This window comes from Luteimonas sp. YGD11-2 (assembly GCF_004118975.1).
Taxonomy (GTDB): Bacteria; Pseudomonadota; Gammaproteobacteria; order Xanthomonadales; family Xanthomonadaceae; genus Luteimonas; species Luteimonas muca.
Map to the genome: position 1 here is coordinate 55,911 of NZ_CP035376.1, position 57,671 is coordinate 113,581.

42 protein-coding genes, 2 tRNA genes, 3 rRNA genes and 2 pseudogenes (1 of these 49 only partly in view) are annotated in these 57,671 nt (G+C 66.5%); 25 read left to right on the top strand and 24 right to left on the bottom strand.

Annotated features, from left to right (window positions below):
- Positions 1-299: 299 nt before the first annotated feature.
- The 3 genes and pseudogenes from ERL55_RS00295 (at position 300) to ERL55_RS00305 (ending at position 2,029) form a co-directional block, all read left to right on the top strand.
- On the top strand, positions 300-1,268 hold the full coding sequence (locus ERL55_RS00295) for an IS5 family transposase (protein WP_129137124.1): 969 nt from the start codon (positions 300-302) through the stop codon (positions 1,266-1,268).
- 117 nt (positions 1,269-1,385) lie between these two features.
- Positions 1,386-1,778, top strand: a pseudogene (locus ERL55_RS00300) (SOS response-associated peptidase family protein); the annotation flags it as partial.
- Positions 1,775-2,029, top strand: a complete 255-nt coding sequence (locus ERL55_RS00305) for a hypothetical protein (RefSeq protein ID WP_129134645.1) — start codon at positions 1,775-1,777, stop codon at positions 2,027-2,029. The pseudogene ERL55_RS00300 and the gene ERL55_RS00305, both read left to right, overlap by 4 nt.
- A 252-nt stretch (positions 2,030-2,281) precedes the next feature.
- Here ERL55_RS00305 and ERL55_RS00310 read toward each other — a convergent pair whose 3' ends face one another.
- The 4 genes from ERL55_RS00310 to ERL55_RS15005 form a co-directional block, all read right to left on the bottom strand.
- Entirely contained in the window at positions 2,282-3,688 is a 1,407-nt protein-coding gene (locus ERL55_RS00310) for a phospholipase D-like domain-containing protein (protein WP_129134646.1), read from the bottom strand.
- Entirely contained in the window at positions 3,681-7,124 is a 3,444-nt protein-coding gene (locus tag ERL55_RS00315) for a serine/threonine-protein kinase (RefSeq protein WP_129134647.1), read from the bottom strand. Before ERL55_RS00315 ends, ERL55_RS00310 begins: the two co-directional genes overlap by 8 nt.
- A gap of 112 nt (positions 7,125-7,236) precedes the next feature.
- Positions 7,237-7,743 carry a hypothetical protein gene (locus ERL55_RS00320; protein WP_129134648.1) on the bottom strand — a complete coding sequence of 169 codons (507 nt, stop codon included), beginning with the start codon at positions 7,741-7,743 and terminating at the stop codon, positions 7,237-7,239.
- Between the two features lie 356 nt (positions 7,744-8,099).
- Entirely contained in the window at positions 8,100-8,573 is a 474-nt protein-coding gene (locus tag ERL55_RS15005; RefSeq protein WP_206733336.1) for a hypothetical protein, read from the bottom strand.
- Between the two features lie 105 nt (positions 8,574-8,678).
- On the opposite strand from ERL55_RS15005, the gene ERL55_RS00325 reads away from it, so the two are divergent.
- The 4 genes and pseudogenes from ERL55_RS00325 (at position 8,679) to ERL55_RS00340 (ending at position 11,358) form a co-directional block, all read left to right on the top strand.
- Positions 8,679-9,017 (top strand): helix-turn-helix transcriptional regulator, encoded by a 339-nt coding sequence (locus ERL55_RS00325; protein WP_129134649.1) that lies wholly within the window; start codon positions 8,679-8,681, stop codon positions 9,015-9,017.
- 213 nt (positions 9,018-9,230) lie between these two features.
- Positions 9,231-10,064, top strand: a pseudogene (locus tag ERL55_RS00330) (PA0069 family radical SAM protein); the annotation flags it as partial.
- 81 nt (positions 10,065-10,145) lie between these two features.
- Positions 10,146-10,928, top strand: coding sequence for an ATP-binding protein (locus tag ERL55_RS00335; RefSeq protein WP_129134651.1), 783 nt, complete (start codon positions 10,146-10,148; stop codon positions 10,926-10,928).
- Positions 10,921-11,358, top strand: coding sequence for a response regulator (locus ERL55_RS00340; RefSeq protein WP_129134652.1), 438 nt, complete (start codon positions 10,921-10,923; stop codon positions 11,356-11,358). Before ERL55_RS00335 ends, ERL55_RS00340 begins: the two co-directional genes overlap by 8 nt.
- Before the next feature lie 11 nt (positions 11,359-11,369).
- Here the strand turns inward: ERL55_RS00340 and ERL55_RS00345 are convergent, their stop codons facing one another.
- From ERL55_RS00345 to ERL55_RS00360, 4 genes are all read right to left on the bottom strand, one after another.
- The gene (locus ERL55_RS00345) at positions 11,370-12,089 is read right to left on the bottom strand and encodes a 2OG-Fe(II) oxygenase (RefSeq protein ID WP_129134653.1); all 720 of its coding nucleotides are present in this window, start codon (positions 12,087-12,089) and stop codon (positions 11,370-11,372) included.
- Between the two features lie 61 nt (positions 12,090-12,150).
- On the bottom strand, positions 12,151-13,179 hold the full coding sequence (locus ERL55_RS00350; RefSeq protein WP_129134654.1) for a class 1 fructose-bisphosphatase: 1,029 nt from the start codon (positions 13,177-13,179) through the stop codon (positions 12,151-12,153).
- Positions 13,180-13,266: 87 nt separating this feature from the next.
- Positions 13,267-13,899 carry a response regulator transcription factor gene (locus ERL55_RS00355; protein ID WP_129134655.1) on the bottom strand — a complete coding sequence of 211 codons (633 nt, stop codon included), beginning with the start codon at positions 13,897-13,899 and terminating at the stop codon, positions 13,267-13,269.
- Positions 13,896-15,128: a histidine kinase gene (locus ERL55_RS00360; protein WP_343132715.1), complete on the bottom strand. Its 1,233-nt coding sequence runs from the start codon at positions 15,126-15,128 to the stop codon at positions 13,896-13,898. Before ERL55_RS00360 ends, ERL55_RS00355 begins: the two co-directional genes overlap by 4 nt.
- A gap of 20 nt (positions 15,129-15,148) precedes the next feature.
- Here ERL55_RS00360 and ERL55_RS00365 point away from each other — a divergent pair, with 20 nt between their 5' ends.
- Positions 15,149-15,403, top strand: a complete 255-nt coding sequence (locus ERL55_RS00365) for a hypothetical protein (protein ID WP_129134656.1) — start codon at positions 15,149-15,151, stop codon at positions 15,401-15,403.
- Here the strand turns inward: ERL55_RS00365 and ERL55_RS00370 are convergent.
- From ERL55_RS00370 to phhA, 3 genes are all read right to left on the bottom strand, one after another.
- The gene (locus tag ERL55_RS00370; RefSeq protein ID WP_129134657.1) at positions 15,400-16,599 is read right to left on the bottom strand and encodes an amino acid aminotransferase; all 1,200 of its coding nucleotides are present in this window, start codon (positions 16,597-16,599) and stop codon (positions 15,400-15,402) included. The two genes, ERL55_RS00365 and ERL55_RS00370, sit on opposite strands and share 4 nt — an antisense overlap.
- Positions 16,600-16,712: 113 nt before the next feature.
- Positions 16,713-18,845, bottom strand: a complete 2,133-nt coding sequence (locus ERL55_RS00375) for a TonB-dependent receptor (RefSeq protein ID WP_241685792.1) — start codon at positions 18,843-18,845, stop codon at positions 16,713-16,715.
- A gap of 128 nt (positions 18,846-18,973) precedes the next feature.
- Positions 18,974-19,873, bottom strand: a complete 900-nt coding sequence (gene phhA / locus ERL55_RS00380; RefSeq protein WP_129134659.1) for a phenylalanine 4-monooxygenase — start codon at positions 19,871-19,873, stop codon at positions 18,974-18,976.
- Positions 19,874-20,000: 127 nt separating this feature from the next.
- Here phhA and ERL55_RS00385 point away from each other — a divergent pair, with 127 nt between their 5' ends.
- Positions 20,001-20,477, top strand: a complete 477-nt coding sequence (locus ERL55_RS00385) for an Lrp/AsnC family transcriptional regulator (protein ID WP_129134660.1) — start codon at positions 20,001-20,003, stop codon at positions 20,475-20,477.
- Here the strand turns inward: ERL55_RS00385 and ERL55_RS00390 are convergent.
- The 5 genes from ERL55_RS00390 to ERL55_RS00410 form a co-directional block, all read right to left on the bottom strand.
- Positions 20,449-20,928: a hypothetical protein gene (locus ERL55_RS00390; protein ID WP_129134661.1), complete on the bottom strand. Its 480-nt coding sequence runs from the start codon at positions 20,926-20,928 to the stop codon at positions 20,449-20,451. The genes ERL55_RS00385 and ERL55_RS00390 overlap by 29 nt on opposite strands.
- Before the next feature lie 74 nt (positions 20,929-21,002).
- Positions 21,003-22,058 carry a patatin-like phospholipase family protein gene (locus tag ERL55_RS00395; RefSeq protein ID WP_232141559.1) on the bottom strand — a complete coding sequence of 352 codons (1,056 nt, stop codon included), beginning with the start codon at positions 22,056-22,058 and terminating at the stop codon, positions 21,003-21,005.
- Between the two features lie 249 nt (positions 22,059-22,307).
- On the bottom strand, positions 22,308-24,017 hold the full coding sequence (locus ERL55_RS00400; protein WP_129134663.1) for a M28 family peptidase: 1,710 nt from the start codon (positions 24,015-24,017) through the stop codon (positions 22,308-22,310).
- Positions 24,014-25,096, bottom strand: coding sequence for a serine hydrolase domain-containing protein (locus ERL55_RS00405; RefSeq protein WP_129134664.1), 1,083 nt, complete (start codon positions 25,094-25,096; stop codon positions 24,014-24,016). Before ERL55_RS00405 ends, ERL55_RS00400 begins: the two co-directional genes overlap by 4 nt.
- A 78-nt stretch (positions 25,097-25,174) precedes the next feature.
- On the bottom strand, positions 25,175-25,942 hold the full coding sequence (locus ERL55_RS00410) for a rhomboid family intramembrane serine protease (RefSeq protein WP_129134665.1): 768 nt from the start codon (positions 25,940-25,942) through the stop codon (positions 25,175-25,177).
- Between the two features lie 133 nt (positions 25,943-26,075).
- On the opposite strand from ERL55_RS00410, the gene ERL55_RS00415 reads away from it, so the two are divergent.
- From ERL55_RS00415 to rmuC, 7 genes are all read left to right on the top strand, one after another.
- Positions 26,076-27,248 carry a class I SAM-dependent rRNA methyltransferase gene (locus tag ERL55_RS00415; RefSeq protein WP_129134666.1) on the top strand — a complete coding sequence of 391 codons (1,173 nt, stop codon included), beginning with the start codon at positions 26,076-26,078 and terminating at the stop codon, positions 27,246-27,248.
- 487 nt (positions 27,249-27,735) lie between these two features.
- Positions 27,736-29,280 (top strand): 16S ribosomal RNA (locus ERL55_RS00420).
- Positions 29,281-29,369: 89 nt separating this feature from the next.
- Positions 29,370-29,445: transfer RNA gene (locus tag ERL55_RS00425), tRNA-Ala, on the top strand.
- Positions 29,446-29,465: 20 nt separating this feature from the next.
- Positions 29,466-29,542: transfer RNA gene (locus ERL55_RS00430), tRNA-Ile, on the top strand.
- A gap of 230 nt (positions 29,543-29,772) precedes the next feature.
- Positions 29,773-32,656 (top strand): 23S ribosomal RNA (locus ERL55_RS00435).
- Positions 32,657-32,812: 156 nt separating this feature from the next.
- A 5S ribosomal RNA gene (gene rrf / locus ERL55_RS00440) occupies positions 32,813-32,926 on the top strand.
- Together the 16S, 23S and 5S rRNA genes with 2 tRNA genes alongside form the textbook arrangement of a ribosomal RNA operon.
- A 90-nt stretch (positions 32,927-33,016) precedes the next feature.
- A complete protein-coding gene (rmuC, locus tag ERL55_RS00445) occupies positions 33,017-34,573 on the top strand; it encodes a DNA recombination protein RmuC (RefSeq protein WP_129134667.1) in 1,557 nt (518 codons plus the stop codon).
- Positions 34,574-34,600: 27 nt separating this feature from the next.
- On the opposite strand, the gene ERL55_RS00450 is transcribed toward rmuC, so the two are convergent.
- From ERL55_RS00450 to ERL55_RS00475, 6 genes are all read right to left on the bottom strand, one after another.
- Entirely contained in the window at positions 34,601-35,539 is a 939-nt protein-coding gene (locus tag ERL55_RS00450) for an MlaA family lipoprotein (protein ID WP_241685793.1), read from the bottom strand.
- Positions 35,540-35,710: 171 nt separating this feature from the next.
- On the bottom strand, positions 35,711-36,007 hold the full coding sequence (locus tag ERL55_RS00455) for an STAS domain-containing protein (protein ID WP_129134669.1): 297 nt from the start codon (positions 36,005-36,007) through the stop codon (positions 35,711-35,713).
- A complete protein-coding gene (locus ERL55_RS00460; RefSeq protein ID WP_164972224.1) occupies positions 35,991-36,647 on the bottom strand; it encodes an ABC transporter substrate-binding protein in 657 nt (218 codons plus the stop codon). The genes ERL55_RS00455 and ERL55_RS00460 overlap by 17 nt, the downstream gene beginning before the upstream one ends.
- Before the next feature lie 14 nt (positions 36,648-36,661).
- A complete protein-coding gene (mlaD, locus tag ERL55_RS00465; protein WP_129134670.1) occupies positions 36,662-37,180 on the bottom strand; it encodes an outer membrane lipid asymmetry maintenance protein MlaD in 519 nt (172 codons plus the stop codon).
- Between the two features lie 86 nt (positions 37,181-37,266).
- On the bottom strand, positions 37,267-38,016 hold the full coding sequence (locus ERL55_RS00470; RefSeq protein ID WP_129134671.1) for an MlaE family lipid ABC transporter permease subunit: 750 nt from the start codon (positions 38,014-38,016) through the stop codon (positions 37,267-37,269).
- Complete coding sequence (locus ERL55_RS00475; RefSeq protein WP_129134672.1) at positions 38,016-38,801, bottom strand: ATP-binding cassette domain-containing protein; 786 nt, start codon at positions 38,799-38,801, stop codon at positions 38,016-38,018. The genes ERL55_RS00470 and ERL55_RS00475 overlap by 1 nt, the downstream gene beginning before the upstream one ends.
- A gap of 207 nt (positions 38,802-39,008) precedes the next feature.
- On the opposite strand from ERL55_RS00475, the gene recC reads away from it, so the two are divergent.
- The 7 genes from recC (at position 39,009) to ERL55_RS00510 (ending at position 55,043) form a co-directional block, all read left to right on the top strand.
- Positions 39,009-42,377 (top strand): exodeoxyribonuclease V subunit gamma, encoded by a 3,369-nt coding sequence (gene recC, locus ERL55_RS00480; protein WP_129134673.1) that lies wholly within the window; start codon positions 39,009-39,011, stop codon positions 42,375-42,377.
- Entirely contained in the window at positions 42,374-46,192 is a 3,819-nt protein-coding gene (locus ERL55_RS00485; protein WP_129134674.1) for an exodeoxyribonuclease V subunit beta, read from the top strand. Before recC ends, ERL55_RS00485 begins: the two co-directional genes overlap by 4 nt.
- Entirely contained in the window at positions 46,189-48,345 is a 2,157-nt protein-coding gene (locus ERL55_RS00490) for an AAA family ATPase (protein WP_129134675.1), read from the top strand. The genes ERL55_RS00485 and ERL55_RS00490 overlap by 4 nt, the downstream gene beginning before the upstream one ends.
- Positions 48,346-48,435: 90 nt before the next feature.
- Positions 48,436-49,269, top strand: a complete 834-nt coding sequence (locus tag ERL55_RS00495; protein ID WP_129134676.1) for a restriction endonuclease — start codon at positions 48,436-48,438, stop codon at positions 49,267-49,269.
- A gap of 55 nt (positions 49,270-49,324) precedes the next feature.
- Positions 49,325-49,612, top strand: a complete 288-nt coding sequence (locus tag ERL55_RS00500; RefSeq protein ID WP_129134677.1) for an excalibur calcium-binding domain-containing protein — start codon at positions 49,325-49,327, stop codon at positions 49,610-49,612.
- A 207-nt stretch (positions 49,613-49,819) separates the two neighbouring features.
- Complete coding sequence (locus ERL55_RS00505) at positions 49,820-54,388, top strand: hypothetical protein (RefSeq protein ID WP_206733337.1); 4,569 nt, start codon at positions 49,820-49,822, stop codon at positions 54,386-54,388.
- A gap of 364 nt (positions 54,389-54,752) precedes the next feature.
- On the top strand, positions 54,753-55,043 hold the full coding sequence (locus tag ERL55_RS00510) for a hypothetical protein (protein WP_129134679.1): 291 nt from the start codon (positions 54,753-54,755) through the stop codon (positions 55,041-55,043).
- Positions 55,044-55,174: 131 nt separating this feature from the next.
- Here the strand turns inward: ERL55_RS00510 and ERL55_RS00515 are convergent, their stop codons facing one another.
- Both ERL55_RS00515 and ERL55_RS00520 read right to left on the bottom strand, forming a co-directional pair.
- On the bottom strand, positions 55,175-55,726 hold the full coding sequence (locus tag ERL55_RS00515) for an SRPBCC family protein (protein ID WP_129134680.1): 552 nt from the start codon (positions 55,724-55,726) through the stop codon (positions 55,175-55,177).
- Positions 55,719-56,090 carry a metalloregulator ArsR/SmtB family transcription factor gene (locus ERL55_RS00520; protein WP_129134681.1) on the bottom strand — a complete coding sequence of 124 codons (372 nt, stop codon included), beginning with the start codon at positions 56,088-56,090 and terminating at the stop codon, positions 55,719-55,721. Before ERL55_RS00520 ends, ERL55_RS00515 begins: the two co-directional genes overlap by 8 nt.
- Before the next feature lie 466 nt (positions 56,091-56,556).
- Here ERL55_RS00520 and ERL55_RS00525 point away from each other — a divergent pair, with 466 nt between their 5' ends.
- Both ERL55_RS00525 and ERL55_RS00530 read left to right on the top strand, forming a co-directional pair.
- The gene (locus ERL55_RS00525; protein WP_129134682.1) at positions 56,557-56,838 is read left to right on the top strand and encodes a hypothetical protein; all 282 of its coding nucleotides are present in this window, start codon (positions 56,557-56,559) and stop codon (positions 56,836-56,838) included.
- 177 nt (positions 56,839-57,015) lie between these two features.
- Positions 57,016-57,671, top strand: the 5' portion of a protein-coding gene (locus ERL55_RS00530; protein WP_129134683.1) for a S1 family peptidase. Its footprint extends 307 nt past the window's final position; the window shows 656 of its 963 coding nt (coding positions 1-656); it begins with the start codon at positions 57,016-57,018; the stop codon falls past the right edge of the window.

Below are 57,671 nucleotides of genomic sequence, written 5' to 3' on the forward strand. Positions count from 1 at the left end.
TGATTTTCATAAGAATCTGCGTTGATGGTGTGTGTGGTCTAACACCTAAGTTTAGCCGAGACGCGCAGTGGAGCCAAGCACATGGCAAGCTGTACCTGCCATGTGCTTTGCGGAACGAAGCGGCTTCGGCTTGAACGCATTGTTAGGCCCCGAACCGGCGAGCCAAGGATTGAATTGCTGGCGTGGCGATTCGCTTGGCCCAAGCTGCGGCTGACTCTAGCTGAGGAGCCAGACGAGCTAAGGATGCTCTGAACAAATCCCTTCGGCGACAATAGCGCAAGGTTCGACGGGTGACGACGATGCAGCTGAGCTTCGGGGACGCGGAACACACGGGCAAGCGCAAGAAGACGCGGCGCGAGGTCTTCCTGGCGGAGATGGAGCAGGTGGTGCCGTGGAACGCATTGCTGGCGCTGATCGCACCGCACTACCCGAAGATGGGCCAGCGCGGCCGGCAGCCGTACCCGTTGGCGACGATGCTGCGCATCCACTTCCTGCAGCAGTGGTACGCGCTGAGCGACCCGGGCATGGAAGAGGCGCTGTACGAGATGCCGGTGATGCGCCGCTTTGCCCGCCTGGGCGGGCTGGACAACATCCCGGACGAGACCACGATCCTCAACTTCCGCCGGCTGCTGGAGACGCATGATCTGGCGCGGCAGCTCCTGGAGCGCGTGAACGCGCATCTGGCGCGCAAGGGCCAGAGCCTGAAGGCGGGCACGATCGTGGATGCGACGATCATCGCGGCACCGAGTTCGACTAAGAACAGGGGCGGCGAGCGCGACCCGGAGATGCACCAGACCAAGAAGGGCAACCAGTGGCATTTCGGGATGAAGGCGCACATTGGCGTGGACGAGGAGTCGGGCCTGGTGCACCACGTGGAGTGCACGGCGGCGAACGTGAATGACGTGACGCAGGTGCACAAGCTGCTGCACGGCAAGGAAGATACGATCTGCGGCGACAGCGGCTACACCGGCGCGGACAAGCGCGAGGAGCTGCAAGACGTGGAGGCTGCGTTCTGGATCGCGGAGAAGCCCTCGAAGTTGCGAGCGCTGAAGAACAAGCGCGAGCGCAAGTACGCCGAGCGCTGGGAGCACTTCAAGGCCAGCCTGCGGGCGAAGGTTGAGCACCCGTTCCGGGTGGTGAAGCGGCAGTTCGGTTATACCAAGGTGCGCTACCGCGGCTTGGCGAAGAACACGGCGCAGGTGCTGACGCTGTTCGCGCTGTCGAATCTGTGGATGGCGCGGCGACGTCTGTTGCTGCCGACGGGCTAAATCCGTCCGTTGGACGGGGAAACCCGTAAAAAAGCGCCAGAAATGGCGAGAAAGTGATCACATCGAGGTCGATCAGGCGCCTTGGCGCTGAAATCTAAGCATCAGCGCGCTTTGATCAGACCTTCCCTAGAGGGGTTCTGGAAGGACCAGTTCGGTTACACCCACGGCCTCATGGTCGCCGACGTGTTCTATGAGAACGTTGAAGGTCCGGACGGCAAGACCAAGATACTGGCATTCACCCCGCGCGACCGCGAGCCGATGTTGATCGCCTGCCTGTGGTCGCACTGGATCGACCCACGGGGCCAGGAACCAGATCTACTGTCATTCGCAGCCATCACCGACGAGCCCGAGCCGGAGGTCGCTGCGGCGGGCCACGATCGGACGATCATCAACATCAAGCCTGAGCACATCGACGCCTGGCTCAACCCAGACGCTGGGAACTTGACGGCGCTGTACGCGATCTTCGACGACAAGCGACATCCCTACTATGAGCACCGTGAGGCCGCATGACCATCCAAGACGCATCACAGGTTGCCGCCGAAGCTCTGAGCTTCATTGCTGCCTACGATCGCAGCAACACCTACGAAACGTTCTGGGACCACTACCTTTCGCGCTTCGGATCGATGATGCAGTCGCTACAGCAACCCGACGCAACCGACAGTCAGAAAGCCGCCCTGCGCATGATCCAAGACGCGCTGGATCCGTTCTGCGCGTCCCATGTTGGGAAACTGGACACTGACTCAATGATGGATACGCCTTGACTCCGGAAACCAGCGGCCTCCTCGACGTTGAGTCCGAACTAGCCAGCGGACTAGCCGGCATTTCATAGTCGTACAGACGCCCGGAATGTGTCGGAAGGGCACGCCAGTCAACGGCGGCAAACGACCCTTTGCGGACATTTGCATGCAGCGACTGACGAGTTTATGGCTTGGAGCCTTCCGAGCCTCACCCGCTTCTGCGGGCCGCTCCTGCTCGTAATGCCGCTGCAGAAACCGACTGTAGGTTGTCCCTCATTACCTCGGCGCGCGATGCGGTGCAGACACCAACGGATCACGCGGCAGCCGTGCGATCAACGAAGCATAGTAAGCGTTTACCGCGGAGGAGTCCTCGACTAGGGTGCCTTCTTCCTCGCGCATCGGCTGATTTGGGTCTCCGCGAAACGACAGCCAGTTGAAGCTGGTCGTGACGAAGTACGCGTCGTCGACCAACAACACCTTGGCGTGAGTGTTGCCCTTGCGCACTAAGCGGAAATTTTTGAAGGACGTCGCCAAGGCTTCCAGTGACTCACGTGCCTGCCTGTCCGCATCGCGCTCGCCCGGATCGTCGCGACCGATGCCATAGGCCACGATCACCTCCACGCCGCGGTCCAGGCAGACCGTAAGGCGCTTGATGAAAGCTTTGTCGACTACGGCGGCGCGAATCCACGGTGAGACAATCAATAGACGGGTCTTAGCGCGTTCCAGCGCATCGCGAAGCAATGGCGGGTGATCGTACACACCCAAAACCCGCACCTTGGCTGATGTCACGCTGACGGCGTTCGCGCCTGCCAGGGTGAGGAGCGGGCGCCTGTCGAGAGACGCAGTGGAGGCATCCTCGACGACATGGAGGTCTCGACGGAGTTCCCGCGCCACCGCCTGCACTTCGCGGCGACGCTTGTCCGCGTCAAACAACGTTGCAAACAACGGTGATTTTGGCGCCACGCCGCTGCGCTCATAGGCGATCTCGTGCTCGACAGACGGGCGTCCGTCTATAGCGAAGGCGATCGAGATCCGGCGTCCGTCGCTTGACTTGAAGCCCGCGGCCAGAGCTCGACGAAACAGCAAGGTAGGCTTGCCGACCACCGCATCAAGGCGCACGGCGCGTTGGCTTGGGCTGCCTACCTTGGCCATCAGTGCGGTCACCCGGTTTACTTGGGCCAGGTCGATATCGGCGGCACGGGGCATGCGCCGCTCCACCGGGGGTAACACGCCTACCGGGTCGAGCTGCTTGCTCGTCCATAGCTCGCGATGGTCCAAAGCCACTAGCTGGCGGGTGATGCCATCGACGTAAACCGGAATGCGCTGACGCACCAACACGAAGGAAGCCGCTGTCGCAAGCCGCCGTGTCCCTTCCGCGGTCAGGGCGTAACGAACAGGTTCGCCACCAAGCGCTACCACGGCGTTCTCGAATGCCAATTGGCCAAGCTGCGAAATCACTACCTTGGATGGCAGGCCGAGGAATCGCTCGAGGTCGCGGATCGAATCGACACCGCGCGCAATCGACTTGAGCATGAACTCCTCGATGGCGCCCAGCTTACCGGCCTCCTGGAGGGTGACGGCGCAGTTGACCCGAAACACTGGCAGGCCGACCTCGCGGTAAGCGACAAGGCGCTGCCCGTCGCGTCGATCCAGCCGTTGGGCGATGGCCTCTAGGTCACTCATGGTCCCACCCCTTGATCACGCATTCGGTCGACTCTTGCTCGACGAACTGGATGAGGCGCTGAAATGGGTTTGGCCCCTTTACCGTACGGCAGAACTCAAGATCGCCCACGATCACCAAATAGTCACGAGCGCGCGACAAGGCCACATTGAGGTGGCGCCAGTCGGACAGCATGCCGATCTGGCCGCGGCTGTTCTTGCGTGTGACCGAATAGATGCAGATGTCCACCTCGCGCCCTTGGAATGCATGCACCGACGCACAGTCGATGGTCAGGCGGTCGAGGTCCCGCTCCTTGCGAATCTCGTTGCGGATCAAAGTGACCTGTGGGGCATAGCCGGATATGACACCGATAGTCGGCCAGGAAGCGGGCGGGCGGCCACTGCGCGTCAGCGCGAACTGTATGCGCTTTAACAGCGCGACAATCGCCTGTGCCTCGCGGGCATTTTCGTAACTGGTCCCGCGTGTTCGCTCCTCGTAGGCCTTATCAGTGCCGGAGTACGGATCGAGCCAGGCTACTTCGCGGTCGAGTCCGGCCACAGCGAGGTCCGCAATTTCGCGGTCGGCGGTGGATGCACCTTCGCTGAGGTTGTCGTCATAGAAGCACCGGCTAACGAGCCGGCCAATCTCGCCGCGCATGCGGTGCTGCTCGGTCAAGGCGGCCTTGCATCCGTCGCCGAGGTCCTTAGTCAGTCGTTCGAACAGCTGCTCATCGAGTTGCTGCTGGTTCAGCCCAAACCGCTCCTGCAGCTCCTCGGACCGGAGCGCGTGATCGAGCACGGCGGGAAGCTGGTGGTGGTCGCCGAGAAGGACGGCGCGACGCGACTGCGCCAAGGGCACCAACAGTTCGGTGGTCGTGGCCTTCCCGGCTTCGTCGACGATGCACAGGTCGAACACCGTGCGCAACGCAGCCTCCTCGCGACAGAACCCAACGCAGGTGCCCGCGACGACCGAGGACGACGCGATGATCGCCGCGTTGAAATCGTCGGACTGGCCAAAGCGCATGCGCCAGTCTTCAGACAACGTCATCAGCTGTCCCAGTGCCTCGCGCTGGGGATCGCCGAGCAGCAACTGCGACCATTCGCGCAACTCCGCATCGGAGTGGGTCGCCAGCTGGGCGCCATCCTTTCCCAGTCCCACCAACTTCTGCCGAGCGGCCTCGATGGTGCTACGCGCGAGGACATCGTCGCCGCGGATCCGTTCCAGCTCGTCTTCGAGCACCCCCGCGCGCAGCAGCTTGTCGCTACGCTCGTGAGTCGCCATGGACGACTCGGCTGCGATCTGCGCTTCCAAGACTTGCGCTTCCTCCTCCAACTCGGTCAGGGAGGCCTGGATCCTCGCGAGTTGCTCGCGCGCGCCCATGAGGTCGAGCACGGCGAGGCCAAGCTCGACCTCATGGCGGTCGATGCCCCTATCGGCAGCCTGGTCTTGCAAGAAGCGTTGCGAGGATGCAGTGACTTGGTCGCGCAGGGCGAGGCTGCGCTGATCGAGGCAGCACGCTTCCACGCGCGGGTCCGCTTCCTTGGAGCCGCTGCCGATACGGACACAGGAGATGTCATGGTCGGCGCGCAGCAAACGTTCTAGCGCATTGTCGAGGGCTACGTGGGTTTGCGAGGCAAGCAGGATCCTGGCGTCGGGATTGCGCGCCAGCTCCTGTCGAATCAGCTCGACGATCAATTTTGTCTTGCCGGTGCCGGGGGGACCGTGAGTCACGATCAGGTCGGCACCAGCGGCGAAGCGCGACACGACCGTCTTCTTGGCGTCGTCGAGGCCATGATCGAAGAAGCGTGCGACCGGTTCGTAAGAGGGTTCGCTGGGTCCGGTGTCGGCACCGACGAGTAGGGCGCGCAGGCGGGCGCCGGGGGTCTCGCCGGCCTTGAACTTGTCGAGTGCGCGCGCTTGCCGATCCAGCGCCACACGGGTCTGGGCCCAGTCGATATCGAGCGTGCCCTTGCTTGGGATCCGTTCCAGATCGATGTGCGGGCGAGTCGACAGCAGTACGCACTGGGCCCCACGCACCGCTTCCACCTCGCCACGAAACACCCAGGTCCCGTTGACAGAGATGACCCGCAACTGCTCTTCGACGGCGTCCTCCGGATTCTCGACGCTCGCCAACAGCCGCGCGCCGTCACGTTCGACAGTCTTGTAGCGCAGCGCTGGCACGCCATGGCGGGCGATGTGACGCAGCGCCTCGAGCAAGTTGGACCACTCGGCGAAGGCGTGATCGGGGTCGTGGCGCTGGGCCTGGCTGAGCTCGTGCAGATGCGCATCGAGGCCGGCGAACAACGTCTGCATATCACGGCGGGCGGCCTGTTTCGCGAGCGACTGTCTGGGTAGCTGATCGGTGAAATCGGCCTGTAGCAACCAGCGGTCCGATTGAAACAACGCCTCGAGGCGGAAGCGTTTTCGCACGAGGCTGGTAACCACCAGATGCTCGCGACTGCTGTCGAGCGAGGCGGCGAGGCGGAACGAGGGCGTTTCCATCGCTATCGTGGCATCGGCAACGGTGCCCACGGCCGACACGGCCACGACCTCGCTGAGCTCGGCCAGCAGCTGCTCTAGCGGGTTCGCTTCGGCGTCAACGGGGGCATACAATTGCTCGCTTACACTGGCGATGAAGCGCAGCGCAATGCGGAGTCGGTCCGGCTCGTCACAGGCTGGTCCGGTGCCGCCGCGCAGGGCCTCGACAAACTCGATAAGTGTGCCAAAGCGTTCGCTCGGCGTGCGGCTTAGGGCCCGTCCGATTGCCGCGCGCTCGCCCGGCGGTAGCGATAGCCCGGGTAACGCGGCATACAGCTCTTCATGATTAGCCAGGGGATGGCCATTCATCGCGCGCAGCGCAATAGCACAGAACGCATATGGGTCGCGCGTGAGAGTGTAAGTGCCGGTATCTTCTTCGGGCAGACAGTACGGAACCGTACGCCACCCCATAAGCGTACGACCGATGCCGACGCTGGCCAGCTTGGCTTGGCCGAAGTCAATGATCTTTACCACGCCGGTCGGCGTGATCAGGACATTGCCGGTCGACAGGTCGCGATGGGCGATGTTGCGTTCGGCGGCATAAGTGAGTGCGTCGAGGAGCGGTTCGCCGTAGCGCTGGTAGAACGTCGGCCAGTCCATCGGCCCTGCGGCAGCGAGATGCTGTTCGAGAGTCTGTCCGTCGATCCATTCGAGCGCGATGTAGCGCTGACCGGTCAGCGCACAACGCCCCGCGTCGAGCATCTGCACTATGCCGTTGTGGGTCAGTTGACCAAGCGCGCTATGTTCACGGTGCCAGATTTCGTTGACGATGGCGGGGTCGCGGCCCTGCTCAGTGAAGACCTTCAGAGCCACGACTGCATGCGATTGCTGGTCAAAGGCCTTATGCAGCGTTGCTGTACCGCCTTCGATCTGCTCGGTCAGCAGCAGATAGCGATCGGCAAACGTCCTTGGTTGCGACATGCGCGGCAACCCTCCCCCCTGTCTCTAACTTGAATCTACACGAAGAAACGGCAGTTGGTACGTCCGCTTTTGGCCGGAAGCGGACAAGGAGATAGGGCGAGGAAAGCCGTCATTAAACCCACGAGATTGGGGTGGGAGTAGCAGACGGCCCAAGTACCTCATCTCTCACTTCCGCCACCTTCTCGATGGCTCGCTGAAGCTGTTGGCCAATCGCTTGGATCTGCGCAATGCCGACCTCTCGCGTCTGCAGGAATACGTCGTTCTGCGCTGCCTGATTGCTCCAGATCATTAAATGGTCATCGAGAGCCTGTTTGTTAGGAATCTCGGTAACGATCCCGTTAGCCGCACAGTTAAATCGTCGGACCGCCTCCCGTAAGGTGCCGTCGCCAAAGCAATGGTTTATCACCCGAAAGGTGGCGCCGACGAGTGCGACGAGTTCGACCGCTTTCACTCCATGACCAAGCCTCGCTCCCCCCGGTGTCCAACAACGCATTTCCCATGCAGCCTGCGTTCCTTCGGCTAGATCGCCACAGGCAATCTGGCTGAGAGTCTCTGTACGGTAGCCTATCGACGGCTGCCCATTCTTTGCGTGAAGTACCAACGTTGCGAGGGTGGGCATGCGTGGAGCACTCCTGGGAATCGACGTCCCACCGGCTTTAGTGGCAGGCCAATCTAGAGTCAGGGGATCAAGTCGGATCTACATATGCCGGCCAATCGCGGAAACGTACATGGTGACCGGCCCGACACCCGCTCTGGCATCCGCCATGGAGCTAACCAGTCGCCGGTTGTCGATTGGAATCCCAGAGTGTCCGACTCGCCGCTGTTGGAAATGCCCGCCGCGAACGTGGCCGTTCGCGGCTCCAATCCAGTTAAGGGATCTTTTGGAGGATGACCACCCCAAGCTCTGGGGTAGCCATCTACAGCTACTGTTGGGACTGTCCCAACGGTCCCACAGCATGTGTTGTCCATGAGAGCTTAGCCGCCACCCCAGTGGAGGTTCCATTGAGTGTTCCCTGCGGTGCACTGGTATAGCGAATCAAATGCGTCGCTAAGCATGCTCCGACCAGTCCCATTCATGATCATCCGACCGTCCGTCATCTGATACTCGTTTCGCCGACTCATAACCTGAGCGAGAACATCAATCCGGACGCGTTCCAGGAACGCGGTTAGTGAGCGTTCCATGTCGAGCTTGTAGTGGTCGGGGAAGCACATGTTCGTGCCAATAAACAGCCATGCGGGTGGTGCTTGAAGACCATGCTCATCCAGACGACTGCGGAGCCGATGGTTGTGCATGTTCCTAGATTCAACGACCCCCCAAAGGAGACCACTGCAAAAGTCGCTCGGCTTGCTACATGTTTCGACGAACAGGTCATAACTGATTTCCGCGCGACAATCCGTGCTGAATGTTGTCAAGAGAAGCAAGAGAGCTCCGCTCAGCTTCATCTTCATTTGTGACCTCCCTATTCCGTTGGCTGGCATCTACAGCTAGTGTAGAGTCTGCCAGAAGCTGCGTTCAACGGTCATGATTTGGCGTCTTCGTCAAGTCTCCAGCCGTTGCCCGAAAGCTTCGCCGCCTCCGTTTTTTCCAAGCGCTTGAAGTTGGCGAGGGCGCGGGCTGGCGTGTCACAGCGCGAACTTGGCGCGCTGATCGGCTTGGGGAAGACGGTGGGGAGCACTCGCATTAACCGTTACGAGCAGCAGAAGTCGCTATGCGATATGGAGACTGCTTCCCAGATTGCCGAGCAGCTCGATGTGCCTCTCGCCTATCTTTTCGCGGAGTCGGAACTGCTCGCCGACATGATCCTTGCGTTCTCGGCACTTACACAGCCGGAGCAGAAGAAGCTACTGGTAGAGATAGAAAAACGCGCCACTGACAAGGCGGTTAAAAAGTAGCAGCGTCCTGCGGCGGTCTTTGCCGTGGGTTGACTGGTCTACGGTTACAGCGGCGCTCCGAGGTGGCGGGAGACTACGTACCCCCGGCGCGGCATAAAAATTATCCTGAAAGCTGGCCCTACCGGGGGCGCCTAAACCGCCGTCAAGCTGGCCTCGAACGAACTGCGCCAACTGCGGCTGTGAACACTTTTAACAAGTGTCATAAAGTGCTGGTGCGTCTACTGCTTCGCGCGGCCCTCGCACGCGTACCTGGACCTCTCGCCCGGCCTCGATTTCGAGACCCGGCTGTTTGCCAAGACCAATGCGCCGGACCGGCTGCGCGCCGAGCTCGGCAAGCCCGGCTACGTGTGTTCGCCGATCGCGCTGGGCATCAATACCGATGGCTACCAGCCGCTCGAGCGCGATCGCGGCATCACCCGCGGGTGCCTGGAGATCTGTGCGCAGGCGGGCCAGCCGGTGCATATCGTCACCAAGAGCGCGCTGGTGGTGCGCGACCTCGACCTGCTGGCGCCGATGGCCGCGCGCGGGCTGGTGGAGGTGCATCTCTCGGTGACCACCCTCGACAACCGGCTGTCGGCCCGCATGGAACCGCGCGCGGCCGCGCCGCATGCGCGCCTGCGTACGATCCGCGCGCTGGCCGAAGCCGGGGTGCCGACCGGGGTGCTCGTCGCGCCGGTGATCCCGATGATCAGCGACCACGAGCTCGAGGCGATCCTGGAAGCCACGCGCGAGGCCGGCGCGACGTCGGCGGGCTACGTGCTGCTGCGCCTGCCGCACGAACTCAAGGAGATCTGGCGTGAATGGCTTGAGCTGCACTATCCGCAGCGCGCCGCCCATGTGATGAGCCTGGTTCAGCAGATGCGCGGTGGTCGCGACTACGACAGCCGCTACGGCAGCCGCATGCGTGGCCAGGGCCCGTTCGCCGATCTCATCCGTGCGCGCTTCGACCGCGCGCGGCGCGCGCTGGGTTTCGGTGAGCTGCCTCCCCTGCGTTGCGACCTGTTCAGCCCGCCGCGCGAGGTTTCGCCGCAGGGCGACCTGTTCTGACGGGGATCCGGCGTGCGTGTCCACGCCCTGCTGACCCGGGGATGGCTAGACTTCCGGCTTTCCGTGCACGCAGAACGAGTCATGTCTTCCGGTTCCAGTGTCCCGCGGGTCGACGACCTGCCCGGCCAGCTTGTGCGCAGCGAAGCGGCGATCGCGCGCATGCGCAAGCGCGAGGAGCATCTCGCCCATGGCATCTCGCATGACCTGCGCGCGCCGCTGCGCGCGATCACCGGCTATGCGCAGGTGCTGGTCAACCAGTACGCGGAAGCGCTGGATCCGCAGGCGCGCGACTACCTGGGCCGCATCCACGATGCCGCCGGGCGCATGGAAGGCCTGATCGAGAAACTCCTGCAGCTGTCGTATGTCGATCGCGCGCCGCTCAAGCCCGAGCGCGTGGACCTTGGCATGCTGGCGGAATGGAGCCTCGCCGAACTGCAGGACCTGCAACCCGGCCCGACGGCCGACATCGAGGTACAGACCGACCTGTTCGTGCATGGCGACGAACGCCAGCTCAAGCAGTTGATGGACCGCCTGCTGCACAACGCGTGGACGTTCTCGCGCTCGCGCGAGCAGATCCGTATCCGCGTGCGCGGGCGCCGCGAAGGCGCGCGCCTGCTGGTCGCGGTGGAGGACGCCGGCAGCGGTTTCGACATGCGCTATGCTGACCGCGTCTTCGTGCCGTTCCAGCGCCTGCATGGCAGCGAGCAGGGCGGCGGCGACGGCCTCGGGCTTGCGATCGCGCAGGCCATCGTCGAACGCCACGACGGCCGCATCTGGGCCGAATCCACCCCCGGCGTCGGCAGCGTGTTCCATATCGACCTGCCGGCGGCGCAGGACAGCGAGGACGAAGCTGGGCATGACTGAGAAGGAAATCCTGCTGGTCGAGGACAATCCCGACGACGTCGAACTGACCCGTATCGCATTCGCCGAGGCGAAGATCGCCAACCCGCTGGTGGTGGTGCGCGATGGCGTGGAAGCACTGGACTACCTGTTCGCACGCGGTTCGTACGCGCACCGCAATGCCGATGACCTGCCGTCGATCGTGCTGCTCGACCTCAACCTGCCGCGGGTGGACGGCCGCGAGGTGCTGCAGGCGATCCGTGCCGATGCGCACACCCGCGCACTGCCGGTGGTGGTGCTGACCACCAGCAGCGAACCGTTCGATATCGAGGCCGCCTATGCGCTGGGCGTCAACAGCTATATCCGCAAGCCGGTCGATTTCCAGCAGTTCGTCGGCGCGGTGAAGCAGGTCGGCCTGTACTGGCTGGTGCTCAACCACCCCAGCCCGGCCTGAGGCAGGCCGCTTCAGCTGCCGCGGTAGAGCTGCTCGGCGCGCTGGAACAGGATCCAGCTGGTGGCGATGAACTTGTCGCCACCGCGCGGGCGGTTGCCGCGATGGGTATGGGTGAACGCGGTCGGCGCGATCAGCAGGTCGCCGGCGCGTGGCGTCACCTTGCGCTGCTGGAACATGAATTCGGTCTCGCCGGCGTCGAAGCCGTCGTTGAGGTAGATCGTCCACAGCAGATGCCGGTGCAGGGTCTCGCACTGCGGATCGCGCGGGTACAGCTCGCAATGCCAGTACGGATAACCGCCCTCGCCGTCGCGGTACCACTGCAGGTTGACCGCACCCGGGCGCAGGCAGGTGCGTGCGAGGCCGCCAAGTGCGGCATCGTCCATCGCCGCCAGGTCCTCGGCCGACAGCCGCCGCAGGCCACCGCGGCCATCCGGCTGCTGCAGCATCAACGGTGCGATCAGCGCCTGCGGATAGCGCCGCAGGTAGGCGAGCAGGCCCGCATACACCGCCACGTTGAGCGCCTGGTCGACATCGGCCCAGTCCGCACGGCCCGCGAGCGAGAGATCGCGGCTGTGCTTGAGCTCGGGAAACACACCGCCGCCGATCTGCCCCGGCGACAGCGCATCGCTTGCACGCATGCGTTCGACGATCGCCGCGCAGCTGGCGGCATCCAGGGCGGCGGGCACGACCTCGATGAAGTCGTCGACGGCGGTTGCAGTGCGGTCGTCCATGCGGAGGGCGTGTGGGGTGCGGGCCGCCAGCATCGCCGACGTCCCCACCCCATGCAACGCGTCAGCCGCGGGCGTCGTGCTCGAGGTGGTAGCGCGTGGCGGCGTCCACTTCCTCGCGCGATCCGAGGAACACGGGTACGCGCTGGTGCAGCTCGCCCGGTTCGATGTCGAGAATGCGGCGGCGGCCGTCGGTGGCCGCGCCGCCGGCCTGCTCGATGAGCATCGCCATCGGGTTGGCCTCGTACATCAGCCGCAGCTTGCCGGGCTTGGAGGGATCCTTGCGGTCCCAGGGATAGATGAAGATGCCGCCGCGGGTGAGGATGCGATGCACGTCGGCCACCATCGACGCCACCCAGCGCATATTGAAGTCCTTGCCGCGCGCGCCTTCCCTGCCGGCCAGAAGATCGCTGACATAGGCCTGCATCGGCACGTCCCAGTGGCGCTGGTTGGACATGTTGATGGCGAATTCCTTCGTTGCCGGCGGCACCTGGATGTCGCGCCGGGTCAGCACGAAGGAGCCCTGCTCGCGGTCCAGGGTGAAGGCATGCGTGCCATGGCCGACGGTCAGCACCAGCATCGTGCTCGGGCCATAGATGCAGTAGCCCGCGGCAACCTGTTCGCGCCCGGCCTGGAGGAAATGCGAATCCTCGACGTCGCCACCGTCGCGCGCGCGCAGTACCGAGAAGATCGTGCCCACCGAGACGTTGACGTCGATGTTGCTGCTGCCGTCGAGGGGATCGAACACCAGCAGGTAGTTGCCGCGCGGGAATGCATCCGGCACCGGCTGGCAGTGGTCCATCTCCTCCGATGCGCAGGCCGCGAGGTGCCCGCCCCAGGCGTTGGCCTCGAGCAGGATCTCGTTGGACAGCACGTCCAGCTTCTTCTGCGCCTCGCCCTGCACGTTGATGCTGTCGCCGCCGTCGCCGGCCACCGCGTCGCCGAGCACGCCGCCGAGTGCGCCCTTGCCCACCGCCACCGAGATCCGCTTGCAGGCGCGTGCCACCACCTCGATCAGCAGGCGCAGCTCCGGGTTGAGCTGGCCGGCGCGCTGCGCCTCGATCAGGAAACGGGTCAACGAGGTCTGGGACATGACGCACTCCACGGCTGCGGGGCCGGCATTATCGCCCGCATCCATGCGGCCGCCACCCGGCCTGCCGCCGCGCCTGCGTGCGCAGACTCAGATCACCCGCAGCGTGATCGCCTTCAGCACCGCACGGGTGCGGTCGCGGGTGCCGAGCTTGTCGAGGATCACCGACACGTAGTTCTTCACCGTGCCCTCGGCCAGGAACAGGCTGCGCGCGATCTCGCGGTTGGAATAGCCACCGGCCAGCAGGCGCAGGATCGCGACCTCGCGCGGATTGAAGCTGTCCAGCGGCGCGCGGTCGTCGCGGAAGTGGAAACGCGCACGCACGGGGTCGGTGCTGACCGGCTGCAGCAGGGTCTCGCCGGCCGCCACGCGGGTGACAGCATCGAACAGCTCTTCCGGCGCGGCGTCCTTGAGCAGGAAGCCCTGCGCACCGGCTTCCGCGGCGCGCAGCAACAGGTCGCTGTCGTCGAAGGTGGTCAGCAGCAGGAGCGGCGTGGTGTCGCCACGCGCGCGCAGTGCCTGCAGGGCCTGGATGCCGTCGGTGCCGGGCATGCGGATGTCCGTAAGCACCACGTCCACCGTGGTGGCCTGCAGTTGCGCGAGCAGGGCCGCGCCATCGTCGGCTTCCAGCGCGATCACGATGCCCAGCCGCTCCAGCAGGGCGCGCAGCCCCGCACGCACCAGGGCCTGGTCATCGGCGAGCGCCACGCGCAGTGCGCTCATGCCGGCAGCTCCGCCTCGATGCGCAACGCCCCGCGCCGCCCCGTTGCCAGTGCCAGGTGGCCGCCGAGCGCGTCGATGCGCTCGCGCATCCCGGCCAGGCCATTGCCCTCGCGCACCGCGCCGTGCAGATGGCCATCGTCCTCGATCGCCACCCGCAGGCAGCCATCGTGCTGCACCAGGCTGACCGCAAGCGTGGTGGCGCCGGCGTGGCGGGCGCTGTTGGTCAGCGCCTCCTGCACCATCCGCAGCACGGCCTCCGCCAGCGCCGGATCGCGGATGCGCAGGTCGGGTGCGATCTGCAGCGCCAGCCGCGGCCGCGGGAAGGGCGCGGCCAGCGCGTGCAGCGCATTGGTGAGGTCGAGCCCGCCGCCATCGCGCATCGCCTGCACCACGCCGCGGATGTCGCCCATCAGCTCACCGCACAGCTGCTGGGCGATTCTGAGTTCACCGCGTTCTCGCAGCTGCGGATCGCTGGCCAGTGCGCGCAGGTTGAGGGTCAGTGCGGTGAGGGTATGGCCGGCGACGTCGTGCAGCTCGCGCGCCACGCGCACCCGCTCGCTGTCGCGCGCGCTGTCGGCCAGCAGGGCGCGCGTGGCCAGCAGATCGGCATTGACCCGCACCAGCGCATCGCGGCTGTCCTCGGCGTTGCGCAGGGCGCACGCGGTCACCGCGGCGAAGCCTTGGAAACCGGTATAGAGCAGGGTCACCGTCAACGGCGCGGAATGGCCGTAGTCGAGCATCAGCAGGTACTGGCCGAGACCGCTCAGCCCGATCGCCGCCACCACTGCGCGCCCCGACCAGTGCGAGGCGACCAGCGCGGTCCAGATCACCAGCAGCACCTGGGCGGTGCCCACGCGTGGATTGATCCACAGCAGCAGCAGGGCAAGCACCGGCATCAGCAGCAGCAGGGCATCGGCCGCGCGCGGCGACCGCCGGCGCACGGCGTCGTGCGAGAGCTGTGCGATCGCAAAGGCGCCCAGCAGTGACCACGCCAGCACCGGATGTGCGCCGGCGATCCAGCGCAGCGACATCCCCACCGCGCCCAGCGTGCACAGCCCGGCAAGGTGCATCGGATGCAGCAGGTTGCGCAGGGCGTCGGGCATGCGGCCATGCTGCGACGCCGGCGCGGCATCGGCAATGCCATGGCGGCCGAAAGTGACTTCCGGCAGGTCGACGCGATGACCTCCGGCCATGTGCTGCTTCGGCGCCGGCAGCGAGTCTGACGGCATTCCCGTCACAGGAGCCGGCAATGTCACCCGGAGTGCGAGGTTGCAGGCTGACGTTGTATGTCGTGCTGGCGCTGGTACTGCTGGCCTGCCTGTGGATCGGCTGGCGCGACCACGACCCGTGGCTCGAGCAGGCGCTCGTGCGTCAGCGGATCCGCGAATGGATCCGCCTGGGCCTGCAGCTGGCCGTGCAGTACGCGATCCCGGGTGCGATCGCGCTGGTGTTCATGCGCAGGGCGTGCGGCGCCGGGCAACGGCGCCGCGTGTGCAGGCCTTAACCCGCGACCTTCGAGATCGCGTCGGCCACGTAGTCGAGGTTGCGATCGTTGAGCGCGGCCACGCAGATACGGCCGGTGCCGACGGCGTAGATGCCGAACTCGTCGCGCAGGCGGTCGACCTGCTCGCGGCTCAGGCCGGAATACGAAAACATGCCTGCCTGGTCGTTGATGAAGCCGAAGCGGCCGGCACCATGGGCGTCCAGACGCGCCACCAGGCCTGCGCGCAGGGCGTGGATGCGCGTGCGCATCTCGCCCAGTTCCTGCTCCCACATCACCTTGAGCGCAGGATCGTTGAGCACGCCCGACACCAGCATCGCGCCGTGCGAGGGCGGACTGGAATAGTTCGCGCGGATCAGCCGCTTGACCTGCGACTGCACGCGGCGCGCCTCGTCGGCATCGGCGCACACCACCGACAGCGCACCGGTGCGCTCGCCGTACAGCGAGAACGACTTCGAATACGAGCTCGCCACCATGAAGTTGGCGATGCCCGACTCCGCCAGCAGGCGGATCGCCGCGGAATCTTCCTCGATGCCCTTGTCGAAGCCCTGGTAGGCGATGTCGATGAACGGCACCAGCGCGCGCTCGGCCAGCACCGCGATCACCTGGCGCCATTGCGCGACATCGAGATCGGCACCGGTGGGGTTGTGGCAGCAGGCGTGCAGCAGCACCACCGTGCCGGCTTCGAGCCTGCGCAGGTCGGCGAGCATGCCGTCGAAGTCGAGGCCATGGCGCTCGGCATCGAAGTAGGTGTAATCCAGCACCTCGAAGCCGACCGCGCCGAACACCGCGCGGTGGTTCTCCCAGCTCGGGTTGCTGATCGCGATGCGCGCTGCAGGCAGCGAGTGCTTCAGCAGCTCGGCGCCGGTGCGCAGCGCGCCGCTGCCGCCCACGGTCTGCGCGGTGATCACGCGCCCGGCGGCCAGCAGTGCGGAGTCGGCGCCGAACAGCAGTTCGCGGGTGGCGCGGGTGTAGGCGGGCAGGCCATCGATCGGCAGGTAGCCGCGTGCCGCACCCTCCTCGGCCAGCCGGCGCTGTACGGCGTCGACTGCACGCAGCAGCGGGATGCGTCCGGCCTCGTCGTAATAGATGCCCACGCCCAGGTTGACCTTGTCGGTGCGGGCGTCGGCATTGAAGGCCTCGGTCAGGCCCAGGATCGGATCGCCTGGAACCTGTTCAAGATGTGCGAAAACGGACACGGCGCGACTCGCTGGCTGGAAGAGGGAACCCCGCAGCGCCCAGGCTGCGGGCCGGCCATGATACCCCGCGGCACCTTGTGGGCCTGGCGGGGGCGGGCGACCGGCCCGAGCCTTCAGCGCATCCGGTCCCAGTTCCACTGCAGGCCGACGGTGAGCTGCCGGCCCAGGCCCGGCTCGTAGAAGCGGCCGTTGCCCTCGTTGACGATCACCGAGCCGATATGGCGGCGGTCGAACAGGTTGTCCAGCCGCGCGAAGCCGCGCAGGGTGCCGTTGGCGGTCTGCCAGTCGCGGCCACCGGACAGGTGCAGCAGGCCGTAGCCCGAAGCTGCTTCGCTGCCGAGATCGTTGACGGTGACATCGCCCAGCGCCTCGCCTTCGATGGCGGCCGACCACGGCCCCTGGCGCCAGTTCAGCCGCGCGTACAACTGCTGCTCGGCCACGCCGGGGATGCGGGTGCCGGCGGGCACCACGGTGCTCGGCACGGTGCAGCCGGCGCCCTGGCAGATCAGGTAGTCGCTGCGGAAGGTCGCGTCCAGCCAGGTCCAGGCCAGCTGCAGGTCGAAGGCCTCGCCCAGCGGCATCGCGAACGCGGCCTCGGCGCCCTGCCGGCGCGCCTGGCCGACGTTGCGGAAGCTGCTGCGGCCGCCGGCATTGCGGGCGACGGCGAGCTCGTTGTCGGTATCGGCGCGGAAGAGCGCCGCTTCCAGCGACCAGCCCGGCGCGCCCCGCCACTTCACCCCCGCCTCGACGTTGTCGCTGATCGCCGGCTGCAGGCCGAACGCCAGCCCGGCGCCGCCATCGGCGCGGTAGGACAGCTCGTTGAAGGTCGGGGTCTCGAAGCCGCGGCCGGCCGACACATAGAAACGCAGTGCGTCATCGGGCGCGAACACCAGCCCGGCGACCGGCGCGGTCTGGCGGTAGCGCACGCGACCGCTGTCGTCCGGATTGGCGCCGGTGACATAGCGGTCGTCGGATTCGAACTGCACCTCGCTGTGGCGCACGCCCGCCAGCAGCGACCATTGCGGTGCGAACCGCCACCAGGCCTGCGCATAGCCGTCGGCATTCTCCAGCGTGTTGCGCTCGTCGCGGCGCAGGTCGCCACGCACGCCGACCTGGTCTCCGACGAAGTTCTCGAAGCCGCGGCGGTGCTGGCGCTGGCGGTCGAGGTTGCCGCCCACGGTCACCTCGAACGGCGCCCCGGCCAGCGCGCCCTCCCAGGTCCAGCGCGCATCGATGCCGTCGTACTGGTTGTCGAGGTCGATCACCCCGCCGGCGTGCAGCGGGCTGTTGTTCTGCGGCGCCGGCGGGATCGGCAGGAACTGCACCACGTCGCGCTCGCCGCCCCAGGCCCGCACGCGCACGGTCTGCGCATCGCCGAGCCCGTGCTCGTAGGTCGCACCCAGCTGCTGCTGGCGGGTGGTCTTGCGGGTGTTGTACTGGTGGGCCACGCCGACCGCCTGGCGCGGGTTCTCGCGCGCCTGCTCCGCGGTGAGGCCGAGCGGATCCTGCGCGTCGACATCGAGCCAGTTCGCCACCACGTCGAGCCGACGGCGGTCACCGAAATCCCTGTGCAGCTTGAGGTTGGCGATGTCGCGGCGCGCGGCGCTGTGGTCGCGCCAGCCGTCGGTGTCGTAGCGCGACAGCGCGAAGTTGTAGCCGATGCCCCCTGCGCCCTCGCCCAGCAGCTGCGCGGCCAGGGTGCGGCTGTCGTTGCGGCCGGCGGTCGCGCGCACCCGCCACGGATCGCCGGCGCGGCCGTCCTCGCTGTACATCTCGACCACGCCACCCGACGAGTTGCCGTGCAGTGCCGAGAACGGCCCGCGGATGACGTCGATGCGGTCGCCACCGGCGAGGCTGAAGTGCGACAGCTGGCCCTGCCCGTCGGGCATCGAGGCGGGAATGCCGTCGACGTACAGGCGCACGCCGCGCACGCCGAACGTCGCCCGCGAGCCGAAGCCGCGGATCGACAGCTGGGTATCCTGGGCCAGGTTCTGGCGGTTGCGCGCCAGCAGGCCGGGCACGCCGCGCAGCACTTCGGAAACATCGGCGCCACTGCCTCCGGCGCCGTCGCGCAGGTCAATGGTGGCGGTGGACGCGGGCGTGTCGAACGCGCTCACGCCGCGCAGGCGCGTGCCCTCCACCACCACGCGGTCCAGCGTGCGGACATCGGTGGCGGCCAGGTTCGGGTCGAGCGGGGCGGTGGAACTTGCCTGCGCAAGCGCGCAGGCCAGACAGGTGGCGAGCATCGGCATCGGCATCGGTGACGGAAAGACCGGCCAGTGTGGCCGGTCCCGCATGCACCCCGGGTCAACGCCGGGCTGGACATCCGCGGCCGGAGCTGCGCACGCCGCCGCAGCTCCGGCCAGGTGCGGCCTCAGACGTCGCCGTCGCTGGCCCAGCCCTCGCCGGTGCCGCGCTGGAACACCCGGTCGCCGGGCTGCACCCCGCCGGCCGGCAGCGAGTCCTGCGTGGCCAGGCGCGCGTAGATCGGGGTGAAGTCCGGCCGCGTGGCGTCCATCAGCTGCTCGAAGCTGTCGATGACGAAGTAGGTCTTCTGGAAGGTGTCGATGCGGTAGCGCGTGCGCATGATCCGCTCGAGGTCGAAGCCGATGCGGTTGGGCGCGGCGCTGTCGAGTGCGTGGATGCTCTCGCCTTTCGACGACACGATGCCGGCACCGAAGATCCGCAGGCCCTCGGGGGTGTCGATCAGGCCGAACTCCACCGTGTACCAGTACAGCCGGGTCAGGTTCTGCAGTGCGTCCGCACCAATGCCGTGCGCCTTCACCCCGCCGCGGCCGTAGGCTTCCATGTAATCGGCGAACACCGGATTCATCAGCAGCGGCACATGGCCGAACAGATCGTGGAAGAGGTCGGGCTCCTCGATGTAGTCGATCTGGTCCGGCCGCCGGATCCACCACGTCACCGGGAAACGGCGGTTGGCGAGGTGATCGAAGAAATCCAGTTCCGGCAGCAGGCCCTCCACGCCGATCAGCGTCCAGCCGGTGGCAGCTTCCAGCGCGACGTTGAGCTCGGCGAACTTCGGGATGCGGTCGGGCGTCATCCCCATCGCGTCCTGCGCATCGAGGAATTCGTTGCAGGCGCGGCCGACCAGCAGCTCGCGCTGGCGTGCATACAGGGTCGCCCAGGTGGCGTGGTCGTCATCGCTGTAGCTGTCCCACGGCTGCGCGACGATGCCGGTGGCGTAGACCGGCACCTTGCCCTTGTCGGTGTGCAGGTTCTCGACCCGGCGCGGTTCGGTGATGACGGCATTCATGGCGCGATCCCCTTGCAGACATGGACCTCCAGACTAGCGCCGCAGCCGCGCAACGGGGTTGCGAAGTTGCACGCAGCACCGGCTGCAGCGCAGGATCGTTGCGTCAATTGTCCGGATCACGCAAAAAATGGCTGCCGCCCCGCTCGACCGCATCGACCTGCACCTGCTTGCCGAACTCCAGCGCGGCGGCCGGCTCACCAACGCGGAACTGGCCGAACGCGTGCACCTGTCGCCGTCGGCCTGCCTGCGCCGGGTGCAGCGGCTGGAGCGCGACGGGGTGATCAGCGGCTATCGCGCCGAGGTCGACGCCGAGCGCATCGGCCTGGGCCTGCAGGCCTTCGTGCGCGTGCAGCTGGAAAAGCACGGCTCCGCCCCGGTGGAGCGCTTTGCCGCCGCGGTCGATGGCTGGGACGAGGTCGTCGCCTGCCACGCCCTCACCGGCGACATGGACTACCTGTTGCACGTGGTGGTCGAGGACCTCGACCACTTCTCGCGCTTCCTGCTCGACCGCCTGTTGAACGAGAACGGCGTGGCCGACGTCAATTCAAGTTTCGTGCTGCGCACGGTGAAGCGCTTCAGCGGCCTGCCGCTGTCGCGCGACTGAGCCGCGGTTCGAGCAGCGGGCTGGGCGTCAGCCGCGGCAGCATCAGCCACTGGTCGAACTGGCGCGCCGCCTCGACCAGATCGAGCATCGCCTGCGTGCGCCGGCCGTCGTTGCGCCCGGTGGGCACGTTCCAGAACGGCCCGGCGCGCAGGGCGTGCCGGGCGGCCACGCCGCCGTCGGAGGCGAGGTAGGCGCGGATCCGCGGGTGTTCCGCGGCGTGCACCTCCAGCGCCACCAGCACCGGCCCGCTGTGCACGTAATGGCGTGCCAGCGCCGCGACCAGCGCCGGTACTTCGCTGGTGCCGTGAAGCTCGCCGATCATGACGAGGCGGTTGTCGCCGGCGTCGCGGATCACCGCCTGCGCAGCGGAGTCGACGCCGCTCACAGCAAACGCTGGCCGTGCCGACATCGAAGCGACCAGCAACAGCAGTGCGGTGGCGATCCTGCGCATGAGGCGTTTCCTTCCATGGATTCGAGCGTGGGAACTTGCCCCGTCGTGCGGCGTGCGGGCAAGCGCAGCTGGCCTCAGCCGCAGACGTCCGCCTGTCCGCGGCGGAACGGGTTGAGCCTGCGCACCCAGGTGTTGCCGCAGTCGACCTCGTCGGCGGCAGGTGACGGCTGGGCGGGTGCCGGGCGTGGCGCCAGCGCGGCTGCGCGTTGCCGCTGGCGTTGCGCGATCGCGGTGCGGATCTGCGGCATGGCCGCCAGGGCGGCGCGTTCGCCCTGCAGGATGGCGTGCGCGCGCTGTTCGAAGCTGGCCGGGCCGATCTCGTCGACCTGCGGACGGATCACCACATCGGCACGGCCGCGTTCCTCCGCACCCAGGCGCTGGCCCATGATCGCGATCGACTGGTTGACGATGCCCACGAGGTGCTGCGGCGTGCTGCCGCTGGCACGGGTGGAGATGTCCACCGCGATGACCAGGTCCGCGCCGAGCTGGCGCGCGGCATCCACCGGCACCGGGCTGACCACGCCACCATCCACATACGAGTGTTCGCCGATGCGCGCGGGCTCGAACACGCCGGGCACGCTGCTCGAGGCGCGTACCGCCTGGCCGGTGTTGCCGCGCACGAACACCACGCGATCGCCGGTATCCAGGCGGGTGGCGACCGCGGCGAACGGCTTGCCCAGCCGCTCCATCGGGCGACGGTCGACCTGTGCGTTGACGTAGTCCTGCAGCTTCTGGCCCTGGATCAGCCCGCCGGAGAACAGCCGCACATCGCGGATGCTGGCTTCGTCCAGCGCGACCGCGCGCTCCTGCATGGCGAACGCGTCCAGCCCGCTGGCATACAGCGCGCCGACCACGCTGCCGGCGCTGGTGCCGGCGACCACGTCGGCGTGGATGCCGTTGGCCTCGAGGATCTTGATCACCCCGATATGTGCGAATCCTTTTGCCGCGCCACCGCCCAGCGCCAGGCCGATGCGCAGCGGGGGCGGCGGTGGCGACGGCGTGGCCACCACCGGCGCCGCAGGCGGGGTATCGCGCACAGGATCGCCGCCGCCGCCGCACGCAGCGAGCACCAGCATGCAGGCGACGGCCGCACTGTTGCGCAGACGGAGAAGCGGGGTCGGCACACGCATCGCAAACACACCTGTCGGGAAGCGCGCCAGCATACGCAGCGCCGCCGGCCACCGGCTGAAGCCGGCGTCAGCCTGACCGACCGATGCGGCCTGTCGGGGAATTCCGGACGGCCGGAGCAGTGCGATGGTCGCGGCGCCGGGCCGCGTTGCAAGCCGGCGGCAGCGGGGTGATCACGGCCTCAACAGGCTGCTGCCGTCCGACGCGTCGCGGTTACGCAGGCTTGCCACCGACGTCCCGCCAAGGGTTGTTCACCGCTCGCCATCGGCCGCGAAGCGCTCGCCGAAGAAGTCGCCGTCGCGCCACTGCGGGCGGGCGTCGTCATTGCCGATGCGGGTCGCCAGCGCCGCGGACACGCGCGCCAGCCTTGCGGCGTCGTCGTACTGGATCGGCTGGGTGGCGTCGTCGCAGGGCTGGTGGTAGCAGTTGCGCAGGTAGTAGGCGAGCGCCCGCCTAGGGTCGCGCTCGCCATCGGCGGAGATCACCCCCCCGTCGAGGTAGATCGCGGGGATACCGGCGCGCACGAAGGCGTAATGGTCGCTGCGCACGAAGGTGACTTCCTCGGGAAACGGGTCGTCGGAGACCTCCACGCCCAGTTCCTCTGCCACCGCGACGACCGCATCGCCGAGGCTGGAATGCTCCCGCCCGATGGCGACGATGTCGGTGCTCGGCGCCAGCAGCACCGGCATGTCGATATTGATATTGGCCACCGGGGTGCCGGCATCGTCGGCGCGGGTCACGAACCACTGCGCCCCCAGCAGCCCCTGCTCCTCGCCGGTCAGCGCCACGAACAGCTGCGAACGCCGCGTCGGCGTGGTCGCAAGCGTGCGTGCGGTCTCCAGCATGATCGCCACGCCGAGCGCATTGTCGAGCGCCCCGTTGTGGATGCGATCGCCTTCGCCGCCGGCCGGCATGCCGACGTGGTCCAGGTGCGCGGTATGCACGACCTGCTCGCCGGCGAGGTCGTCGGTGCCGGGCAGCCGTGCGACCACGTTGCGCGAGGCCATTTCGCCGATCGTGGTGCGCCCGGCCAGCAGCAGCGTGCCCGGCAGTTCGAAGCCACGCAGCGTGCCGGCGCGCGCGGCATCGAACAGTTCCGCCGCCGGGCGCTGGCCGTCGGCGAACACCAGGTCGGCGGCGGCCACGCCGACGGCCGCGACCGCCTGCAGCATCGGGAAGCCGTCCACCGGCCCACCGTCGTCGTCGCGCAGCCGCATCGCCGCGTTCTGCCAGCTCGCGCGCTGTCGCGCCCACGGCAGGCGTGCCTCCGACTCCGGCGTCGACACCAGCACCGCGCCCACCGCACCCCGCGCGGCCAGCGCGGCCAGCTTTTCCTGCAGCGCCGAGTGGTAGGCGCGGTGCTGGTCGTCGAAGGCCTGCGGCGCGCCTGGCAGCAGCACGGCGATCCGGCCCGCCAGATCGAGCCCGGCGAAATCGTCGTGGCCGATGTCGGGCGCGTGGATGGCATGGCCGACGAAGACCGCCGGCGCTTCGACCCGGTGCGTGCCGGCATTGAAGTTCGCCCAGGGCAGGAACTGCTCGCCAAGCTTCAGTTCGATGGTGCGACCGCCGCGCGTCACCGCGAGCCGCGCGCCTTGGGCCTGCGGCACCGCGCGCAGCAGCGGCACGGTCTGGAAGAAGCCGCCGTCGTCGCCGGCCGGCTCGAGGCCGGCATCGGCGAACTGCGCAGCCACATAGGCCGCGGCAAGGTCGTGGCCGCGGCTGCCGGTTTCGCGCCCTTCCATGCTGTCGTCGGCGAGCCGCCGCAGGTCGACCGCGATGCGCTGGGCGGCGGGGTCGTCGGACAGCGGCGTGGCGTCGTCGAGGTCCGCCGCGACAGCCACCGACCCATCGACCGACGGCTCGGCCGTCGGCCGCAGCCACAACCAGCCCAGCAACAGCAGCGCGGCGACGGCGAACGTGGCGAGGAGCAGGCGCAGGGCGCGTCGCGGAGCGGTCATGGCGCCTCCGGGCCGGAGACCTGCCACAGCGCGGCGATCGCGCGGGCGAGCGGATAGGGAGCGGGTGCGTTGCGGTTGCTCAGCACGACCACGGCCAGGCGTTGCTGCGGAAAACGCAGCACCACGTTGCGGAAGCCGATGGTCTCGCCGGAATGCCACTGCATGCCGCCATGCAGGCGCCAGCCGTACCCATAGGCATCGACGTCGTCCTCGCCGGTCGGCGTGGTGGTGTGGGCGGCGAACATCGCCTGCCGTGATGAGTCGGCAAGGAGCGTGTCGCCATCGAGCGCTGCCAGCCACAACGCCAGCTCGTCGATCGACGCATAGATGCCGCCATCTCCTAGCGTGGCACTGGTGGGGCTCTGGTCGGTGCGCTGCCAGCGGCCGTCGCGCAGGCTGTATCCCCAGGCGCGCGCCGCCACCGGCGCCGCGTCCGCGGTCCATGCCACCGCGCCATGCATGCCAAGCGGTGCGAACAGGCGCGTGCGCAACACCTCCGGGAACGACTGCCCGCTGGCGCGCGCGGCCACCAGGCCCAGCAGCACGTAGCCGCTGTTGCTGTAGGCATATCCGGTGCCCGGTGCGAAGCGCAGGCGGTCGGCGCCGGCAAGCAGCGCCAGCACGTCGGCGTCCTGCACCTGCTGCGCGGGCAAGGCGTCCATCAGATCCTCGTAGTCGACCAGGCCGGAGGCGTGTGCGAGCAGGTGGTGCAGGGTGACCGGTGCGGTGGCCGGCGGCAGTTCCGGCAGCCAGCGGCGCACCGGGTCATCCAGTTGCAGCAGGCCTTCCTCGGCAAGGCGCAGGATCGTCGCAGCGGTGAACTGCTTGCTCACCGACGCCAGCCGGTAGCGGGTTCCCGGGCTCGCGGGCGTGGCGGCTTCGAGATCGGCCAGGCCATGGCTGCGGCGTAGCACTGCCCTGCCCTCGTGCATGACCAGCACCGAGACCCCGGGCACCTCACCGGCATAGTCGCGCAACAGCGCATCCACCGCGGTCACGCGGCGATCGTCGGCGGCATCGGCGGGCGGGGCGACAATGCCACCGACGAGCAGCAGGGCAAGCAGGGCGGATGCGTTCATCCGCCGATTCTAAGCGGGTCACCGCCGCGGCCGTGGCCGCCGCGGCCGTGGCCGCCCGGTGCCTGCCGCCCCGGGCGGTCAGCCCTCGCGATCGCGGCGCGGGAATTCCAGCACCACGCCGCGCGGCGGCGGTTCGCGCTTCCACAGCACCGGCACCGCATGCGGCGATGGCGGCTCGAAACTGTCGGGATCGAGCGCCGCAGCGCGTGCGGCCTCCTCTTCCTCGATCTCCCAGCTGTAGCGACGGCGCGGATGCGCGAGGTCGGCATGCCGGAACAGCACCGCCGCGATCACCCCGCCGAGTGCGCCGCCCAGGTGCGATTGCCACGACACGCCGGGGTCGTGCGGGAGCACCGTCAGCAGCATGCCGCCATAGAAGAAGAACGCGATCATCCCGGCGGCGATCGATGGTCGGTCGCGCCGCAGCAGGCCCAGCACGAACACCAGGAACATCAGGCCGTGGGTGAGCCCGCTGGCACCGAGGTGGCGCGAGCCCGGATCGCCCAGCCACCAGGCGCACAGCCCGCTGCCCAGCCAGACCAGCGGCAGCGCCCGCCAGGTCGCGCGCGGGTAGACGGTCAGGGCCAGCATGCCCAGCAGCAGCAGCGCGAACGCATTCGCCAGCAGATGCGACGGCGAGCCATGCAGCAACGGCGCGGTCAGCAGCCCGATGAGGCCGGCCGGCAGCTGCGGCCGCACCGCGAACAGCGTCCAGTCGACCATCGCCTGTACACCGAACATCACCGCCAGCAGCGCAACGAATGCGAGGCTGGCCTTTGCGGCCGAGGCGAGACGGCGATGGTCGGCCACGCGCTGGGCGGCGGGGTCGGCGGGGTGGTCAGGCATGTCGAGGTGCATGCCACGAGGATGGCGACGCCGGGCCACGATGCAAGGGCGCGGCCCGTGGGACATTGCGGCCCACGCGCCCCCGCCCTGCCCCCACGGCGGCCGTTGGGGTGCGCTCGCTTAGAATCCCCCGATGACCAATACCCCCCTTCCGACCGTCCACCTCAAGAATGCGTGGCGGTCCAACCATCCGTGGATCTTCCAGCGCCTGGTCGAGAAGCCCGCGCAGCGCCCCAAGCCCGGGGCGATCGTCGATGTCGCCGGTGTCGACGGCACCTGGATCGGCCGCGGCTTCTACAACGGCCATTCGCGCATCGCCCTGCGCATCCTCGAGACCGATCCCGACGTGCCGGTGGATGCCGCGTGGTTCGCGCGGCGCATCAGCGCGGCGGTACGCCTGCGTCGTGACGAACTGGGCCTTGATGCGGTGTCCGACGCCTGGCGCGTGGTCCACAGCGAAGGCGACGGCCTGTCGGGCCTGGTCGTCGACCGCTATGGCGACCTGCTGGTGGTGGAGTTCTTCAGCGCGGGCATGTTCCGCCACCGCGAGTGGATCTACGACGCCCTGCGCGCCGAGTTCCCGGGCTGCCGCTTCTACAGCTTTGCCGACGAACACGTGCAGAAGCAGGAGTCGTTCGACTTCCGCGGCAGCGAGCCGGTGCCGCCGGCGGTGATCACCGAGCACGGCATCCGCTTCCGCGCGGACCCCGCCGGTGCGCACAAGACCGGTTTCTTCGCCGACCAGCGCGAGAACCGCGAGTGGCTGTCGCACCGCGTCGCCGGCAAGCGGGTGCTCGACCTGTGCTGCAACACCGGCGGCTTCGGCGTGTATGCCGCGGTGCGCGGCGCGTCGGAGGTGGTCGGCATCGACATCGACGAGGCGGTGCTCGACATCGCCCGTGGCAACGCGAAGTTGAATGACGCACGCGTGCGCTTCATCCAGGCCGACATCTTCCCGTGGCTGCGCGATGCTGCGATCAACGGCGAACAGTTCGATGTGGTGGTGCTCGATCCCGCCAAGATGACCCGCGACCGCGAGCAGGTCATCCCGGCGCTGAAGAAGTACCTCGACATGAACAAGCTTGCGCTCGGCGTGTTGAAGCCCGGTGGCCTGCTCGCGACGTTCTCGTGCACCGGGCTGGTCAGCGAGGAGCAGTTCCTCGACATGCTGCGCCGTGCCGCGTTCTACGCGGGCCGCACGGTGCAGGTGCTCAAGGTGTCGGGTGCCGGCGCGGATCATCCCTACCTCGCGCACGTGCAGGAATCGCGCTATCTCAAGGCGGTGTTCTGCCGGGTGCTGGATTGATCTGACTGCCTGCTGAGCGTGACGTAAAAATTCTGCAGAAAAGGGCTGGCGCTTTCCGCAGGACCGACGCACAATGCGCCCCCTTCCGGTGACGACGTGAACAACGCCTTCACCTCCCGGCACCGCTTGCGGACCTCGTGTCCGGGGTTCGATGAACGGGAAGCAGCGAAAGCCGCGGAAATGAAGTCGACGCGAAAAAAGGTGTTGACAGAAACACGATCCGCGCTAAGATGGGCGGCTCACCTCGACGGAAACGACGGGGTACGGCAAGAAGGGGTTCGCGGCGCTGAGGCCGGAGCCTGAAGATCTTTGACAGTGTACGCAGGAGACTTGTGCGGACGTCTGGCGGCTGGATGACCATCCAACAACGCAGACGTTCGAAAGAGCACAGAGTCGATTCCAAGCATGCAAATGCGAGTGATTGAATTCGAGCTCCGGACGACGACTGCACTCAAGCTTTAATGGGGTTTCGGCCCTATGCAAGACTTAAGTGAAGAGTTTGATCCTGGCTCAGAGTGAACGCTGGCGGCAGGCCTAACACATGCAAGTCGAACGGCAGCACAGGGGAGCTTGCTCCTTGGGTGGCGAGTGGCGGACGGGTGAGGAATACATCGGAATCTGCCTATACGTGGGGGATAACCTCGGGAAACCGGGACTAATACCGCATACGACCTACGGGTGAAAGCAGGGGACCTTCGGGCCTTGCGCGGATAGATGAGCCGATGTCGGATTAGCTAGTTGGCGGGGTAAAGGCCCACCAAGGCGACGATCCGTAGCTGGTCTGAGAGGATGATCAGCCACACTGGAACTGAGACACGGTCCAGACTCCTACGGGAGGCAGCAGTGGGGAATATTGGACAATGGGCGCAAGCCTGATCCAGCCATGCCGCGTGGGTGAAGAAGGCCTTCGGGTTGTAAAGCCCTTTTGTTGGGAAAGAAAAGCAGTCGGTTAATACCCGATTGTTCTGACGGTACCCAAAGAATAAGCACCGGCTAACTTCGTGCCAGCAGCCGCGGTAATACGAAGGGTGCAAGCGTTACTCGGAATTACTGGGCGTAAAGCGTGCGTAGGTGGTTTGTTAAGTCTGATGTGAAAGCCCTGGGCTCAACCTGGGAATTGCACTGGATACTGGCAGGCTAGAGTGCGGTAGAGGATGGCGGAATTCCTGGTGTAGCAGTGAAATGCGTAGAGATCAGGAGGAACATCCGTGGCGAAGGCGGCCATCTGGACCAGCACTGACACTGAGGCACGAAAGCGTGGGGAGCAAACAGGATTAGATACCCTGGTAGTCCACGCCCTAAACGATGCGAACTGGATGTTGGGTGCAATTTGGCACTCAGTATCGAAGCTAACGCGTTAAGTTCGCCGCCTGGGGAGTACGGTCGCAAGACTGAAACTCAAAGGAATTGACGGGGGCCCGCACAAGCGGTGGAGTATGTGGTTTAATTCGATGCAACGCGAAGAACCTTACCTGGCCTTGACATGTCCGGAACCTCTGAGAGATCGGAGGGTGCCTTCGGGAACCGGAACACAGGTGCTGCATGGCTGTCGTCAGCTCGTGTCGTGAGATGTTGGGTTAAGTCCCGCAACGAGCGCAACCCTTGTCCTTAGTTGCCAGCACGTAATGGTGGGAACTCTAAGGAGACCGCCGGTGACAAACCGGAGGAAGGTGGGGATGACGTCAAGTCATCATGGCCCTTACGGCCAGGGCTACACACGTACTACAATGGGAAGGACAGAGGGCTGCAAACCCGCGAGGGCAAGCCAATCCCAGAAACCTTCTCTCAGTCCGGATCGGAGTCTGCAACTCGACTCCGTGAAGTCGGAATCGCTAGTAATCGCAGATCAGCATTGCTGCGGTGAATACGTTCCCGGGCCTTGTACACACCGCCCGTCACACCATGGGAGTTTGTTGCACCAGAAGCAGGTAGCCTAACCTTCGGGAGGGCGCTTGCCACGGTGTGGCAGATGACTGGGGTGAAGTCGTAACAAGGTAGCCGTATCGGAAGGTGCGGCTGGATCACCTCCTTTAGAGACCGGACGGCTTCCACCGTCCAGGCGTCCGCACAAGTCACCTGCATCCAGAAAGTTCCGGCACAGGCCGGAACAGTCCCTTACATGGGGCCATAGCTCAGCTGGGAGAGCACCTGCTTTGCAAGCAGGGGGTCGTCGGTTCGATCCCGACTGGCTCCACCAGGGTTGAGCCCAAGCGATTTGGGTCTGTAGCTCAGGTGGTTAGAGCGCACCCCTGATAAGGGTGAGGTCGGTGGTTCGAGTCCTCCCAGACCCACCAGTTTTTCTGGATGACGGCGTACACGAAAGAATTAGATGGGTTCCGCGTTGAGGCGGGGCCATGATCTTTGAAAATTGGGATGTAGCGAGCGTTTTGGAACGAAATGTCCAGACGTGTCGTAGAGGCTAAGGCGGGGGAGCAAATCCCCTGAAAACTTGATGTCGTTGAAATTCGCGTCTGCGGTTTGTACCCGCGGACACATTCAACTCCGAGGCGACTTGGGGTTATATGGTCAAGCGAATAAGCGCACACGGTGGATGCCTTGGCGGTCAGAGGCGATGAAGGACGTGGCAGCCTGCGAAAAGTGTCGGGGAGCTGGCAACAAGCTTTGATCCGGCAATGTCCGAATGGGGAAACCCACCTCGCAAGAGGTATTGCATGGTGAATACATAGCCATGCAAGGCGAACGCGGTGAACTGAAATATCTAAGTAACCGCAGGAAAAGAAATCAACCGAGATTCCCTGAGTAGTGACGAGCGAACGGGGAACAGCCCAAAAGTCGATGTGGTTCTAGCGGAACAGTCTGGAAAGGCTGGCCATAGACGGTGATAGCCCAGTACGTGAAAGGGCCATGTCGATGAAATTGAGTAGGGCGGGGCACGAGAAACCCTGTCTGAACATGGGGGGACCATCCTCCAAGGCTAAATACTCCTGACCGACCGATAGTGAACCAGTACCGTGAGGGAAAGGCGAAAAGAACCCCGGCGAGGGGAGTGAAATAGACCCTGAAACCGTGTGCGTACAAGCAGTAGGAGCTCCGCAAGGAGTGACTGCGTACCTTTTGTATAATGGGTCAGCGACTTATTGTTCGTGGCAAGCTTAACCGTATAGGGGAGGCGAAGGGAAACCGAGTCTGATAAGGGCGCATAGTCGCGGGCAATAGACCCGAAACCGGGTGATCTAGTCATGCCCAGGGTGAAGGTACCGTAACAGGTACTGGAGGCCCGAACCCACTCCCGTTGCAAAGGTAGGGGATGAGGTGTGATTAGGAGTGAAAAGCTAATCGAACCCGGAGATAGCTGGTTCTCCTCGAAAGCTATTTAGGTAGCGCCTCATGTGAATCCTCTCGGGGGTAGAGCACTGTTATGGCTAGGGGGTCATCGCGACTTACCAAACCATGGCAAACTCCGAATACCGAGACGGACTGCATGGGAGACACACGGCGGGTGCTAACGTCCGTCGTGAAAAGGGAAACAACCCAGACCCACAGCTAAGGTCCCAAATTCAGTGCTAAGTGGGAAACGATGTGGAAAGGCACAGACAGCCAGGAGGTTGGCTTAGAAGCAGCCATCCTTTAAAGAAAGCGTAATAGCTCACTGGTCGAGTCGGTCTGCGCGGAAGATTTAACGGGGCTAAAGCACTGAACCGAAGCTTGGGGTGTGCATATTTATATGTACGCGGTAGAGGAGCGTTCCGTACGCCTGCGAAGGTGGATTGAGAAGTCCGCTGGAGGTATCGGAAGTGCGAATGCTGACATGAGTAACGATAATGCGGGTGAAAAGCCCGCACGCCGAAAGCCTAAGGTTTCCTTGCGCAACGTTAATCGGCGCAGGGTGAGTCGGCCCCTAAGGCGAGGCAGAAATGCGTAGTCGATGGGAAGCTGGTTAATATTCCAGCACCTCGCGTGAGTGCGATGGGGGGACGGAGAAGGGTAGGTGTACCGGGCGTTGGTTGTCCCGGGGAAAGGCGGTAGGTTTGGGGCTTAGGCAAATCCGGGCCCCTTCAAGACCGAGCACCGAGACCAGGTCATTAGACTGAAGTCACTGATCCCACGCTTCCAGGAAAAGCCCCTAAGCTTCAGCTCACGCAGACCGTACCGTAAACCGACACAGGTGGGCAGGATGAGAATTCTAAGGCGCTTGAGAGAACTCGGGTGAAGGAACTAGGCAACATAGCACCGTAACTTCGGGAGAAGGTGCGCCCTTGGTCGTGGCCCATGCGGGCTATAGCGATCGGGGGCCGCAGTGACCAGGCCGCTGCGACTGTTTATCAAAAACACAGGACTCTGCAAACACGAAAGTGGACGTATAGGGTCTGACGCCTGCCCGGTGCCGGAAGGTTAATTGATGGGGTCAGCCGCAAGGCGAAGCTCTTGATCGAAGCCCCGGTAAACGGCGGCCGTAACTATAACGGTCCTAAGGTAGCGAAATTCCTTGTCGGGTAAGTTCCGACCTGCACGAATGGCGTAACGATGGCGGCGCTGTCTCCACCCGAGACTCAGTGAAATTGAAATCGCTGTGAAGATGCAGCGTTCCCGTGGCAAGACGGAAAGACCCCGTGAACCTTTACTATAGCTTTACACTGAACGTTGAGTTCGTCTGTGTAGGATAGGTGGGAGGCTGTGAAACCATGGCGCTAGCTGTGGTGGAGCCATCCTTGAAATACCACCCTGTCGTGCTTGACGTTCTAACCTGGGCCCGTAATCCGGGTCGGGGACCGTGTATGGTGGGTAGTTTGACTGGGGCGGTCTCCTCCCAAAGAGTAACGGAGGAGCTCGAAGGTACGCTCAGCGCGGTCGGACATCGCGCACTGTGTGCAAAGGCATAAGCGTGCTTGACTGCAAGATCGACGGATCAAGCAGGTAGGAAACTAGGACTTAGTGATCCGGTGGTTCTGTATGGAAGGGCCATCGCTCAACGGATAAAAGGTACTCCGGGGATAACAGGCTGATACCGCCCAAGAGTTCATATCGACGGCGGTGTTTGGCACCTCGATGTCGGCTCATCACATCCTGGGGCTGTAGTCGGTCCCAAGGGTATGGCTGTTCGCCATTTAAAGTGGTACGCGAGCTGGGTTCAGAACGTCGTGAGACAGTTCGGTCCCTATCTGCCATGGGCGTTGGAGATTTGAGAGGGGCTGCTCCTAGTACGAGAGGACCGGAGTGGACGAACCTCTGGTGTTCCGGTTGTCACGCCAGTGGCACTGCCGGGTAGCTACGTTCGGAAACGATAACCGCTGAAAGCATCTAAGCGGGAAGCGTGCCTCAAGATGAGATCTCCCGGGAGCTTGACTCCCCTGAAGGAACCATCAAGACCAGGTGGTTGATAGGCTGGGTGTGTAAGCACAGCAATGTGTTGAGCTAACCAGTACTAATGATCCGTGCGGCTTGACCATATAACCTCAAGTGGCTTCGCCGAAACATGCGAAGACCGAGGCCTCGACAACACGTCGACGACACGATTTCAAAATGCTCGCTACAATCCCACCCCTCGAGAGCGTGAGCGCTGCTCTGTCGCATCCGCGACAGTCCCGGCGACCCTCCACCCTCTCCCTGGTGACAATAGCTGTGTGGAACCACCCGATCCCATTCCGAACTCGGAAGTGAAACGCATATGCGCCGATGGTAGTGTGCATTCAGCATGCGAGAGTAGGTCATCGCCAGGGTCTTTACCCTGAAACCCCCGCCGGTATCCGGCGGGGGGTTTTCTTTGTTTGATTCGCAGCTGCTGCGACCGTGCCGGATACACTGGTGCGATGAACGACGTTTCCCTGTTGCTGGTTCTGATCCTGCTCGCGGTGATTGCCGCGGTAATCCTGTTGATCGTGCTGGTATTGCGCCGCCCGGAAGCCGGGATGGATGCGATGCGCGAGCGGCTCGAGGCCGCGTTGCGCGAGGAGCAGCGCGAGTCGCGGCTGGAACTGCGTGCCCTGCTCGATGGCCTGTCGACCGCGCAGGAGCAGCGTATCGATGCGTTCGGGTTGCGGCTGGATGCGCTCACCGAACGCACCGAGTCCCGTCTGGGCGCGATGCGCGAGGCGATCAGCGAGGATGCGCGCAGTGCGCGTGCGGAATCGGCGCAGGCCCAACAGCGCTTCGGCGCGCAGCTGTCGGAACGCATGGCCGACCTCACCGTCCGCACCGACCAGCGCCTGGAGGGCTTCGGGCAGCGGCTCGAGGTGTTGCGCGGCACACTGGCCGAGGATGCGCGCAAGACGCGACAGGAGAGCGGCGAGGCGCAGCAGCGCATGGCCGAGGCGCTGGCGCAGCGGTTGGCGGAATCCGCGCAGCGCAGCGAGCAGCGGCTGGTGGAGATGCGTGGAACCCTCGACCAGCAGCTGCAGCGCCTGCAGGCCGACAACGCGCAGAAGCTCGAGCAGATGCGCGCCACCGTCGACGAGAAACTGCAGTCGACGCTCGAGACCCGCCTCGGCCAGTCCTTCGCGCTGGTGTCGGAACGCCTGGAGCAGGTGCAGCGCGGTCTGGGCGAAATGCAGCAGCTGGCGACCGGCGTCGGCGATCTCAAGCGGGTGCTGACCAACGTCAAGAATCGTGGCAGCTGGGGCGAGGTGCAGCTGGACGGCATCCTCGAGCAGACGCTGGTCGCCGAGCAGTACGCGCGCAGCGTGCGGGTGCGACCCGATACCGCGGAGGCCGTGGACTTCGCCATCCGCTTGCCGGGCCGCCGTGATGACGACAGCCCGGTATGGCTGCCGATCGACTGCAAGTTCCCGCGCGAGGACTACGAGCGCCTCCTCGATGCACAGGAACTCGGTGACGCCGAGGCCGTGCGCATCTGCGGGGCGCAGCTGGAACGTGCGATCCGCATCCAGGCGAAATCTATCTGCGAGAAGTACGTGTGCCCGCCGCACACCACCGATTTCGCGGTGATGTTCCTGCCGACCGAAGGTCTGTACGCCGAAACCATCCGCCGGCCCGGGCTGACCGACGCGCTGCAGCGCGACCACCGCATCGTGGTGGCGGGGCCCACCACGGTGACCGCACTGCTCAACAGCCTGCAGATGGGCTTCCGCACGCTGGCGATCGAACAGCGTTCGAGCGAGGTCTGGAAGCTGCTGGGTGCGGTGAAGAGCGAGTTCGGCAAGTTCGCCGGCATTCTCGAAAAGGCCGAGAAGCAGATCAGCACCGTCGGCAAGAGCCTCGGCGAGGCCAGCCGCAAGACGCGCACGATCGAGCGCCGCCTGCGTGGGGTGGAATCACTGTCGCAGGACGAATCTCAGGCATTGCTGGCGGATGCCGGCATCGCGATCGATGCGGACGACACCGACGAGGCCGACGACGCCAGCAGTTGAGGCTGGCATCGCCGGCAGCGGCATGGGTCAGTTGAGCGGAACGCCCGGGATCACAGGGATCGCGTCGGCCGGCACCGTCGGCAACGCCTCGTCGTCGAGCAGATAGTCCGGCAACGCATCGTCGTCGGACTGTAGGTCGCCGAAGATCTGGTACTGGCGGCGCTGCATCCAGGCGTCGCGTACCAGCGCGTAATCATCGGCGGCGCCTTCGCGCATGCGGTCGACGACGAACAGCTGCGTGCGCAGGTCCACCAGCTGCAGCCCCTGCAGTGCCCAGCGGGTCTGCTCGTCATTGAGCTGCCGGGTCGGCGACAACGGCGCATCGCCAACGATGCCGAACGCATCACGCAGCGTGCGCGGCCCGAACAGCGGCAGCTCGAGGTAGCGCGAGTTCTGCCAGCCCCAGATGCCCAGGGTCTGCCCGAAGTCCTCGCTGCGGAACGGGATCTCGGCGTCGCTTGCCGGATCGAAGATGCCACCGATGCCGAGCGTGGCATTGACGACAAAGCGCCCCAGCGCCTGCCCGGCCTGCACCGGCTTGCCCTGCAGCAGTGCATTGACCGCACTGACCGGCTGGCCGAGGTTGCTGAAGAAGTTCGACACGCCCAGGCGCACCGGGCGCGGCACCACATTCATGTAGGCGGTGGCCAACGGGCGCGCAACCGTGCGGTCGATCGCGTCGTTGACGCGATGCATGCGGCGGTTGAAGGGTTCCCACGGGTCATAGCCGACCTGCATCTGCGCCGGATCGGGCAGGGTGGGGTCGGCCACCGGGTCGTAGGGCTCCTCGCCGTAGAGCACCGCGTAGTCGAGCTCGGCCTCGGTCGGCGCAAGCACGGGCTCGCCACCGGCGTCGTCGCGGTATGCGCCTTCCTGCAGCGCGGCCTGTGCGCTGTCGGCATCGGGTACAGGCAGGCCGTCGTCGATGACCGGAGGCGTGGACGTATCCGGCGCAGCGTCAGCCATTGCCGCAGGAACGGCGGCGGCCGTCATCGGCTGGGCGGAAGCGGCGGGAGCGCGCGCGGCCTGCTGCCAACCCGCACACGCGGCGAGCGACAACAACAGGCTGGGCAGGACAATGCGGGAGGGGGACATGGGGAAATCCATCCGTGCGTAACGCACGCGGCGCCGGGGGCGTCAGGTGCGGCTGAAATCGAGATCCATCTGCATGCGATACGCGCCGCGCAGCTCGGACAGGCCTTCCGGTTCGCCATCGATGACCACATCGCCACCGGCGCGCGCGGCCAGCGCCGACAGCATGGCAAGCCCGGCGCTGTCGATGCGGTCGACCGCGCCGAGTTCGATGCGGCGCGCGCCCGTCACCACGCGCAGCGCGGCCGGCCAAAGCGAGGCGACGCCATCACGCAGCAACGGGCCTGCGAAGACGAGGGCATCGCCTTCGCGGCGCACGCCGGGGTCAGTCGATCGCGGCATCGGCCTGCAGCCGGCCGGCGCGCAGCTCGTTGGCGACCTGGCGGATGGACTTGTTCTGCAGCTCGCCATCGAACTGGCGACGGAAGGTGCTGATGAAGCTCACGCCCTCCACCTGCACGTCGAACACCTTCCAGTTGCCGCCGGACTGGCGCATCAGGTAGTCGACCGGGATCGGGTCGCCGCCCTGGCGCAGCAGCTCGCTCGACACCTTGACGCCCAGCCCGCGCGGCAGCGCCGACTCGGACTTGATGCGCACGCGCAGGCGGGTGTTGAAGTCGAGCAGCGAGTTGCCGTAGCGGCGCAGCAGGTTGTCGGCCAGCGCGTCGGCGAACAACTTCACGTCGGCGTCGTCGGCACCACGGGCGTGGCGGCCGAGCACCTGGCGCGCGGCATAGTCGCGGTCGAACATGGTGTCGAACTCGCGCTTGACGAAGGCTTCGAGCAGGCTGCGGTCGCGGCCGAACTCGGCACGGCGGCTCTCGAGCTCGCCGAGGATGCGCGTGGTGTTGTCGAGCACCAGGCGGCTCGGCGTGCCCTGGGCCTGGCCGGCTGCGGTGGGGGCCTGCTGCGCGTGGACGAGGGCGGGGGTGCCGGCCAGCAGGCCGGCGGCAATGGCGATGGCGGTCAGGGAACGCTTGATCGAAGGCATGGGGGTCATGGGGTGTCCTCGCTGGGGGCGGGCGGGGTGGCCTCGTCGGCGGCATCACCGCCGCCGGGGCCACTGAACATGTAGCGTCCAACCATCTGCATCAGGTCGACGGCAGGGGAGGTGAAGGCGATCTCCTCGCCGGGCTGCAGGCTTTCCATGTCGCCACCGGGCTGCAGGTCGACATAGGCCTCGCCGAGCAGGCCGCCGGTGAGGATCGAGGCCGAGGTGTCGATCGGCATCTCGTGGTAGCGACGGTCGATCGCCAGCGTGGCGATGGAATCGAAGCGCAGCGGGTCGAGCTCGATCTTCGCCACCCGGCCGATGGTCACGCCGCCGACGCGCACCGGCGCCTGCGTACGCAGCTGGCCGATGTTGGAAAAGCGCGCGGTCAGCTCGTAGGTGTGGGTGGTGAAGCCGAAGCGGTTGTTGGTGGAGGCGATTGCCAGCACCAGCAGCGACGCCAGCGCCAGCAGCAGGAACGCGCCGACCGCGAACTCGAGACGTGGACCGCGTGTGCTGCTCATCGGCGGCCACCCATCTGCGTGTTTTTCATCAGGCTACTCATCTCGGTGTCACCTTGCGCGATGCGCGTCATGGTTCCCGCCGCCGCTCAGCGGAACAGGAACGCGGACAGGACGAAGTTGAACATCAGCACCAGCAGCGAGGCGTTCACCACCGCGCGGGTGGTCGCCACCGAGGTGCCTTCGATGGTCGGCTCGGCGTGGTAGCCGACGTACGAGGCCACCAGCGCGGCCACGCCGCCGAACACCGCGGACTTCAGGAAGGCGTTGAGGAAGTCGTCGCGGAAATCCACCGCGTCGCGCATCGCCTGCCAGAACGTGCCGTTGTCGATGCCGAGGATCTGCACGCCCTGGAACCAGCTGGCGGCCAGCGCGAACGTACAGAAGAAACCGGTCAGCAGCGGCACCGTCAGCACCGCCGCCCAGAACCGCGGCGACACCGTCTTCGCCACCGGGTCGATCGCCATCAGCCCGAGCGCGGTGATCTGGTCGGTGGCACGCATCAGCCCCAGCTCGGCGGCGATCGACGAACCCGCACGGCCGACGAACAGCAGTGCGGTCAGCACCGGCGCCAGTTCGCGATACAGGCCCAGGCCGATCAGGATGCTCACCTGGTCGGACGCGCCATAGGTTTCGAGCGCGCGATGGCCCAGCAGCGTCAGCGATAGCCCGACGAAGGCGCCACCGACCGCGATGATCGGCAGCGTGCGCGCGCCGACCTTGTAGATCTCGCGCAGCAGTTCGGCGAAGAAGTCCGCAGTCGGCCTGGATGCGCGCAGCACCGACAGCGAGAACAGCCCGGCGCGGCCGAGCGAGCGGATCGAGGCGACCACGGGCATCAGGCCACCTCCCGTTGCGGGGCGTCGAACGCGATCGGGCCATCCGGGCGACCGTCGAGGAACTGCCGCACCAGCGGATCGGTGGTCTGCTGCAGCTGGTCGGGCGTGCCGCTGAAGACGATGCTGCCGTCGGCGATCACCAGCGCCCGGTCGGCCACCGGCAGGGTCTCGTGCACATGGTGGGTGACGATGATGCTGGTGAGCCCGAGGCTCGCGTTGAGGCGCGCGATCAGCGACATGATCACGCCCGAGGCGATCGGATCGAGCCCGGTCAGCGGCTCGTCGTAGATCATCAGCGGCGGGTCGAGTGCCAGCGCACGTGCCAGCGCCACGCGGCGCGCCATGCCGCCCGACAGTTCGCGCGGATAGAGATCGGCCGCCGCGCGCAGGCCCACCGCGTGCAGCTTCATCTCCACCAGCCGCGCGATCACCGGCGCCGGCAGCTTCGTATGCATGCGCAGTGGCAGTGCGACGTTCTCGGCGGCGGTGAGGTCGGTCAGCAGGCCATTGCCCTGCAGCAGCACGCCGATCGACTTGCGTGTTTCCAGCAGATCGCGCTGGCGCTGCGGCAGTGCGCGGCCGAACACCTCGACGCTGCCCTGCGACGCGCGCAGCTCACCGGTCAGCGCCGACAGCAGCGTCGACTTGCCCGATCCCGATGGGCCAAGCACCGCGGTGATCGAACCGGTCGGCACCAGCAGGTCGATGCCGGACAGGATCGTGCGCCCGCCCCGCTGCAGGCGGACGTCGCGCAGGTGCACGGCGGGGGCGGTGGTGTCGGGCATGCGTCTACCGGGAATGGCGCGGGCGCCGGGCAGCAAAACCCCGGCAGCTTCGCGCAGAAGGGCTGAATCTTAACCGATCGACTGAACTGGCGAGTACAGAAACTGTCCCGTGGGTGGGCTGGTCCGTGCCATCCATTCATGCCCGGGCATGCGCACCTGCGCCGTGGGGTCTCGCACCGCGCGACGGGCGTCCGGCATCATGGGGCGATGACCGGCCCGCACGGCGATATCCGCCTCTACCATTCCAACGCGCTCGAGATCCTGGCCGGCATCCTTGCGCGGATCCTGCGTGATCCGGCACCCGGGCAATCGCTGCTCGCACCCGACATCGTGCTGATCCCGCAGGTGGCCATGCGGCGCTGGCTGCAGGCCACGCTGGCCGCCGAACATGGCGTCGCTGCGAACATCGAATTCCTGACTCCCGGCGAATTCGTCGGCCGTGCACTTGCGGCCAATCCTTCGGGCAGCGATGACAGCGGCAGCCGCGACGAACTCGATGCCGCCGCGTTGCGCTGGCATCTGTATGCGGCGCTCACCGACCATGCGTTCCTGGCCACGCCGGCGCTGGCAACGATTGCCGCGCACGTGGACGGGCCGGATCCACTGCGTGCCTGGGCATTGGCCGGCGAGCTCGCCTCGGTGTTCGAGAAGTACCAGGCCTGGCGGCGCGACTGGCTGCTGCGCTGGGAAGCCGGCGCCGATGCCGACGACCCGCAGGCGATCCTGTGGCGCCGCGTCGCCAGCGGCCGCCCGCATCGTGCACGCCGCATCCAGCAGTACCTCGACCGTTTCGGCGCAGCGGAAGGTCCGCTGCCCACCGGCCTGCCGACGCGGCTGTCGGCATTCGCCACCCTCAACGTCTCGCCCGACGTGCTGCGGGTGATCGCCACCCAGGCGCGCGTCGGCACGCTGCATATGTTCGTGCCGTCGCCGGCGAAGGACTACTGGGGCGATCTGCAGCGCGTGCGTGCCGGGCAACCGGCCGACGACGGCGAGAACCCGCTGCTGCAGCGCTGGGGCGCGGCTGGCGTCGACTTCATGCGCGTGATCGGTGGCTACGAAGTGGTGCACGCCTCGGCGGATTTCGACGTGCATGTCGATCCGGGCGAAGGCGGCGGAGCGCTGCAGGGCAGCCTGCTGCGGCGCCTGCAGTCGGACCTGTTCCATCGACGTGGCGCACCGGGTGTGGCGCTGCGCGACGCGGTGGACCGCAGCGATCCCAGCCTGCAGCTGCATGCCTGCCACACCCGCCTGCGCGAGCTGCAGGTGCTGCACGACCAGCTGCGTGGCCTGTTCGATGACCCACGCTTCGATCCGCCGCTGCAGCCGCGCGAGGTCGCGGTGCTGGCGCCGGACATCGACCCGTACCTGCCCTATCTCGAGGCGGTGTTCGGCAATCGCGGCCAGGCCGATGCGATTCCGTATGCGCTGGCCGATGCCAGCCCGCTCGCCAACGAGCCGCTGGCCGAGGTGTTCCTGCGCCTGCTGGCGTTGCCGGTGTCGCGCTTCGGGCTGCACGAGATGCTCGACCTGCTGGCCAGCCCCGCACTCGCCGATGCCAACGGGCTGGATGCACCGGCCTTCGAGCGATTGCAGGCCTGGCTGTCGGAGGCGGGCGCGCGCTGGGGCATCGACGCCGCGCATCGCGCCACGCTCGATGCCCCCGCCGACGACGCCTACACCTGGGCCTTCGCGCTCGACCGCCTGCTGCTCGGCCATGCCACCGGCGACGATGCACCGATCGCGATGCCCGATGGCCGGATGGTGGCGCCGCTGCCGGAACTGGAAGGCAGCGCGCTGGATGCACTCGACACCCTGCTGCGGCTGCTGCGCGTGCTCGCACGCAACGCCACCGCGCTGGCCGCCGCGATGCCGCCGGCGCAGTGGCGCGAACGCCTACTGGATCTGCTCGCCGCGCTGCTGCCACGGCCCCCATCGAACCCCGCCACGCAACGTGCGCTCGATCGCCTGCGCAGCCTGGTCGATGCGTTCGCCGGCGATGCGCGGCGCGCCGGCTTCGAGGCACCGGTGCCGGCGGAGGCGGTGCGCGCGCATTTCGCGGCCGCGCTCGCCGAGGCCGACATCCGCGCGCCGCTGCTCACCGGTGGCGTCAGCGTCGCGCGCATGGTGCCGATGCGGCTGTTGCCGTTCCGGGTGATCTGCGTGCTCGGCATGAACGATGGCGATTTCCCGCGTCGTGATCCCGCCGCCGGCCTCAACCGCCTCACCGCCGAGCTCGGCAGCACGCAGCGCCGCATCGGCGACCGCTCCACGCGCGAGGACGACCGCTTCCTGTTCCTGCAGCTGTTCGCCGCCGCGCAGGATGTGTTCTACGTCAGCTGGCAGGGCGCCGACCCGCGCGATGGCAGCACCCGCGAGCCCTCGGTGCTGGTCTCCGAACTCATCGATGCCGCACGCGCCCAGCACGCAGGCGATGTCGATGCCGAGGCGCTGGTGGTCCACCATCCGCTGCAGCCGTTCGCGCCGGCTGCGTTCGGCAGCCACGACGAGCCGCGTCGCTTCTCCTACCACGCGGCCTGGTGGCCGGCCGCCGCGCAGCCGTTGCAGAAGCGCACGCCGCTGCCGGTGTGGTTCGACCGCCCCGCGCTGGAATCCATCGACGCGCCCCATCCCGGCACGCTGTCGCTCGATGAACTGCGGCGCTTCCTGCAGGCACCCGCGGAAACCTTCCTGCGCCAGCGCCTCGGCCTGCGCCTGGCCGAGGTCGAAGCGCTCGATGACGATGTCGAACCGCTGCTGGCGCCGGGCCGCGGCTACCCGCGCCAGCTGCTGCAGAAAGCGGTGTTCGACGCGGTGCTGCGTGGCGACGACGACACCCGCACCCACGCGCTGCTGCGCGCGCGCGGGCTGCTGCCGTCCGGCGCGCTGGGCCGGCGCACGCTGGAACAGGTGCGTGCGCAGGTGGATGCGTATGCGGCCGCGTTCCGCGCGTGGTGCGGCGGGGCGGCACCCGATGCGCCGCGGCTGGAGGTCGACATCGATGGCGTCACCCTGCATGGCCGCATCGCCGACGTACATCCGCACGGCATCGCCCGCGTGCGCTTCGATCCACCGGCCGGGCAGTCGGCGATCCGCAACGGCCTGGACTGGCTGCTGGCCAGCGCCGCCGGGCAGTCGGCGCCGCTGGTGGAATTCCACGACGGTGGCGAACTCGGCGTCGGTCCGCATCCGCGCGCGCCGCTCGATCCCACGCAGGCACGCGACGTGCTGCATACGCTGATCGCCCTGCGCAGCGCGGGCCTGCGCCATCCGTTGCCGTTCGCGCCCTACAGCGGCTGGGAGCTCTACCGCGCCGGCAATCTCGAGCGCGGCCTCGCCGAAGCGGCCAGGCGCTGGCACGGCAGCGACCGCAGCTGGGGCGAGGGCACCGGCGAAGCGCTGCGACTCGCCCTGCGCGGCCGCGATCCGTTCACCGACGATGCCACCCAGGTCGCCTTCGTCGACCTGGCGATGGCGATTTATTCGGCGGTGGTCACCGGCCAGGTCTACGGTGGCACCGACCTTGCCGCGTTGCGCGACATCGCCGCGAAGCTCGACCTGGAGGACGCGGAATGAGCGCCGTTGACGGGAACCTGCTCGCAGCGCCACGCGATCCCTATCTCGATCTCGCACTCGATGGCGTGCATGCCATCGAGGCCTCGGCCGGCACCGGCAAGACCTTCACCCTGGCCACCCTGGTGGTGCGCCTGGTGGTGGAGCGGGCCTTGAGCGTGGGCCAGGTGCTGGCGGTCACCTTCACCGAGGCCGCCACCCAGGAACTGCGCAGCCGCATCCGCGCGCGCCTGCTGCTGGCCGCGCAGATGGTGGGCGCCGCGTTGCCGGCCGATGCAACGCCCGACGCGGTGCTGACCCATGCGGTGCTCGCAGCGCACCTCGCACGCGGCGACGAAAGCGCCGATGCGCTGCGACGCCGATTGCATACCGCAGCCAACGACATCGACCTCGCCGCCATCTTCACCATCCACGGCTTCTGCACCCGGGTGCTGCGCGACCACGCGCTGGAAGTGGGGCAGGCCTTCGATGCGCCGGAACTGCTCACCAGCGATGCACCGCTGTACGAGGCCATCGCCGCCGACCTCTGGCGTGCACACGGCCGCGATGCGGCGGCCGCCGATGACCTGCTGGCGCTGTGGCCGGGCGGCCCGCAGGCGCTGGCCTGCGACCTGCCGCCGCTGGTGCGCGAACCGGTCCTGCGCCCTGCGCTTGCCGAGCTGCCGGATGACCCCGCGCCGCGCCTGCATGCCAGTGGCGAAGCGCTGGCAGCCGCGTTCCGCGCCCATGGCGATGACTTCCGTGCGGCACTGGTGGCCGCGGTGGACGCCAAGGTGCTGCACGCCGGCAGCTACAAGGCCGCGTGGATCGCCGAACTCTTCGATGGCCTGAAGCAGTGGTGCGATGCCGGCGCACGCGATGCACCGTTCGAGCACGCCAAGCTGCCGCAGCTCACGCGCGAGACGCTGCAGCTGCGCACCAGCAAGGCCGGCGCCGGCCGCACACCCGATTCGCCTGTCTGCGATGCGGTACCGGCCTACCTCGATGCGCTGACCGCGATGGCGGAATGGAAGGACGCACGCCGCGTCGAACTGCTGCACCGCCTGCGCGACGATGCCCGCGTGCGGGTGGCGCGTGCCAAGCAGCAGCAGCGCGTGCAGACCTTTGACGACCTGGTCGACCACGTCGCCGATGCCATCGACGGCCCGCAGGCCGGTGCGCTGGTGGAGCGCCTGCGCGCACAGTACGCGGTGGCGCTGGTCGACGAATTCCAGGACACCGATGCCCGCCAGTGGCGCATCTTCGACCACGTATTCGGCGCCGCCAGCGCCACCCGGCATGGCCAGCCGCCGGCGCTGTTCGTGATCGGCGATCCCAAGCAGGCGATCTACGGCTTCCGCGGCGGCGACGTCGAAACCTATCTCGCCGCACGCACGACCGCCGCCGAAGCGCCGCCGCTCGCCCAGAACTTCCGCTCACGGCCATCGGTGCTGCGCGCGGTGTCGGCGCTGTATGCACAGGCGCAGGCGGCGGCAGATGCGGACGCGAAGATCGCGCCGCCCTTCATCGATCCGCGCATCGGGTTCCGCGAGGTCGCCCCGGGCGGCGTGCGCGCCGATGCCGACTTCCAGCGTAACGGCACCGATGCGGCGGCACTCACCCTGTGGCGCGCGCCACCGCCGTCGCCCGACGACAAAGGCAAGGTGAAGCCCTACAACGCCAGCCATTCGCGCGAGCTCGCCACCCGCGCCTGCGTGGCGGCCATCCACCGCGTGCTGTGCGATGCGCGCGACGGCAACGCCAGCGTCGAGGGCCGCCCGGTGCAACCCGGTGACATCGCGGTGCTGGTGCGCTCGCACCACGAGGCCACGCGCATCCGCCACGCACTGGCGATGGCCGGGATTCCCGCCGTCGCCGCCGGCAAGCAGAGCCTGTTCGCCACCCACGAGGCGCGCGACCTGCATGCGCTGCTGCTCGCCCTGCTGCATGGCGCCGACGATGGCCGCCTGCGCATGGCGCTCTCGACGGTGCTGGTGGGTCTCGACGCCAGCGCGATCGCCGCGCTGGACGAAGATGGTGACGCACTGCGCGGCTGGCAGATGGCCGCGCTGGCCTGGCGCGACCGCCTGCAGCGTGGCGGCCCGCTGGCGCTGGTCACCGCGCTGTGTGCGGAGCACGCCGGGCGCCTGCTCGGCCTGCTCGACGGCGAACGCCGCCTCACCAACTACCTGCAGCTGGCCGAACTGCTACAGGACGCGCAGTCGCGTGCGCTCGGCCTGCACGGCCTGGTCGACTGGCTGGCCAATGCCATCGCCGATGCCAACGCCAATGACGAGAGCCAGCTGCTGCGGCTGGAATCCGACGCCCGCCGCGTGCAGGTGGTGACCCTGCACAAGAGCAAGGGCCTGGAATACCCGCTGGTGTTCATGCCGTTCGCCGCCATCGGCTCGCCTGCGCGCAGCCCCGGCCAGCGTGCCGTGGTGAACGGCGAGGGCGGTCGCGCGCTGCACTGGAAGCTGCTGCCGTCGCGTTCGGGCTGGGACGATGCGAAGGACGCCTGGGCGCTTGCGCAACGCGCCGAGGATGCGCGCCTGCTGTACGTCGGCCTCACCCGCGCACGCCACGCGCTGTGGCTGGCCAGCGGCATGTTCTGCAACCACGACAGATCGCCGCTGCTGCACATGGTGGCGAAGCCGGATGCACTCGCCGCCGCGCTCGGTGATGCCGTCGCCATCGACGACAGCACGCCGCCCACCTCGCTGCCCTGGCTGCCCCCCGCATCCACCGACACGGTGCCGCCCGCGCGCATCCCCACGCGCACGATTGCCAGCGACTGGTGGGTGTACAGCTTCACCCAGCTGGCGAATGCGCAAGGGCAGGCCGATGCCACGGCCAGCGCCACCCAGCCCGCGGCCGGTGGCCTGGATGAGCCGGCCGTCGACGCGGAGGTCGACGCCGATGCCGATGTCTTCGACCCGCGCTTCGCCGGCCCGCGCTTCGGTGTGGTGCTGCACGACGTGCTCGAACGCACCGACTTCGCGCAGTGGTCCGCGTGGACGCCGGGCACGCCCGCGCCGACGGCCGAGGATGCAGCGTTGATCGCCGAACGCCTGCGTGCCGGCGGTTACCCCGGTGACGCCATCGACGACGGCATCGCGGTGCTCACCCCGCTGATCGGCCACACGCTGACCGTGCCGCTGCCCGAAGGCGTGCGCCTGGCGGACGTGCCTGCGCCGCAGCGCCGCCCGGAGATCGAGTTCCAGTTCGCGCTCGCGCCAACGCGCGTCGATGCACTGCTGGCACTGCTGCATCGCCATGGCCTGCTCACCGCGCGCCAGGGCTTCGGCGCGCGCCGCCGGCTGGAGGGCCTGATGACCGGCCTGATCGACCTCACCTACGTGCACGATGGCCGCTGGTACGTGCTCGACTACAAGACCAACCGCCTGCCCGGCTACGGCCGCGCGCAGCTCGACGAGGCGATGGCGCACAGCGAATACGACCTGCAGGCACTGATCTACACCCTGGCCCTGCACCGCTGGCTGCGCTTCCGCCTCGGCGACGGCTACGACTACGCGCGCGACTTCGGCGGCGTGCGCTACCTGTTCTGCCGCGGGCTGGATGCCACCCGCAGCGATGGACAGGGCGTGCAGGCCTGGCGCTTCGAACCGCAACTGGTGCACGCACTGGACGCACTTTTCGCGGGGCAAACGGCCCCGATCGGCGATGCAGCAGTGGAACCCCTCTCCCGCCTGCGGGGTGAAGAGGCGTGCGTGCGAGCCACCGGCTCGCGCGCCGATGAACGCCCGAGCGGCGACGCGAGGGCCGCGGCGCGGAGCGGGGGCAGGGGTGAGGGCACGACCCCCGGAGTGTCGCGATGACCCTCCTCGCCACCCTCCTCAAAGCCGGCGCCCTGCGCACGCTCGACCACGCGCTGGCGCAGAGCCTGCGCCGGCTCGACCCCGACACGCCCGACGCCGTACTCGCCGCCGCCGCGCTCGCCTCGCTGGCGGTCGCCTCAGGCCATGCCGGCTTCGATCCGGCCGAACCGCAGCGCCTGGTCGACACGCCTGTCGACTGGCCCACGCCGCAGGCCTGGCACGCGGCGCTGCGGGCCTCGCGCTGGGTTGCGCTCCCCGATGCGGGCGATGCCGAATCCGCCAACGACGCCCCTCTGGTGTACGAGCACGGCCTGGTCTACCTGCGCCGCTACCGCGAATACGAACGCCGCCTCGCCGACGGGCTGCGCCGTATCGGCCGCGCCCCGCCCGCAGGGATCGCCCACGGCCGCGATGGCCCCGAGGCGGCGTCGGCGCCCGGGGTTCCCGCACAACTGGCACCGCTGTTCGTCCGCCTGTTCCCGCGTGTCCCTTCCCCCGCCGAGCGGGAGAAGGTGCCCCCAACGGGGGCGGATGAGGGCGCTCCCATCGACCACCAGTCCCGCGCCGCCGCCGCCGCGCTCGGCCACAACCTGCTGCTGGTCACCGGCGGCCCCGGCACCGGCAAGACCACCACCATCACCCGCATGCTGGTGCTGCTGGTCGCGCAGGCACTGGAAGCCGGCACCGCACCGCCACGCATCGCACTGGCCGCGCCCACCGGCCGCGCCGCCGAACGCATGGCCGAGAGCGTACGCAAGGCCGTGCAGGCGCTGCCCGCGCTCGGCGTCCAACCTGCTCTGTGCGCGCAGCTGCCCAGCACCGGCACCACCCTGCACCGCCTGCTCGGCACCATCCCGGACTCGCCGCGCTTCCGCCACCACGCCGACAACCCGCTGCCGTTCGACGTGGTGGTGGTGGACGAAGCCTCGATGATCGACCTGCCGCTGATGGCCAAGCTGGTCGAAGCGGTGCCCGACGGCGCACGCCTGGTGCTGCTGGGCGATCCCGACCAGTTGCCCTCGGTGGAAGCGGGCGACGTGCTCGCCGGCATCCTCGCCGCGGCCAGCCGCGCGACCGGGGACACCGTCTCCGACCCGGTCGCCGCTGCGCCTGCCGCCATCTCCGCCGCTGCGCCTGTCGACGGGGCTGCCGCCGCTGCTCATGCCAAGACCTCTCCCGCCCGGGCTGCAGGCGCTGCCCATGCCAACACCTTTCCCGCCCGCGGGAGAGGTCGCGCCGAAGGCGCGGGTGAGGGCGCTCTTCCGCCGGCACGCAACGCATCCACCTTCCCCGCCCGCCACATCCACCTCACCCGCGGCTACCGCCAGAGCGCCTCGCTCGACCTCGCCCCGCTCGCCGCCGCCGTGCGCGAAGGCGACGCCACCACCGCCCTTTCACTGCTGCGCAGCGGCCAGCTCTCCGGCGTGCACTTCCACGAAGCCGACAGCGACCCGCTGCAATCCCACCGTGACCAGCTGCTCGAACACTGGACCTCGCTCGCCGAAGGCAACGACCCCGCCGAAGCCCTCGCCCGCGCTGCCCGCCTGCGCATCCTCACCGCCGTACGCGACGGCCCGCAGGGCGCACGCGGGCTCAACGCGCGCATCGAGAGCATGCTGTTGGAAAGCGGGCTGGCCGGCACCCGCCGCGGCGCCGGCCCCGCCTCCACCGCCAGCCGCTACTTCCACGGCCGCCTGCTGCTGGTCACCGAGAACAGCTACCGCCACCGGCTGTTCAACGGCGACATCGGCATCTGCCTCCGCGACGGCAGCGGCACGCTGATGGCCTGGTTCCCCGGCGACGACCCGCATAACCCGCGGCCGTTCCATCCAGCCGCGCTGCCCGCGCATGACAGCGCCTTCGCGATGACCGTGCACAAGGCCCAGGGCAGCGAGTTCGACGCGGTGTGGCTGGTGCTGCCGGAGCGCTTCAACCGCGTGCTGTCGCGCGAACTGGTCTACACCGGGATGACGCGTGCGCGCAGCGAGCTGCACGTGGCCGGGAGCGCCGATGTCATCGCCGAAGCGCTGGCGCGGCACGCCGGGCGCTGGTCGGGGCTGGCGTGGCGGCTGGGAGCAGGTGCAAGCGTGCCGGCGGCGACGGCCGTGGCGTCCATCGGTGTCGAGGAAGGCATTCAGGCCAGCCTGTTCTGATCACGGCGAACGCCGCATCCGCCCGGCGAACTGTGACGCTTTCCACATAGCGCGGCCCGCGCTAAGGTGCGCCAGGGGAAGGGGGAACGCATGGGACGCGGCCGCAACACCACCTTGGACGATCTTTCCGGCTTGCCGTGGCCGGTCCCGCTGGTATCGGGAATCATCGCCTACTACGCCATCCGCCACGGCGTGCCCGCGTGGATGGCGAACCGTGGTGGCCCGTTCGGCCAGGCATTCGAAGCCCACGGCGATGCCCTCGCGCCCGTAGCGTGGATGGTGCTGGCGTTCTGCACGCTGGCCTCACTGGTTTCATTCTTCCGCGCGCGGCACCGCCGCCGCCTGCTCGATACGCGCGCTGGCCTCGACAGCATCGCCACGCTGGGCTGGCGTGATTTCGAACGTCTCGTTGGCGAGGCATACCGCCGGCAGGGTTACAGCGTGGAGGAAACCGGCCTGGGCGGCGCCGACGGCGGCATCGACCTGATCCTGACGCGCGACGGGCAGCGCACGCTCGTGCAGTGCAAACGCTGGCGGCGCGACAAGGTCACGGTGAACATCGTGCGCGAGATGTACGGCCTGCTCGCACACCACGGCGCGCACCAGGTGCGCATCGCCACCGTCGGCGGCTTCACCCGCGATGCCGCGTACTTCGCTGCCGGCAAACCCATTGAGCTGATCGACGGACAGGCCCTGCTCGCGATGGTTCGCGAGGTCCAGGACGAAGCCCGCTCCGACAGGCCGGCACCCGCACGTACGCCCGCAAGCCGGCTCACACCTGTGGTCGACGCGACAGCGCCCGCGATTGTCGCCATCCCCGACTGCCCGCGCTGCGGCAGCGGGATGGCCAAGCGCACCAACCCTCGCGCCAACACCATGTTCTGGGGCTGCACCTCATTTCCCAGGTGCCGCGGCACGCGATGACCATCGTTGCCAAGCATCGCCGTCCGTTCTTGCTACTCACCAGGCAGAACCCTCAATGCGCTTTCTGATCGTGTTGCTGCTCATCGCCGCCGCGTGGGGCGGCTATCGCCATTTCCATGCGCCCGTGCCCGAGGCGACGCCCACCGCAGCAGCTGCGCCGGCAAGAGCGGATCCCGCGCCTGTAATGCGGACACCGGCCCAACGTTTCAGCTGCGACGGCCGGCAGCACTGCTCGCAAATGCGCTCATGCGAAGAAGCCACGTTCTTCATCCGCAACTGCCCGAACACGAAGATGGACGGCGACGGCGATGGCGTGCCGTGTGAGAGCCAGTGGTGTGGGTAGATTGCAGAAGTGAACCTGACCCGTTCGGGGACCATCCGCAGCGCACGCGAGCAACGCATGCGCAGCGAATCGGCGATCTCATAGGAGCACGTGTCCAACATCATCCGGGGCTCCTGTCAGGAAGGGGGAGTCAATAGGGCAAGCTGATAACACCACCAGTTCAGGGGACTTCCATTGGATAAGAAGGCAATCGCGGCTCTGCGAACCATGCTGCTCAAGCTGCCCGCCACTGGGGAGGATGGGTTTGAAGGACTGCTGGCCATTGTTCTGGCCGAAATTTCGGGGGTACCGTTCCGCCTGTCCGGCAGCGGATCGCAATTCGGCATGGATGGCAAGTCGGCCTACGAGGACGACGCCATCTGCTTCGAGGCGAAACGCTACGATCGCAAGATCCCGAAGAACGAAGTCATTACCAAGATTGCCGAGTTGACGATCGACGGTGGAAGCGGAGTCGATCTGTGGGTACTTGGCGCGACGACGTCCGTCAGTACCCAACTTGCGGACAACGTTCTGGAAATCAGCGAAAGAAACGGGATCAGTACGCTTGTGCTGGACTGGAGCAGGGCGGATCTGCCGGCTCTCGCGGTCGCCCTGGCGATGGCCGCAGAGGTGGCTGCGGAGTTCATCGGCCGCAGCGCGGGAGACGAGCGCGGAGTCCGTGCCAACGTATTGGCATCACTCAAGGCAGTGGAGGACGACGAGCGGTTTGCGAGACATGCCGCGCGCATCCGTGGGTTGCTTCGGGAGCCGACAATCGGCACCTCGCTGGCAGTGCGCAACAATCGCCGCTGGCTCGAGGACGTTTTCGGCAGCCAGCAACGCGCCAAGCGCCATCTCCGGCAACCCTTGGCCCCCGGCGACGCGGCATTGGGCAACCCGTTGCCGAGGGAGTTGCTGGTCTCCGAAATGGGTTCGTTCCTTGCATCCCGGCCAGCCGGAAAAGTTGCCGTCATCGTCGGGGACGAAGGAAACGGCAAGTCGTGGTTGTTCGCACAAAGCTGGTTGTCGCAGGCGGACCGGCCGTTGATGGTGGTGTTCACGGCTGACGAGTTCAGCGATGCTGCGACGGTCAGCGATGTCATCGGCGCGCTGATCGACAAGCTTGTGGCGCAGACTGGCGGCAGGAAATCGGAGTCCGCTGTAACACGGTGGCTCCGGACCTTTAACAGGTGGCGCAAGGCAGAAATGCCCGCCTCGCCGCGGCTGGTGGTCGTGATCGACGGGATGAACCAGCGGCCGCAGCTCGACTGGGGGCGGATCGCCAACGACATGAGCCACGAGTTGGCCAGGTTAGGCGGGCAGCTGGTGCTCACCACGCGCACCGTGCACTACTCGGCGCACGTGAAGCGACGTCTGATCGCGCCCACCTCAGTGATTACCGTGCCGGAGTGGACAGAGACCGAGCGCGACTTGATCCTCGAGGGGCACGGCATACGCGTAGACGAACTGCCCGAGACGGTGGCCACGTCGCTGCGCAATCCCAGACTGCTTGCAATCGCATTGGAACTGCTGCAGGGATCCCACATCAGGCAGCTCGAACAACTCAGCATCAGCCGGTTGCTTTTCGAGCACATGCGCATCTACGGTGAGCGGGACAACCCGGTTCCGCGTCCGGCATACGAGTTCGCACGCGCGCTCAGGGAGCATGCACGTGCGATCCTGGAGAGGGTCGACAGGCAGCAGATTGACGACCTCAAAGTCTTCGACGGCGGTCTGGAAGCGGTATCGGACGGACGATTCTTCGTCCAGCTCGAAGATGATCCGACGCGATACCGGCTAGATGAAAGCGGTCTCACGCTCGCATTGGGGTTCGCGATCGTCGATGAACTGCGCACGGCCAGGCGCAATGGGCGCGACCTGACGGCCACGATCGAGGCGATGATCGAACCAATCGCCTCCCTCGATCGTACCTTCGACGCGGTGCTCGCCGCGCTTACCATTTCCTGCCTTGACGGCGACTGCCCGGTAGAGGTCGGTGCGGCCATCACGTGCGCCTTCGCCGGATTGCAGAACCCCGATGCGGACGAATTCCCGGCGTTCTGTCTGCTGGCCGAAGGCCGGCCGGACGTTTTCATGCAGGCGGCGCGCCAACTGTGTCTGGCCCCCGACAATCCATCCAACTTCGACTGGGTGCGGGCTGCGCTGCACGCCGCCAAGCAGAGGGATTCTGCATGGACGGCGATGATCCCGACCCTGCAATCATGGTTGGGACACTATTCCCTGGCTCCCGAGGCAAGGATGTATTCCATCCGCCCCGGTGACGATGCGGGCAAGGTGGAGGAGGAACGGCGCAAGCGGCAGGCGGGGATCGAGGCCAAGATCGTTGCGCTTTCACCGACCGAGAAGGCGCTGCTGGACGAGCTCACGAGGAACGACGGCGATGTCGATGCCCTTGCGCATCTTGCCCTGGCGCTGATCGCGGGAAAGCCGGTTGCGCCGTTCTCGAGGGCGCTGCTCCACTGGAGCTTCGCCGGTGCGCTGAACATGGGATTCTCCTGTCCCTACGACCAGTTCATCCATCTGGTCCGGTTCAATCGCGTCGACTGGCCGGACGCGCGCGATGCCATAGTGGAGGCGGGCAGTATGTTCGCCGATGCCGGTGTGTCGCGAACCGGCAAGTGGGCGCACGTGAATCTCCTGCGAGCGACAGGAGATCCTGCCGCGGCATTCCAAGAGCAGGCTCTGTTGCTCGAACTGACTGCGGACCGGCCAACATTCGAGGGGTGGCGTCTCGTCGAGAGGTACTGTGCGAGCGACCCTTGCGATCCGGAGAGCCAGAGGCCGGACAACATCATGGAAACGGCGAAGGGGTACGCCGACATCGATGTCGCGAAGATCCGCCTGTTCATGGGGCCATCCGGCGACGATTTGCATTTTGCGGATGCCAGGGCAGGGCTGGCGCGATTCGAGCCGTCGGTGGCAATCGCAAAGCACCGGGAGTTCATCGGCCATGTGATCTCCCGGAAAGGGCTGGCGTTGCGCCAGGGAACTTTTGAGATGGGTCACCACAATGCCCTTCTGACTGCGGCGCAGGCCAAGGAAATGGCGTCTAGCGTGGAGGCTGGGGTTATCGCCAGGGCTGCTGCAGCGCTCAAGGGAAACGAGCCTCATTTCATCGCGCAGTATTTCCTGCTGGCCGCGTTTCCGCTGCTGAGCGCCGACGAGCAGGTCAAGGCCCTGTTGTCGCCGCATGCGGAAGGCAACCCGTTACTTTCCGTTCTATACATCGCCAAGTCGCTCGAGCAGTCAACATATGAAGCGTTGCTGCTGGATGCAATTCGTAGCGGGGACGAGCGCGCATTGGTCGTCGTCCTTGCGTTCGGCGCCCACTCCGACACTCTCCTGTCCGATCGCGTTCTCGATCGCTTCCCCGAACTCATGGGGAGCGAGGTAGAGACGGTCCGCGCGCTCACCTTGTACATGGCCTTGAACGCTGGCGACCAACGCGCGATCGAGTCGGTCGTGAAAAGCGGGTGGTCCGCCAGGAACCTCGACGGCAGGGGCGGCTACGAAGCGTGGTATGGGTCCCATGTGATCCTGGAGGCGGCCAGTCTTGGAATGCTGGCCTGTAGCGATGCGCTTGACCGCATAGCTCCCGAGCTCTATGGCCAGGCTGCGGAGAGGCTCGGCGGCGATACAGGCGCCACGGTTGCGCGGTGTATCGATGCTTCGATCAGGAAAGCGGCCGGCTTCGAACTGGATGTTGCCCTGCCCGTCATCGAGATAAACCAGCGGTGCGAGGACAAGCTCGAACCTGCGCGCTACCACGTCGCGGCGCGGCCGGAAGAACGCAACGACCTGACGAAACTGATGCGCGATGACGAGGACGAGGACGATAGATTCCAGGAGCAGCAACGGCTTTCCCATGCGGCTTTCGACGTCTTCAAGGCGAAGCTCACCGCGGCGGACGCTTTGATTGTCCTGGACGGGTTGCGCTTTAGCGAGTTCAAGAATATTGCCGAAGCGGATAGAGGGCTCGCGGAGGACTGGGCGGACCTGTTTTTGGGGTTGCCGAAGGCTCGTCATGGCGGCATCCACAACCTGGGGCTGCTGCTGGCGCACGCGATCGCCGATTGGAATTCCGATCTGGCGGCGCGGCTGTTCGAAACGCTGCACGTAAGCGAGCCATATGTCAGGAACAGCTTCGGTCGCATTGGACTGCCATTGGCTGGACTGGCCCTTTGGTCCGCTCAGGATCACGCTCTGCTCGACGCCATCCGTAGTCGGCGCCTGGACGGCGCCATCAATGACGACGAACTCGCGCTGGAGGTGCTGACCGCGCTCTGGAGCGGCAAAGAGGCGGCCCTGGAGCGTTACGTCGACGAAAACCTGGAGAGCGGAGAACCGTCCAGAATGGCTCGAGCATTGATGGTGACGGGACTGTCGGGCCAGCGGCAGGCAAATGCGGCCGTGCTGGCGCGGTACAAAGGTACGCCGGGCTTCATTGGAGCTGCGCAGTCCGCGGCTGCGTACGCGTTCGAGCGCCATGAATGGGCGATGCACTGGCACGGGAAAATGCTCGAGGCGGCGACTCCTGAGGACTTCTGGCGCTTCTCGGTGCTGTTTCTTAAGGTCGTCGATGGACGGTTCGATGTCTTTGGCCGGGACGACGGGACTACTTCCGCTCCTTATCGGCTGTTCTGGCCTGCCGTCGAAAGCCAGTTGAAGAACCGCTACCAGCGGGTCCGCTCGGAACGAAAGAAGAAGCTCTTCGGAGAGAAGCCTCCGGAGCGGGAGTTCTTCCCCTGTAACGGTCCATCGCTCGAGTCAAGGTGAACGCATGCCTATCTCCATGGAGTCGCAAGCAGAATTGGTGGACGTGTTTGTCACGATGGAAGCGCAATAAAGGCACGGGCCCCGGTACTAGGGAAGAGCGGAAGGTGGGCGTCCAGATACGAACTGGCAACGCTTTGGTCGGGACGTCCAGCCAGCAACTTGCGCGGATGGTCAAAGCAAGCAAGGACGTGTTGACGACGCTTCCGCCCAAGCGCGACATCGTTGTGAATGGAAGGCGCGCCGACGATCCAGACACCCCGCCTTTGCGGTGGTCGACGGCCTGAGACGCTTGGCATGCGACTGCTGGAGGCTCCCTACCGCGTTCGCAACAACGTCATCCACAGAGGCAAGCGGGACCGTGCGCTTGAGCGCCATGCCGGCCATGCCCGGCACTTACACCACTGACGACGCTGTGCTTCACGTTAACTATCACGGCGAGAGGGGCGACGAGACACCGACCCTCGTCTATGCAGCGAATCGAGCGCTCGGCACTCGGTTCACGGTGACACTGACGGCTCTTGGCCGGGACGGCGTGCAGGGCGCGTTCTCCGGGACGCTCCGGCGCCAGGGCGATGGCTCCGGCCCCGACCTGATAACGGTGTCGAACGGCCGCTTCGCCGCGCTCTACCACCACAGTGAGTCCAGTGCTCGATAGTGCTGCGCCACAGCACGAGGGCCTATGAGACAAGCACCACGTCGCCATAGGCTCGGCAGGCTGCCGTCGTAGTGGCGCCTATGTGCGCAATTCACGCAAGGAAGGAAGGAAAGCGAAACGGCGATACCCGCTCAGCGCTCGTCGCCGCCCTCGCGCAACATCTCCGCCATCCGCGCCTCCGCCTTCGCGTGCAGCGCCCAGAAGTCCTCCACGCCGTCGCCGTGTATGCGGCGCTCCAGCGCGGCCAGGTGCGAGTGCCAGCCGCCGCCGAAGTTGAGCGCATCGCTGCGGCCGCGCAGGCCGGTGTGGGTCAGGACCAGGCGGGTCTGGTCGTTGCCGGCATCGTCGAGTTCGATGGTGACTTCGCCGGCGTCGCCGTTCTCCCAGGTGAAGGCGAGCATATGGGGCGGTTCGCAGCGGGTGATGCGTTCGCTCCAGCTGTGGCCGATGTAGGGGCGGTAGCGCTCCGGCGTGGGCACGTCGTGGTCGGAGAGCTGATCGTGGTCCATGTTCAGGCCGATGCTGCCGCCCACCCGGGCATCGGTGGGCCCGGCCATGAACCAGCGCGCGCGCAGCTCGGGGTCCACCAGGTACTGCCAGACCCTGCCCACGGGTGCATCCAACAGCCGCTCGAAGCGCAGCATGGCAGGCGTGGCCTGGTCGGTGTGCCGGGTGTCAGTCATGGGTGTCCTCCTTGCGGGGTTTGCGGGGTGTACGCGCCGGTGGCGCGGCGTCGTCCTTCAATGCGCGCTCCAGGGCATCGAGGCGGGTGGTCCACAACTGCTGCCACTGGCCCAGCCAGTCGCTGGCGTCCTTCAGCCGTTCCGGCCTGATCCGGCACAGCTGTTGCCGCCCCACCTTGTAGCGTTCGATCAGCCCGGCCTGCGCCAGCACGGCGACATGCTTGGAGGCGCCCGCGAAGCTCATCTCGTGCGGCGCGGCCAGTTCGCCGATGGATTTCTCGCCCAGCATCAGGTCGGCGAGCATCCCCCGACGGGTCGGGTTGGCCAGTGCGGTGAAGGTGCTGTCGAGATCTTGTTCAACCATGAGGTTGAGTGTTGCGCTGCCCCGTAGGCATTGTCAACTGTCTGGTTGAATGTCGTGTCGTTGAAGAAGGCGAGGCGCGTGTAGCGAACGGTCGTGAGGGCCGGCAGCCCCGTTGGTTAGAGCATTCCGACTGCTCAGACACTCACGGCAAAAAGCCGACCGGGAGATGCACGGCCGAGATCGTCTCTCTCTAAACCGAGCCACTGGTGTGAAGACAGCGTAGATTCTTAAATGATTCTAGCCAGATATTTCACGCCGCTTAAGGAGACTGTCGCAGCCTACACGCAAACGTGATTTGACAAGGAGAGTCCCCATCAAACTAACTGTGAAGGGCGCTGTGCTTGCATCAATGCTACTGGCAGGCTGCGCTCATACGACGAAGACCGAGCAAGCGGAAGCACTTCCCTTAGTGCGATTTCCGCCTCCCCAAGAGAATGCAGAAGTTGTCCATCTCACCGCTGCCGCAGTGGGCAAGCTGGTCTATGAACAGGGCTGTTTCAAGCTGCGCGCGCGTGGCCAGCCGCTCCAGACCATCATCTGGCACAGCCACTTCAGCCTTCTCAGCCGAGATGGGAAAACAGGCGTAGTCGACGAGACCAGCGGAGAGTCCGCATTTGCTGGAGACGAAATCCGCATAGGCGGTGGCGTCGTCGACTCGGTCGGCAGCAACGTGGAGAACTACGCGCGCGCACGAGAATGCGGTGCGCCGTACACCTCAGCAAATACCCTACGGAGAGTCAAACCATGAAACGGAAGATATTTGCTGCATCCATTCTTGCGTTGGCATCTGCTGGCATGTCGGTGACCGCATTCGGCCAGGAAGGGGACCCCGTACTGGAGGCGTATGCGGCTGCATACGAGCTGACATACGAAGAGGCGAGGGATCGCTGGTCCTGATGGAATAGCAGAGTTCTCGCGGAGCTGCATGATCAGCTCAAGCGTGATTCGTCTTTTCGCTGGCATGAGGATTGTTCACAAGCCCACTCTCAAACTCATCATCTACGCGAAAGGAAATGCGGTCAGGCTAGCGACCAAGGCTAATGTCGCCATTCCGGTCGAAGCAGTGGATGTGCCGCGATCCCTTGTCGAACTGCAGGCTGCGGCGAACTCGGTGGCAAGCTCTGTACAAGCAATTGGGGCAAGGTTCGAGATCGCTATTGAGCCCGATACCGGCACCATCACCGTCTATACCGAGGACGATGCAGCGGCTAGGAAAACCCTTGGTGAGGCCACCCTCAGGAAGCTTTCTTTCCTCAAGATTGTAAAGGTGGCGGAGCGAGCGGAACCCACCGCAACGTTCCTTGGAGGACAACGCGTCGTGGGGAGCAGAGAATGCACCTCCGGTTTCACCGTATACCGGACATCTAACCCAAGCCAGCGCGGTGTGGTGACAGCGGGGCACTGCGGGACAACCAGCGTCAGGGTGAACAACGTGCTGTTCAGCCAGCCAGCCAGCCGGAGGTACTCGGGCGACTATGACCAGATGTGGTTCACCGCCTCCGGACACACTTGGACGAACACCATCTACACTGGCCAGAGCACTCCCGCCACGATCTCGATTCAGGCGACCTATGATCCTGT

Bases quoted from the DNA above. Each gene is read 5' to 3' on its own strand.
- ERL55_RS00520 (WP_129134681.1), bottom strand. From the start codon at position 56,090: ATGGTTGAACAAGATCTCGACAGCACCTTCACCGCACTGGCCAACCCG.
- ERL55_RS00355 (WP_129134655.1), bottom strand. From the start codon at position 13,899: ATGAGCGCACTGCGCGTGGCGCTCGCCGATGACCAGGCCCTGGTGCGT.
- mlaD (WP_129134670.1), bottom strand. From the start codon at position 37,180: ATGAGCAGCACACGCGGTCCACGTCTCGAGTTCGCGGTCGGCGCGTTC.
- ERL55_RS00395 (WP_232141559.1), bottom strand. From the start codon at position 22,058: ATGCGTGTGCCGACCCCGCTTCTCCGTCTGCGCAACAGTGCGGCCGTC.
- phhA (WP_129134659.1), bottom strand. From the start codon at position 19,873: ATGAATGCCGTCATCACCGAACCGCGCCGGGTCGAGAACCTGCACACC.
- ERL55_RS00400 (WP_129134663.1), bottom strand. From the start codon at position 24,017: ATGACCGCTCCGCGACGCGCCCTGCGCCTGCTCCTCGCCACGTTCGCC.
- ERL55_RS00415 (WP_129134666.1), top strand. From the start codon at position 26,076: ATGACCAATACCCCCCTTCCGACCGTCCACCTCAAGAATGCGTGGCGG.
- ERL55_RS00305 (WP_129134645.1), top strand. From the start codon at position 1,775: ATGACCATCCAAGACGCATCACAGGTTGCCGCCGAAGCTCTGAGCTTC.
- rmuC (WP_129134667.1), top strand. From the start codon at position 33,017: ATGAACGACGTTTCCCTGTTGCTGGTTCTGATCCTGCTCGCGGTGATT.
- ERL55_RS00455 (WP_129134669.1), bottom strand. From the start codon at position 36,007: ATGCCGCGATCGACTGACCCCGGCGTGCGCCGCGAAGGCGATGCCCTC.
- ERL55_RS00490 (WP_129134675.1), top strand. From the start codon at position 46,189: ATGACCCTCCTCGCCACCCTCCTCAAAGCCGGCGCCCTGCGCACGCTC.
- ERL55_RS00310 (WP_129134646.1), bottom strand. From the start codon at position 3,688: ATGAGTGACCTAGAGGCCATCGCCCAACGGCTGGATCGACGCGACGGG.
- ERL55_RS00475 (WP_129134672.1), bottom strand. From the start codon at position 38,801: ATGCCCGACACCACCGCCCCCGCCGTGCACCTGCGCGACGTCCGCCTG.
- ERL55_RS00365 (WP_129134656.1), top strand. From the start codon at position 15,149: ATGTCACCCGGAGTGCGAGGTTGCAGGCTGACGTTGTATGTCGTGCTG.
- recC (WP_129134673.1), top strand. From the start codon at position 39,009: ATGACCGGCCCGCACGGCGATATCCGCCTCTACCATTCCAACGCGCTC.
- ERL55_RS00470 (WP_129134671.1), bottom strand. From the start codon at position 38,016: ATGCCCGTGGTCGCCTCGATCCGCTCGCTCGGCCGCGCCGGGCTGTTC.
- ERL55_RS00295 (WP_129137124.1), top strand. From the start codon at position 300: ATGCAGCTGAGCTTCGGGGACGCGGAACACACGGGCAAGCGCAAGAAG.
- ERL55_RS00360 (WP_343132715.1), bottom strand. From the start codon at position 15,128: ATGCCGTCAGACTCGCTGCCGGCGCCGAAGCAGCACATGGCCGGAGGT.
- ERL55_RS00385 (WP_129134660.1), top strand. From the start codon at position 20,001: ATGGCTGCCGCCCCGCTCGACCGCATCGACCTGCACCTGCTTGCCGAA.
- ERL55_RS00450 (WP_241685793.1), bottom strand. From the start codon at position 35,539: ATGGCTGACGCTGCGCCGGATACGTCCACGCCTCCGGTCATCGACGAC.
- ERL55_RS00335 (WP_129134651.1), top strand. From the start codon at position 10,146: ATGTCTTCCGGTTCCAGTGTCCCGCGGGTCGACGACCTGCCCGGCCAG.
- ERL55_RS00495 (WP_129134676.1), top strand. From the start codon at position 48,436: ATGGGACGCGGCCGCAACACCACCTTGGACGATCTTTCCGGCTTGCCG.
- ERL55_RS00320 (WP_129134648.1), bottom strand. From the start codon at position 7,743: ATGCCCACCCTCGCAACGTTGGTACTTCACGCAAAGAATGGGCAGCCG.
- ERL55_RS00350 (WP_129134654.1), bottom strand. From the start codon at position 13,179: ATGTCCCAGACCTCGTTGACCCGTTTCCTGATCGAGGCGCAGCGCGCC.
- ERL55_RS15005 (WP_206733336.1), bottom strand. From the start codon at position 8,573: ATGAAGATGAAGCTGAGCGGAGCTCTCTTGCTTCTCTTGACAACATTC.
- ERL55_RS00500 (WP_129134677.1), top strand. From the start codon at position 49,325: ATGCGCTTTCTGATCGTGTTGCTGCTCATCGCCGCCGCGTGGGGCGGC.
- ERL55_RS00340 (WP_129134652.1), top strand. From the start codon at position 10,921: ATGACTGAGAAGGAAATCCTGCTGGTCGAGGACAATCCCGACGACGTC.
- ERL55_RS00515 (WP_129134680.1), bottom strand. From the start codon at position 55,726: ATGACTGACACCCGGCACACCGACCAGGCCACGCCTGCCATGCTGCGC.
- ERL55_RS00390 (WP_129134661.1), bottom strand. From the start codon at position 20,928: ATGCGCAGGATCGCCACCGCACTGCTGTTGCTGGTCGCTTCGATGTCG.
- ERL55_RS00505 (WP_206733337.1), top strand. From the start codon at position 49,820: ATGCTGCTCAAGCTGCCCGCCACTGGGGAGGATGGGTTTGAAGGACTG.
- ERL55_RS00485 (WP_129134674.1), top strand. From the start codon at position 42,374: ATGAGCGCCGTTGACGGGAACCTGCTCGCAGCGCCACGCGATCCCTAT.
- ERL55_RS00345 (WP_129134653.1), bottom strand. From the start codon at position 12,089: ATGGACGACCGCACTGCAACCGCCGTCGACGACTTCATCGAGGTCGTG.
- ERL55_RS00410 (WP_129134665.1), bottom strand. From the start codon at position 25,942: ATGCCTGACCACCCCGCCGACCCCGCCGCCCAGCGCGTGGCCGACCAT.
- ERL55_RS00315 (WP_129134647.1), bottom strand. From the start codon at position 7,124: ATGTCGCAACCAAGGACGTTTGCCGATCGCTATCTGCTGCTGACCGAG.
- ERL55_RS00405 (WP_129134664.1), bottom strand. From the start codon at position 25,096: ATGAACGCATCCGCCCTGCTTGCCCTGCTGCTCGTCGGTGGCATTGTC.
- ERL55_RS00375 (WP_241685792.1), bottom strand. From the start codon at position 18,845: ATGCTCGCCACCTGTCTGGCCTGCGCGCTTGCGCAGGCAAGTTCCACC.